Source organism: Parasedimentitalea nitratireducens (assembly GCF_057444295.1).
In genome coordinates, this window is the sequence record NZ_JBYAXC010000015.1 from 1 (window position 1) to 57,438 (window position 57,438).

Annotated in this window: 53 protein-coding genes, 1 tRNA gene and 1 pseudogene (1 of these 55 only partly in view); 45 read left to right on the forward strand and 10 right to left on the reverse strand. The window is 56.8% G+C overall.

Annotated elements, in window-relative coordinates; all coding sequences use genetic code 11:
- Nucleotides 1-78: 78 nt before the first annotated feature.
- A pseudogene (locus AC2T28_RS22520) lies at nt 79-243 on the forward strand (recombinase zinc ribbon domain-containing protein); the annotation flags it as partial.
- A gap of 513 nt (nt 244-756) precedes the next feature.
- Here the strand turns inward: AC2T28_RS22520 and AC2T28_RS22525 are convergent.
- Nucleotides 757-846 (reverse strand) — tRNA-Ser (locus AC2T28_RS22525).
- A 211-nt stretch (nt 847-1,057) separates the two neighbouring features.
- Here AC2T28_RS22525 and AC2T28_RS22530 point away from each other — a divergent pair.
- The 8 genes from AC2T28_RS22530 to AC2T28_RS22565 all read left to right on the forward strand — a co-directional run bounded on the left by AC2T28_RS22530 (nt 1,058) and on the right by AC2T28_RS22565 (nt 8,835).
- Nucleotides 1,058-1,930: an SPOR domain-containing protein gene (locus AC2T28_RS22530; RefSeq protein WP_486750856.1), complete on the forward strand. Its 873-nt coding sequence runs from the start codon at nt 1,058-1,060 to the stop codon at nt 1,928-1,930.
- 18 nt (nt 1,931-1,948) lie between these two features.
- Complete coding sequence (locus AC2T28_RS22535; protein WP_486750857.1) at nt 1,949-3,130, forward strand: D-alanyl-D-alanine carboxypeptidase family protein; 1,182 nt, start codon at nt 1,949-1,951, stop codon at nt 3,128-3,130.
- Nucleotides 3,127-3,762, forward strand: coding sequence for a dTMP kinase (gene tmk, locus AC2T28_RS22540; RefSeq protein ID WP_486750858.1), 636 nt, complete (start codon nt 3,127-3,129; stop codon nt 3,760-3,762). Before AC2T28_RS22535 ends, tmk begins: the two co-directional genes overlap by 4 nt.
- The gene (locus tag AC2T28_RS22545) at nt 3,759-4,886 is read left to right on the forward strand and encodes a DNA polymerase III subunit delta' (protein ID WP_486750859.1); all 1,128 of its coding nucleotides are present in this window, start codon (nt 3,759-3,761) and stop codon (nt 4,884-4,886) included. Before tmk ends, AC2T28_RS22545 begins: the two co-directional genes overlap by 4 nt.
- Before the next feature lie 42 nt (nt 4,887-4,928).
- Nucleotides 4,929-5,744: a TatD family hydrolase gene (locus AC2T28_RS22550; RefSeq protein WP_486750860.1), complete on the forward strand. Its 816-nt coding sequence runs from the start codon at nt 4,929-4,931 to the stop codon at nt 5,742-5,744.
- Entirely contained in the window at nt 5,744-6,541 is a 798-nt protein-coding gene (locus tag AC2T28_RS22555; protein ID WP_486750861.1) for an MBL fold metallo-hydrolase, read from the forward strand. The genes AC2T28_RS22550 and AC2T28_RS22555 overlap by 1 nt, the downstream gene beginning before the upstream one ends.
- 71 nt (nt 6,542-6,612) lie before the next feature.
- Nucleotides 6,613-7,545, forward strand: a complete 933-nt coding sequence (locus AC2T28_RS22560; protein ID WP_486750862.1) for an AEC family transporter — start codon at nt 6,613-6,615, stop codon at nt 7,543-7,545.
- A gap of 87 nt (nt 7,546-7,632) precedes the next feature.
- Nucleotides 7,633-8,835, forward strand: a complete 1,203-nt coding sequence (locus AC2T28_RS22565) for an NnrS family protein (RefSeq protein WP_486750863.1) — start codon at nt 7,633-7,635, stop codon at nt 8,833-8,835.
- A 9-nt stretch (nt 8,836-8,844) separates the two neighbouring features.
- Here AC2T28_RS22565 and AC2T28_RS22570 read toward each other — a convergent pair whose 3' ends face one another.
- From AC2T28_RS22570 to AC2T28_RS22585, 4 genes are all read right to left on the reverse strand, one after another.
- A complete protein-coding gene (locus tag AC2T28_RS22570; protein WP_486750864.1) occupies nt 8,845-9,876 on the reverse strand; it encodes an AbrB family transcriptional regulator in 1,032 nt (343 codons plus the stop codon).
- Between the two features lie 63 nt (nt 9,877-9,939).
- Nucleotides 9,940-11,454: a tripartite tricarboxylate transporter permease gene (locus AC2T28_RS22575; RefSeq protein ID WP_486750865.1), complete on the reverse strand. Its 1,515-nt coding sequence runs from the start codon at nt 11,452-11,454 to the stop codon at nt 9,940-9,942.
- A 1-nt stretch (nt 11,455) separates the two neighbouring features.
- Nucleotides 11,456-11,950: a tripartite tricarboxylate transporter TctB family protein gene (locus AC2T28_RS22580; RefSeq protein WP_486750866.1), complete on the reverse strand. Its 495-nt coding sequence runs from the start codon at nt 11,948-11,950 to the stop codon at nt 11,456-11,458.
- A 108-nt stretch (nt 11,951-12,058) separates the two neighbouring features.
- Nucleotides 12,059-13,039 carry a Bug family tripartite tricarboxylate transporter substrate binding protein gene (locus AC2T28_RS22585; RefSeq protein ID WP_486750867.1) on the reverse strand — a complete coding sequence of 327 codons (981 nt, stop codon included), beginning with the start codon at nt 13,037-13,039 and terminating at the stop codon, nt 12,059-12,061.
- A gap of 103 nt (nt 13,040-13,142) precedes the next feature.
- Between AC2T28_RS22585 and AC2T28_RS22590 the strand changes: the two genes are divergently transcribed.
- From AC2T28_RS22590 to AC2T28_RS22600, 3 genes are read left to right on the forward strand one after another with little or no spacing between them, the layout of a single operon-like run.
- Nucleotides 13,143-13,808, forward strand: a complete 666-nt coding sequence (locus tag AC2T28_RS22590; protein WP_486750868.1) for a response regulator transcription factor — start codon at nt 13,143-13,145, stop codon at nt 13,806-13,808.
- A complete protein-coding gene (locus tag AC2T28_RS22595; protein ID WP_486750869.1) occupies nt 13,805-15,190 on the forward strand; it encodes a sensor histidine kinase in 1,386 nt (461 codons plus the stop codon). Before AC2T28_RS22590 ends, AC2T28_RS22595 begins: the two co-directional genes overlap by 4 nt.
- Nucleotides 15,160-16,197 (forward strand): ABC transporter substrate-binding protein, encoded by a 1,038-nt coding sequence (locus AC2T28_RS22600; protein WP_486750870.1) that lies wholly within the window; start codon nt 15,160-15,162, stop codon nt 16,195-16,197. The genes AC2T28_RS22595 and AC2T28_RS22600 overlap by 31 nt, the downstream gene beginning before the upstream one ends.
- A gap of 8 nt (nt 16,198-16,205) precedes the next feature.
- Here the strand turns inward: AC2T28_RS22600 and AC2T28_RS22605 are convergent, their stop codons facing one another.
- Together AC2T28_RS22605 and AC2T28_RS22610 are read right to left on the reverse strand one after the other, a co-directional pair.
- Nucleotides 16,206-16,940 (reverse strand): aspartate/glutamate racemase family protein, encoded by a 735-nt coding sequence (locus tag AC2T28_RS22605; RefSeq protein ID WP_486750871.1) that lies wholly within the window; start codon nt 16,938-16,940, stop codon nt 16,206-16,208.
- A gap of 22 nt (nt 16,941-16,962) precedes the next feature.
- Nucleotides 16,963-17,655, reverse strand: a complete 693-nt coding sequence (locus tag AC2T28_RS22610; RefSeq protein ID WP_486750872.1) for a GntR family transcriptional regulator — start codon at nt 17,653-17,655, stop codon at nt 16,963-16,965.
- Between the two features lie 124 nt (nt 17,656-17,779).
- On the opposite strand from AC2T28_RS22610, the gene AC2T28_RS22615 reads away from it, so the two are divergent.
- A complete protein-coding gene (locus AC2T28_RS22615; protein ID WP_486750873.1) occupies nt 17,780-19,471 on the forward strand; it encodes a thiamine pyrophosphate-binding protein in 1,692 nt (563 codons plus the stop codon).
- Between the two features lie 777 nt (nt 19,472-20,248).
- Here the strand turns inward: AC2T28_RS22615 and AC2T28_RS22620 are convergent.
- Together AC2T28_RS22620 and AC2T28_RS22625 are read right to left on the reverse strand one after the other, a co-directional pair.
- Entirely contained in the window at nt 20,249-20,515 is a 267-nt protein-coding gene (locus tag AC2T28_RS22620; protein ID WP_486750874.1) for a TFIIB-type zinc ribbon-containing protein, read from the reverse strand.
- Nucleotides 20,516-20,874: 359 nt separating this feature from the next.
- Nucleotides 20,875-21,774, reverse strand: a complete 900-nt coding sequence (locus AC2T28_RS22625; protein ID WP_486750875.1) for a LysR family transcriptional regulator — start codon at nt 21,772-21,774, stop codon at nt 20,875-20,877.
- A 148-nt stretch (nt 21,775-21,922) separates the two neighbouring features.
- Between AC2T28_RS22625 and AC2T28_RS22630 the strand changes: the two genes are divergently transcribed.
- The 21 genes from AC2T28_RS22630 to AC2T28_RS22730 all read left to right on the forward strand — a co-directional run bounded on the left by AC2T28_RS22630 (nt 21,923) and on the right by AC2T28_RS22730 (nt 45,149).
- The gene (locus tag AC2T28_RS22630) at nt 21,923-23,164 is read left to right on the forward strand and encodes an NAD(P)/FAD-dependent oxidoreductase (RefSeq protein WP_486750912.1); all 1,242 of its coding nucleotides are present in this window, start codon (nt 21,923-21,925) and stop codon (nt 23,162-23,164) included.
- 41 nt (nt 23,165-23,205) lie between these two features.
- A complete protein-coding gene (locus AC2T28_RS22635) occupies nt 23,206-24,183 on the forward strand; it encodes a TRAP transporter substrate-binding protein (protein WP_486750876.1) in 978 nt (325 codons plus the stop codon).
- A gap of 73 nt (nt 24,184-24,256) precedes the next feature.
- The gene (locus AC2T28_RS22640) at nt 24,257-24,970 is read left to right on the forward strand and encodes a TRAP transporter small permease (RefSeq protein ID WP_486750877.1); all 714 of its coding nucleotides are present in this window, start codon (nt 24,257-24,259) and stop codon (nt 24,968-24,970) included.
- The gene (locus tag AC2T28_RS22645; protein ID WP_486750878.1) at nt 24,967-26,280 is read left to right on the forward strand and encodes a TRAP transporter large permease; all 1,314 of its coding nucleotides are present in this window, start codon (nt 24,967-24,969) and stop codon (nt 26,278-26,280) included. The genes AC2T28_RS22640 and AC2T28_RS22645 overlap by 4 nt, the downstream gene beginning before the upstream one ends.
- Before the next feature lie 6 nt (nt 26,281-26,286).
- Nucleotides 26,287-27,222 carry a hypothetical protein gene (locus AC2T28_RS22650; RefSeq protein WP_486750879.1) on the forward strand — a complete coding sequence of 312 codons (936 nt, stop codon included), beginning with the start codon at nt 26,287-26,289 and terminating at the stop codon, nt 27,220-27,222.
- Between the two features lie 59 nt (nt 27,223-27,281).
- Nucleotides 27,282-28,040: a transglutaminase-like domain-containing protein gene (locus AC2T28_RS22655; protein WP_486750880.1), complete on the forward strand. Its 759-nt coding sequence runs from the start codon at nt 27,282-27,284 to the stop codon at nt 28,038-28,040.
- 283 nt (nt 28,041-28,323) lie between these two features.
- The gene (locus tag AC2T28_RS22660; protein ID WP_486750881.1) at nt 28,324-29,697 is read left to right on the forward strand and encodes a serine/threonine protein kinase; all 1,374 of its coding nucleotides are present in this window, start codon (nt 28,324-28,326) and stop codon (nt 29,695-29,697) included.
- Nucleotides 29,698-29,708: 11 nt separating this feature from the next.
- On the forward strand, nt 29,709-30,935 hold the full coding sequence (locus AC2T28_RS22665) for an FHA domain-containing protein (protein WP_486750882.1): 1,227 nt from the start codon (nt 29,709-29,711) through the stop codon (nt 30,933-30,935).
- A complete protein-coding gene (locus AC2T28_RS22670) occupies nt 30,925-31,866 on the forward strand; it encodes a PP2C family protein-serine/threonine phosphatase (protein WP_486750883.1) in 942 nt (313 codons plus the stop codon). Before AC2T28_RS22665 ends, AC2T28_RS22670 begins: the two co-directional genes overlap by 11 nt.
- Complete coding sequence (locus AC2T28_RS22675) at nt 31,863-33,101, forward strand: hypothetical protein (protein WP_486750884.1); 1,239 nt, start codon at nt 31,863-31,865, stop codon at nt 33,099-33,101. Before AC2T28_RS22670 ends, AC2T28_RS22675 begins: the two co-directional genes overlap by 4 nt.
- Before the next feature lie 45 nt (nt 33,102-33,146).
- Nucleotides 33,147-35,210: a dynamin family protein gene (locus AC2T28_RS22680; RefSeq protein ID WP_486750885.1), complete on the forward strand. Its 2,064-nt coding sequence runs from the start codon at nt 33,147-33,149 to the stop codon at nt 35,208-35,210.
- Nucleotides 35,207-36,166 carry a dynamin family protein gene (locus AC2T28_RS22685; protein ID WP_486750886.1) on the forward strand — a complete coding sequence of 320 codons (960 nt, stop codon included), beginning with the start codon at nt 35,207-35,209 and terminating at the stop codon, nt 36,164-36,166. Before AC2T28_RS22680 ends, AC2T28_RS22685 begins: the two co-directional genes overlap by 4 nt.
- A 42-nt stretch (nt 36,167-36,208) precedes the next feature.
- Nucleotides 36,209-36,592 carry a hypothetical protein gene (locus tag AC2T28_RS22690; protein ID WP_486750887.1) on the forward strand — a complete coding sequence of 128 codons (384 nt, stop codon included), beginning with the start codon at nt 36,209-36,211 and terminating at the stop codon, nt 36,590-36,592.
- Nucleotides 36,592-37,353 (forward strand): hypothetical protein, encoded by a 762-nt coding sequence (locus AC2T28_RS22695; RefSeq protein WP_486750888.1) that lies wholly within the window; start codon nt 36,592-36,594, stop codon nt 37,351-37,353. The genes AC2T28_RS22690 and AC2T28_RS22695 overlap by 1 nt, the downstream gene beginning before the upstream one ends.
- 180 nt (nt 37,354-37,533) lie before the next feature.
- Nucleotides 37,534-38,367: an FAD binding domain-containing protein gene (locus AC2T28_RS22700; RefSeq protein ID WP_486750889.1), complete on the forward strand. Its 834-nt coding sequence runs from the start codon at nt 37,534-37,536 to the stop codon at nt 38,365-38,367.
- The gene (locus AC2T28_RS22705) at nt 38,360-41,110 is read left to right on the forward strand and encodes a molybdopterin-dependent oxidoreductase (protein WP_486750890.1); all 2,751 of its coding nucleotides are present in this window, start codon (nt 38,360-38,362) and stop codon (nt 41,108-41,110) included. The genes AC2T28_RS22700 and AC2T28_RS22705 overlap by 8 nt, the downstream gene beginning before the upstream one ends.
- Complete coding sequence (locus AC2T28_RS22710) at nt 41,100-42,590, forward strand: 6-hydroxynicotinate reductase (protein WP_486750891.1); 1,491 nt, start codon at nt 41,100-41,102, stop codon at nt 42,588-42,590. Before AC2T28_RS22705 ends, AC2T28_RS22710 begins: the two co-directional genes overlap by 11 nt.
- A complete protein-coding gene (locus tag AC2T28_RS22715; protein WP_486750892.1) occupies nt 42,590-43,447 on the forward strand; it encodes a UPF0280 family protein in 858 nt (285 codons plus the stop codon). The genes AC2T28_RS22710 and AC2T28_RS22715 overlap by 1 nt, the downstream gene beginning before the upstream one ends.
- Nucleotides 43,440-44,021 carry an amino acid synthesis family protein gene (locus AC2T28_RS22720; RefSeq protein ID WP_486750893.1) on the forward strand — a complete coding sequence of 194 codons (582 nt, stop codon included), beginning with the start codon at nt 43,440-43,442 and terminating at the stop codon, nt 44,019-44,021. The genes AC2T28_RS22715 and AC2T28_RS22720 overlap by 8 nt, the downstream gene beginning before the upstream one ends.
- Nucleotides 44,018-44,602: an amino acid synthesis family protein gene (locus AC2T28_RS22725; protein WP_486750894.1), complete on the forward strand. Its 585-nt coding sequence runs from the start codon at nt 44,018-44,020 to the stop codon at nt 44,600-44,602. The genes AC2T28_RS22720 and AC2T28_RS22725 overlap by 4 nt, the downstream gene beginning before the upstream one ends.
- 109 nt (nt 44,603-44,711) lie before the next feature.
- A complete protein-coding gene (locus AC2T28_RS22730; RefSeq protein WP_486750895.1) occupies nt 44,712-45,149 on the forward strand; it encodes a MarR family winged helix-turn-helix transcriptional regulator in 438 nt (145 codons plus the stop codon).
- Between the two features lie 63 nt (nt 45,150-45,212).
- On the opposite strand, the gene AC2T28_RS22735 is transcribed toward AC2T28_RS22730, so the two are convergent.
- The gene (locus AC2T28_RS22735; protein ID WP_486750896.1) at nt 45,213-46,379 is read right to left on the reverse strand and encodes an amidohydrolase family protein; all 1,167 of its coding nucleotides are present in this window, start codon (nt 46,377-46,379) and stop codon (nt 45,213-45,215) included.
- 211 nt (nt 46,380-46,590) lie between these two features.
- On the opposite strand from AC2T28_RS22735, the gene AC2T28_RS22740 reads away from it, so the two are divergent.
- The 11 genes from AC2T28_RS22740 to AC2T28_RS22790 form a co-directional block, all read left to right on the forward strand.
- A complete protein-coding gene (locus AC2T28_RS22740; protein ID WP_486750897.1) occupies nt 46,591-47,964 on the forward strand; it encodes a hypothetical protein in 1,374 nt (457 codons plus the stop codon).
- Nucleotides 47,965-48,071: 107 nt separating this feature from the next.
- Nucleotides 48,072-49,370, forward strand: coding sequence for an ABC transporter substrate-binding protein (locus tag AC2T28_RS22745; RefSeq protein WP_486750898.1), 1,299 nt, complete (start codon nt 48,072-48,074; stop codon nt 49,368-49,370).
- A 150-nt stretch (nt 49,371-49,520) separates the two neighbouring features.
- Nucleotides 49,521-50,447: a branched-chain amino acid ABC transporter permease gene (locus tag AC2T28_RS22750; protein ID WP_486750899.1), complete on the forward strand. Its 927-nt coding sequence runs from the start codon at nt 49,521-49,523 to the stop codon at nt 50,445-50,447.
- The gene (locus AC2T28_RS22755) at nt 50,444-51,388 is read left to right on the forward strand and encodes a branched-chain amino acid ABC transporter permease (RefSeq protein WP_486750900.1); all 945 of its coding nucleotides are present in this window, start codon (nt 50,444-50,446) and stop codon (nt 51,386-51,388) included. The genes AC2T28_RS22750 and AC2T28_RS22755 overlap by 4 nt, the downstream gene beginning before the upstream one ends.
- A complete protein-coding gene (locus tag AC2T28_RS22760) occupies nt 51,385-52,104 on the forward strand; it encodes an ABC transporter ATP-binding protein (protein WP_486750913.1) in 720 nt (239 codons plus the stop codon). Before AC2T28_RS22755 ends, AC2T28_RS22760 begins: the two co-directional genes overlap by 4 nt.
- Nucleotides 52,097-52,792, forward strand: coding sequence for an ABC transporter ATP-binding protein (locus AC2T28_RS22765; RefSeq protein WP_486750901.1), 696 nt, complete (start codon nt 52,097-52,099; stop codon nt 52,790-52,792). The genes AC2T28_RS22760 and AC2T28_RS22765 overlap by 8 nt, the downstream gene beginning before the upstream one ends.
- A gap of 113 nt (nt 52,793-52,905) precedes the next feature.
- On the forward strand, nt 52,906-54,744 hold the full coding sequence (locus tag AC2T28_RS22770; RefSeq protein WP_486750902.1) for a caspase family protein: 1,839 nt from the start codon (nt 52,906-52,908) through the stop codon (nt 54,742-54,744).
- A 223-nt stretch (nt 54,745-54,967) separates the two neighbouring features.
- Nucleotides 54,968-56,206: a tyrosine-type recombinase/integrase gene (locus AC2T28_RS22775; protein WP_486750903.1), complete on the forward strand. Its 1,239-nt coding sequence runs from the start codon at nt 54,968-54,970 to the stop codon at nt 56,204-56,206.
- 14 nt (nt 56,207-56,220) lie between these two features.
- A complete protein-coding gene (locus AC2T28_RS22780; RefSeq protein ID WP_486750904.1) occupies nt 56,221-56,907 on the forward strand; it encodes a hypothetical protein in 687 nt (228 codons plus the stop codon).
- A gap of 83 nt (nt 56,908-56,990) precedes the next feature.
- Complete coding sequence (locus tag AC2T28_RS22785; RefSeq protein WP_486750905.1) at nt 56,991-57,164, forward strand: helix-turn-helix transcriptional regulator; 174 nt, start codon at nt 56,991-56,993, stop codon at nt 57,162-57,164.
- Between the two features lie 238 nt (nt 57,165-57,402).
- Nucleotides 57,403-57,438, forward strand: partial view of a toprim domain-containing protein gene (locus AC2T28_RS22790; RefSeq protein WP_486750906.1) — the beginning only. The gene runs 897 nt beyond the window's last position; 36 of the gene's 933 nt are visible here — the first part of the coding sequence; it begins with the start codon at nt 57,403-57,405; its stop codon lies off the right edge, out of view.

Sequence of the window (57,438 nt, forward strand, 5' to 3'; positions counted from 1 at the left end):
TAATCAAACCAACCAGATGAGCCAAACTTTCTCTTAGTTTAGGCTGCCTTTGGACCCAAAAACTCTGCCGACGCACAATTGCTGACTGGCCTTGTGACTTGCCCCAAATGCGGGGGCGGCATGACAATCCGAACAGGCAAAAGCGGCCGCTATCGTTACTACTCTTGCTCGCGCAAACTGCGACAAAGTTCAACGGTGTGTGACAAACAAGACGTTCCTATGGATGATCTCGACAAATTTGTAATCAGCAGCCTATTGTCCGAACTTCTAAGTATTAAAAAAGTCAGTGCAATCCTCCAGCCATTGCTCGACCGCCAAGGTCGTTCAAATTGCGACAAACAAGATCGTTTGGTTGAACGCGAGGAAGAAGTTCTCTGCGCCAAGAAGCATTTGGACCAACTCTACAAGATGATCGAAAATGATTTGGTGGAGATGGCTGACCCCGATTTCAAAGAGCGATTTCAACACCGCAAAGAACTCTTGAAACAAGCGAAGTTGGAGCGGGATCAAGTTGCCGTTGAGATATCTCCGACCCTCAAAGTGTCACATGAGAGAGTTGCATCATATGTCGAAAAAATGCGCACGGTGTTGGAACAGCGCCCGATCAAAATGAAGAAGGGTTACATTTGGTCCATCGTTGATCAGATCGAAATCGGCGACGAAGCAATCAGGATCTATGGGCGAACATCCCAAATGGAACGCGCAGTGATGAGCGATAAAATCACACCTTCCGTGGTGCCCACTTCTGTTCAGGGGTGGCGGGGAGACAGGGATTCGAACCCTGGGAACGCTCTCACGTTCAACGGTTTTCAAGACCGCCGCATTCGACCACTCTGCCACCTCCCCGGTCGGGTCGGGGTTTAGAACCTGTTCGCTGAACTGGCAAGCAAAAAACCAAAGAAAAACCAAAAAGCATCAAAAGGGGATTTCTTGCCGAGCCGTAAGTGACAGACTTTCCATGATAACAAGCACGCGCTAAGGTGGCGACGAATGATGGGGATACCGGGAAAAACCGGTTGGGTGTAACGGCGCCCACAGGACAGGCAAGGATCGAAATATGAGTGACGCTAAGGTGATGAAATACCGGACTGCACGCTTTGCAGCGGTAGTGGCCGGGTTCGCAATGCTGGCCGCCTGCGAAGAGGGATCCACTCCCAGCTTCCTGCAACCCAAAGACAACGCCGAAGCCAGCACACCTGAGGCAAGCAACAGCACCAGACTGGTCGAGCGCGATGTTGAAGCCCCGGATGTTTTCCAAGTCACCGAAGCTGGCCTGTGGGACGGTCGCCCCTCCTTGGGTGGTGTATGGGTCGCACATCCCGATGCCAAAGAACCAGAACGGGTCATCATCCGCAACAATGCCAATGGCAAGTTTGTGATTGGCGCCCTATTCCGTCGCGAACGTGAAATTCCCGGTCCCCGCCTGCAAGCTTCGTCTGACGCAGCGGCGGCATTGGGGATGCTTGCCGGCGCCCCGGTCGAGCTGAACGTGACAGCCCTTCGCCGTGAAACCGTAGATGAGAGCCCTGAAATCGAAGAGGCCGCGCCAGTGGAAACTGCAACGCTTGCGCCTGTCGATGATGGCAGCAGCGACATTGCCGCAACCCCACTTGACCCAATCGCAGGGGCGGCAGCAGCAATTGAAGCACCGACTCCAGCCGCGGCATCACCAAAACCGCCAGCGCCTACATCGTCCCTTGCCAAGCCTTATATCCAGATTGGTATTTTCAGCGTCGAAGCCAACGCAGATCGAACCGCTTCGCAAATGCGTAACGCGGGTATGATCCCAACCGTGCTGGCACAAAGCTCAAACGGCAAGCCATTCTGGCGCGTGGTTGTTGGCCCGGCCCAGAGTAAATCCGAACGCACATCTCTGTTGAAAAAGGTCAAGGACGCAGGCTTCTCGGATGCCTACGCTGTCACCAACTAAACACCAGAGGGTATATCAATGAACTCGTTCCTTAATTCCTCTGGCCGTTTGATTGTTGCTGGCTGTATCGCCTTTAGCCTATCCGCCCTTTCCGCAGCCGCGTTTGAAACCAAAGCGCGCGCCGCCTATGTGGTGGATCAAGGTACAGATACCGTGCTGCTGTCCAAAAACGCAGAACAGCCGCTACCCCCTGCCTCGATGTCCAAACTGATGACGCTTTATGTGGCGTTCGAGGCTATTCGTGATGGCCGCCTGACATTGAACGAAGAGCTTCCAGTCAGCCAGCACGCGATGAGCTATGGCGGCTCGACTATGTTCTTGGATACCACCGACAGAGTGCGTGTTGAGGATCTGATCCGTGGCATCATCGTCCTGTCTGGCAACGATGCCTGCGTGGTGCTGGCCGAAGCACTGAGCCCCGATGGCACCGAAGCTGGCTTTGCCCGCTATATGACCAAGCGCGCGCAGCAATTGGGCATGAACAATTCAACCTTTGCCAATGCCAATGGCTGGCCTGCGGCCGGGCATCGTATGTCGGTTCAGGATCTTGCTATTCTGGCTGAGAAGTTGATCGAGGATTTCCCCGAATATTACCCACTGTTCTCAGAGACAGAATTCCAGTTCGACGGCCGCGCGCCCTCAAACACCCGCAACCGTAACCCATTGCTAAAACTCGGCATTGGCGCTGATGGCTTGAAAACCGGTCACACCTCCGAAGCCGGGTACGGCTTGGTCGGTTCAGCGGTTCAGGGCGACCGGAGGGTCATCTTTGTCGTGTCCGGTCTCAACAGCACCGGCGCCCGAGCAGAGGAGGCTGAAGCCCTCGTTAACTGGTCGTTTCGCCAATTTACCAGCAAAACGATCGCGAAAGCCTCTGTTCCGGTGGCTCAGGCCGAAGTCTGGCGGGGTGCGGAACAAACAGTAGGGCTGGTTCCTGCCGAAGATATGACCGTGCTGCTGCCTGCCCTGTCCGGCAAGCAAATCAACGCCGAGGTGGTCTATACCGGCCCAATTGAGGCGCCAATCACCAAGGGTCAACAATTGGCTGAACTGGTGCTGCAACCCGAAGACCTGCCAGAACTGCGCTTGCCCCTGGTAGCAGCCAAGGATATTCCCAGTGGTGGTTTTGTCGTACGTGTCAAAACGGCGGCTGAAATTCTGATCGGGCGGTTTCTGAACGGGCCCGAGGGGGCAATGTGACTAAACGACCGGCCAATGGCCTTTTCCTGACATTCGAAGGCATTGATGGTTCGGGCAAGTCCACCCAATGCCGCCTGCTGGCCGAGGCTCTGCAAGCTCAGGGCCGCGAAGTTGTTCTGACCCGCGAACCTGGTGGCTCCAAGGGCGCTGAGGAAATCCGGTCGCTGGTGCTCGAAGGGGATCCCGACCGCTGGTCTGCCGAAACCGAACTTTTGCTGTTCACTGCTGCGCGCCGCGACCATCTGGAACGCATAATTGAGCCCGCACTGGCTGCGGGTAAGATTGTGATCTGTGATCGCTTTGCCGACAGCACCCGCATGTATCAGGGCCTGTCGCGCGGCAACCTGCGCCCTGCCGTTGATCAACTGCATCAATTGATGATTGGTCGCGAACCCGATCTGACCATCCTGATCGACATGGACCCCGAGGTTGGCCTGTCACGCGCCAAGGGCCGCCAGACCGCCGAGGAACGGTTCGAAGATTTTGGGTTAGACCTGCAACAGAAAATGCGCACTGGCTTTCTGGATCTGGCACAGGAATTCGCCTTACGGTTTCGCGTCATCGACGGCAACCGTCCGGTTGAGACCGTCGCCGCTGATGTATTGACCACGGCTCAGGCCGCCCTGTCATGAAAGGCAAAGCCGCAGACGAAGACCTACCGCGCGCCGATCAGGCCCCGGGTGCGCCACACCCGCGTGAAACCGAACAGCTGTTTGGCCAATCCGAGGCCGAAGCTGCCTTTCTCACGGCTTTCAACACCGACCGCCTGCACCACGGCTGGTTGATCACTGGTCCCCAAGGTATCGGCAAGGCAACCCTGGCCTGGCGTATGGCTCGCTTTCTGCTGGCCACGCCCCCGGCTGAAGATGGACTGTTCGGCGCACCACCGCCGGTGGAAACGTTAGATGTCAGCCCAGAACATCCGGTCTCGCACCGCATACAGGCGCTGGCTGAACCCGGTCTGGCTGCGATTAGCCGCAGCTATAACGACAAGGGCAAGCTGCGGGACCAGATCGTCGTCGACGACATTCGCGCCCTGAACCGCTTCTTTGGCCTATCGGCGACCGACGGCGGACGCCGCGTGGTGATTGTGGATGCCGCTGATGACATGAACACCAGTGCCGCCAATGCGCTGCTGAAAATGCTCGAAGAGCCGCCTGCCCGCACCACAATCCTGCTGATCTCGCACCAGCCCTCGCGCCTGCTACCCACTATCCGCTCGCGGTGTCGCACCCTGCGGCTGTCACCACTGTCGGCGGATGATATGCAAAGCGCCTTGGTGCAGTCCGGTGCTGAAACACCCGAAAACCCCAACCACCTGGCCGCCCTCGCGGCTGGTTCGGTTGGCTCTGCTCTGCGTTTGCTGAACCTCCGCGGGCTGCAGATCTACAGCGAACTGGTGCAAATCCTCGCCTCGATGCCGCGCCTGGATCGCCCGCGCGCCATGGCGCTGGCCGAGGCCGCTGCCCAACGTGGGGCTGCCGAGAAATTTGAACTGCTGCTCACTCTGATTGACATGGCACTGGCCCGGTTGGCCCGTACTGGTGCCAGCGGCACGCCGCCAGTGCCCGAAGCCGCAGTGGATGAGGCAGCGATGCTGACGCGATTGTCCCCTACCCCACAGGCCGCCCGCGCCTGGGCTGATCTGGCAGCCGAAGTCACGGCACGGGTCCGCCATGGCCAAGCGGTGAACCTTGACCCCGCCGCGCTTGTCCTAGATACCGTTTTCAAGATGCAAAAAACGGCGTCCCGCTAGGTCATACAGGCCTGCAACGACGCATTCGCGACAGAGACAGGCATGACCGAAATCACTACCACTCCAGAAATCACCGACAGCCATTGCCACCTCGATTTCCCCGATTTCGAGGGCAAACTGGACGAGGTCATCGCCAGTGCCGCTGCTGCTGGTGTCACCCGTATGGTCACCATCTGCACCAAGCTGAAAAGCGAACCATCCGTGCGCGCCATTGCCGAGGCCCACGCGCCTGTGTTTTACGCCGCTGGCACCCACCCGATGAGCGCGGCGAGTGAGCCCATGGCCACAGCGGATGAACTGATCGCCCTGGCCAAACACCCCAAGTTTGTTGGTATCGGTGAAACCGGTCTCGATTACCACTACACGGCCGACAGCGCCCAAGTGCAAAAGGACAGCTTGCGCATCCATATCGCCGCCGCTCGTGAAACCGGCCTGCCGCTGATCATACATTCGCGTGCTGCCGACGATGACATGACCCACATCCTGACTGAAGAAATGAACAACGGCGCTTACTCTTGCGTCATGCACTGCTTCTCTTCCTCACCAGAGCTGGCCCGCGCCGCGCTCGACCTTGGGTTCTACCTGTCGATGTCCGGCATCGCTGCCTTCCCAAAGAGCCAGGAGATCCGCGATATCTTTGCCGCTGCACCCGTCGACCGCGTGCTGGTCGAGACCGATGCGCCTTATCTTGCTCCGCCGCCATACCGCGGCAAGCGTAACGAGCCCGCCTATACCGCCCACACCGCCCGTGTCGGGGCCGAGGTTTACGGGCTCGACTACGTTGATTTTGCTGCCCGCACGCAGGAAAACTTTGACCGCCTGTTCACCAAAGCTGCCGCCTACGCGGTGCCCGCCTGATGGGAGAGCTGCGCTTTACCATCCTCGGCTGCGGCTCCTCTGGCGGTGTGCCCCGTTTGGGCGGACATTGGGGCGATTGCGACCCGGAAAACCCGCATAATCGCCGCCGCCGCTGTTCGATGCTGGTGGAGCGCGACGGGCCTGATGGCACCACAACGGTGTTGATCGATACCTCACCCGATATGCGCAGCCAATTGCTCGACACCAATACAGGGCGGCTGGATGCGGTGGTCTATACCCACGACCACGCCGACCACGTGCATGGCATCGACGACCTGCGCATGATCGTCTTCAACATGAAGGATCGCATCCCGGTTTATGCCGATGGCGACACCCAGAACGGGTTGCTGTCGCGCTTTGGCTACGCCTTTGTGCAGCCCCCAGGATCATCCTACCCGCCCATCCTAGACCTGCGCACCATCGACGGGGAATTCTCGATCGATGGTCCCGGTGGTGAAATCACACTGCGCCCGTTCAAGGTCAAACACGGTGCCATTGACGCCCTTGGTTTTCGCATCGGTGATCTGGCCTATCTTCCCGATGTCTCTGAAATCTACGACCAGGCTCTGGAAGAATTGACCGATCTCGACTGCTGGATCCTCGACTCGCTGCGCCGTCGCCCGCATTCGACCCATTTCCACTATGAGCGCGCGCTCGAGTGGGTCTACAAAATGGCCCCCCGCCGCGCCGTGCTGACCAACATGCACATCGACCTAGACTACGCCACTGTCTGCGCGGAAACCCCGGACCATATCACCGCCGCCTATGACGGCATGGTGATCCGTTATCCGATCTAACCCGTGGTTTCTTTTTGCTCCAATTACTCCCGCCGGAAGCTCCCCCACTCGGCCAAAGCCGCAGGTGATAGATGTTTCAGAGCCTGATCGACGTTATTCTTCCTGTCTTCCTAGTCATCGGCGCAGGCTACGGCGCGACCCGGGCGGGCTATTTCAAACAGGAATACGTCGAAGGACTGATGAAGTTCACCCAGAACTTTGCCATCCCCTGCCTGCTGTTTCGCGCCATTGCCAATCTGGATCTTGCTGCCAGCTTTGATCTGCGGCTGCTGGCCAGTTTCTATGCCGGGGCAACCATCTGCTTTACCATCGGCATCATCGGCGCCCGGCTGATCTTCAAACGCGATTGGGAGGACTGCGTCGTCATTGGTTTTTGCTGCCTGTTCTCCAATTCAGTTCTGTTGGGGCTACCGATCACTGAACGCGCCTATGGTCCTGACAACCTCACCGGCAACTTTGCCATCATCGCTTTCCATGCTCCGTTTTGCTACGGATTGGGCATCACCGTGATGGAAGTGGTGCGCAACCGTGGCGCTGGCGGGATCAAAACCGTAAAATCGGTGTTCTCGGCCATGTTCAAGAACGTACTGGTATTGGCCATCGGTTTGGGCTTCATCGTCAACATGACCAGTTTCAAGGTGCCCAACGCCATTGACGAAGCTCTGTTGCTGCTGATCCGCGCTGCCCTGCCCGCAGCTTTGTTTGCCCTTGGCGGGGTGCTGGTCAAGTACCGCCCCGAAGGCGACATGCTGACGATTTGCTTTGTCTGCATAACCTCGCTGCTGATCCACCCCACACTGGTCTGGACCTTTGGCACAACGCTATCGGTGCCGCAGGATCTGTTCCGCTCGGGCGTGCTGAACGCGGCGATGGCTCCAGGTTTCAACGCGTATATTTTTGCCAATATGTATGGCCGCGCCAAACGTGTTGCGGCCTCGTCTGTGCTGATCGCAACCGGGGCCTGCCTGTTCACCGTCTGGTTCTGGCTGACCCTTCTTGGGTGAATATGTGACCACGACATTTGTTTTAGCGCAAAGTCCCGGCACGTCGCTTTTGATAGCCAGTCCCCATGACTATCAGGAGCGAACACAATGCCCTCTTCCACCGCTGAACAAATGCGCGAATGGCGCGGCCCTGCGCTGCTCTCCTACGGATTTAGACCCTTCTTTCTTCTTGGCGCGGGTTGGGCAGCCTTCGCCATGGTGTTGTGGATCTGCTCCTTAACCGGGGCGCTGACCATACCCAGTGCATTTGACGCCGCCAGTTGGCACGCTCATGCCTTCATGTTTGGCTTTTTGCCCGCAATTGTCGCGGGCTTCCTGCTGACCGCAGTCCCAAACTGGACCGGGCGCCTGCCGGTTGTTGGCTATCCGCTGGGTGCCCTTGTGACGCTCTGGGTGCTGGGACGTCTTGCCGTGCTGTTCTCGACCTACCTGCCGCCTCTGTTGGTTGCTCTGGTTGACCTTTCTGCACTTACCGCTCTGGGCCTTTTGATGGCGCGCGAGATCATCGCAGGCAAGAACTGGCGCAACTTGATCGTTCTGGCGATGCTGCTGGTCCTGATCCTTGGCAACGCCGTCTTTCACATTGAGGCTGCGCGCGGAGACTACGCCGCCCAAGGCTATGGTCTTCGTATAGGCCTCGCCTCGGCCGTGTTGATGATCGGTGTCATTGGCGGGCGTATTGTTCCCTCTTTCACCCGCAACTGGCTGGTCAAGGCAGGGCACAGTTTTCGCCCGACCCCACCCATGCAACGTCTGGACAAGCTTGTTCTGCTAGCTTCCGTTCTGATCCTGGTGACCTGGGTCCTGCGCCCCGAAGACAATACCACAGGCGCCCTACTCACGGTGTTGGGCCTGCTACACTTGCTCCGCCTGTCGCGTTGGGGTGGCCAGCACACCGTGTCCGAACCCTTGTTGCTGATCCTGCATGTCGGTTACGCCTTCATCCCGCTGGGGGCCATTTTTCTGGGGCTGGCAGTCATCCAACCCGATCTCGTTTCACTTGCCGCTGCGCAACATCTCTGGATGGGCGGTGCCATTGCGGTGATGACCTTGGCGGTAATGACCCGCGCCACCCTTGGCCATACCGGTCACGCGCTGATTGCCAGCCGTGCCACTGTTGGAGTGTTTATCCTGCTTGTGGTGTCATCACTGGCACGGTTGGTCGCCGGATTGCTGCCCGATGCAGCACAGTTGCTGTACCACCTTGCGGGGCTTACCTGGATCCTGGGCTTTGGTGGCTTTGTGGCGGTCTATGGACCAATGCTGCTCACACGCCAGGCCCGCCGCTGAAACACTCTGCTAGCGCAGCCGCGCCAGCAGCAGCGGCCCCAGCATCACCACCAGTGCAATCCGCAGGATGTGGTGCAGCACCACATAGGTCAGATCCGCTCCGGCAATCAGCGCCAGCACCACCATCTCCCCCTGCCCGCCAGGCAGGAAGGCCAAAAAGGCCTCTAGCGCCGGCGCGATTGCCAGACTGGTGATCGCCAAAATGAACACCGCGCTGATCACGGTTAGCAAAGCCCCATTGGCAACACCTGCCAAAACCACCTTGCGCAGCTCAACCAAGGTCACGCCAACGTATTTTGAACCAACAGACATCCCGATAAAGAACTGACAGGCCCAGATCACCTCGGCCGGGGGGCGCTGAGTGATCACTCCGGACAGGGTCAGCCCTGCGGTCAGCGCCATCGGGCCAATGATTGACGCCCCAAGAATGTTCAGCTTGGCCGCAATTCCCCAACCAGCCAATCCAGCGAACAACATCCAGGCCAGCTGCACCAATGGAGTGTCAGCCGTGTCCCGCCCCGGGCGTGCCAACAGATCTACGTCCCACAATAGATCCAGAATGAACGGGGCGAGGCTGACAATGAACAAGATCCGCGTGGCATGCACCAGCGACAGTGCCCGCATATTTGCACCAGCTTGTTCGCCAAAAACCATCAGGTCCTGCAAGCCGCCGGGCATAGCGCAGTAATAGCTGGTCACCTTGTCAAACTTGAACACCCGCCGCATCAGCGGGAACGAACACAGCGCAACGATGACAACAAACACTGGCACAATCAGGAGTGACAGTGCCATCTCTGGCAAGGCCGCTACAACGCTTGGTATAATCGACGATCCAGCGGCTACCCCCAGAACAGTTCGAAATGCGGTGCCTAGCCACCCCATACCAGCCAGCTGTGCCCCACCCAGCGCGGCCAACAGGCACATCAACATTGGCCCCAGCAGGAACGGCAGTGGCAGCTCCAGCCATAGGAAAAAAAGCACACCGATCAATGCAACGATTGTGGTTACCAAGCGCGGCTTGAGTTGAAGAGAGCTAGTCATGTGGTGATTTTCCAACCGTCAAAACGTAATCAGGGGGGCCGAAGCCCCCCTGATCTATTCGCATCAATCGCCGTCTGCGACACCCTCTGCTCGCAATCGCGCACGTCGGGCTCGGTAGCTGGGTAGAATTACAAGGATTGCAGCAATTCCCAGCAGACCCGCTGTCATCGGACGCTCTAGGATAAAGCCCATTCCGTCATACAACTGCATCGAGCGGGCAAAGTTATCCTCGAGCATAGAGCCCAGAATGAAGCCGATCAACAGCGGTGCCAGTGGGTAGTCGGCAAAGCGCAGAACTGTCGCACAGATCCCCAGACCAACCAGGATCAGAAGTTCGGTTGCGTTGTTCTGCCCGATGTAGGCGCCCATCATTGTAAAGAACAGGATGAACGGGATCAGATAGTTGCGTGGAACAGCAAGAACCTTGGCGATATAAGGGATCAGCGGCAGGTTCAGAACCAGCAACACCAGGTTACCGATATACATCGAGATGATAACCGCCCAGAAGATCTCGGGCTGATCGACCATCAAACGTGGACCAGGGTTAACATTCAGCGCAATCAGAGCCCCCAACAGGATCGCAGTTGTACCAGAGCCTGGGATACCCAGTGTCAGCAGTGGCACAAACGAACCAGTACAGGCCGCATTGTTCGCCGCTTCTGGTGCAGCCAGACCTTTGACCGAGCCTTTACCGAACTTCTCTTGGTCTTCCTTCGAGGCGATGTTGCGCTCAACCGCATAGCCAAGGAACGATGCGATGGTTGCGCCAGCACCAGGAAGAACACCAATCAGGAAGCCCTGGATTGACTGGCGGCCAATGACCGGTGCGATTTCTCTAGCTTCTTGTTTTGTGATGCGCAGGTCCTTGATCTCGCCGCCGGTTTCATTGTTCGACCGCGATGGGTCCAACACCAGATACAGCGCCTCAGGCAGAGCGAACATCGCCATCGCCAGCGTGATAAAGCCAAAGCCAGACTGCAGATCCATGATACCCATTGTAAAGCGTGGCAGGTTAAACAGTGCGCCTTCGCCCACAGTCGCCATGATCAGTCCCAGAACAGTCATCAGCATCGCCTTGGCGACCTGACCGGTTCCAGCGAATGCTGCAATAGCGGACAGGCCAACAACCATAAGTGCGAAATATTCGGGCGAATGGAACAGCAGAGCCACGGTAGCCAGTGCCGGTGCAAAGATCATCAGCAGGATGGCACCGATCGAACCACCGCAGAAGGATGAAATTGCAGCAACGGTCAGGGCCTTGCCCGCTTTACCAGCGCGCGCCAACGGATACCCGTCAAACGAGGTGGCAACGGTAGATGCAACCCCCGGTGCATTGATCAGGATCGACGACGTGGAACCGCCAAAGATGGCGCCGTAATAAACACCAGCCAACAGGATCAGCGCGGCAGATGGGTCACCGATGGTGATCGCAACCGGGATCATGATGGAAATGATGCTCATCGGGCCCAGTCCGGGCAGCATTCCGATGAAGGTACCAATCAGACAGCCACCGATGACCATCATAAGGTTTGTGAGTGTAAAGGCCGTTGACAGCCCGATCATAATTCCTTCGAGCATATCAGCCTCCGGTTCCTAGGAAGTACGGCAATGGGCGCAAGTAGATGCCCAGAACAACCTGTACCAGATACCAAACAATGCCGGTGGCCAGCAGCGTGATTGGCAGCAGGTATTGCAGCTTACGCTCACCCAAAACCATCGCGCAGACGGTCAGAAAGGCTACCGTCGAGATCACAAAGCCAGCCGGGCGAAGCATCAGCGCATAGATCGCCATCATCGCCAGCAGTGAAAGGGCTTGTCCCAGGTTATAGTCGGTCAGTCGGCTATAATTGATGTCACCATCTTTCAGCTCTTCACTGCCCTTGCTCTTACCCAGCACAATGATCAGCGAGCTGATAATAGCCAGAACAGTTAGCACTTTAGGGAAAGTACTCGGCCAAATGGCGTTTTGTTGCATGAACGGCGGAAGTCCCGCATCGATAGTGAAAAAGGCCGCGTATCCGTAGGCCATGCAGATCATCAGGATGATCAGTGCGATCCAGCGATCAAGCGCCATTGGATCCTCCAATAGTGGTTGCTCTATCCATCTGATATAAGACAATGGATTAGAGAGTCGTAAAAAAAATCCGGGGCAAGACATGCTTGCCCCGGATCAGGCTAAGATTTAGCGGAAGCCAAGTTCGGTCATCAGATCACCGATAACTTTTTCCTGGTTTTCCAGGAAGCTTACAAAGTCGTCGCCGCTGTTGTGGATGTTGACCCAGCCATTACGCTCACGAACAACTTCCCACTCTGGGGTGTCGTACATTTTGGTGATAGCGGCCTGGTAGGCAGCCAGCTTATCTTCCGACAGACCAGGAGCCGCAAAGAAACCACGCCAGTTTACAAACTCAGCGTCGATGCCCTGCTCTTTCATGGTCGGTGCGTCAGCGTAGGCCGACACACGATCGTTCGAAGTCACACCGATGATTTTAACTTCACCAGCGTTTGCCAGTTCAACAGCTTCAGAGAAACCTGTCGACAGAGCAGCAATTTCGCCCGACAGCAGAGCTGCCATCGCCATGCCACCAGCATCGTATGGGATGTACTTAACAGCGGTTGGATCTTCGCCAGCTGCCTTCATAACCATGGATGCAACCAGGTGGTCCATGCCGCCTGGAACCGAGCCACCACCGATGGCGGTTTTACGTGGGCTTGCTTTGTAAGCCGCTACCAGATCTTCCATCGAGTTGATTGGGCTGTCTTTGCCTACAACAAACGCAGCGTAGTCACCGATAGTGCCTGCAACCATAGTCAGGTCGCGGAAGTTATGCGGGAATACGCCTGTCAGCGAACGAATGATGATCGGTGTCGAGCTGACCATCAGAGTGCCGTGCTGGCTTTCAGCGTTTTCGATCAGGAAGCCGATCGCCTTGCCGCCGCCGCCGCCAGACATATTTTCATAGCTAGCTGTGCCAACCAGACCAGCATTGGTCAGGGCTTCACCAGTACCGCGTGCGGTACCGTCCCAGCCTCCACCAGCGCCGCCAGGGATCAGGAAGTGCAGGCTGTCGAGTTTTTCCTCGGCAACAACTGGGCTACCAAATGCCATAGTGGCTGCAGCCGCTGCCATTACGGCCCGGCGTGTAAGTTTCAGGTTAATCATTTTGTCCTCCCATTTGACAAATCGCGGCTTAGCCGCTCAACACAGAGAGGACCACGGCAAGCTGACACAAACCTGTCACGAAAGCAGAAAGGACATCGGCCAAATGCGCTACTTGTTGGTAGAGGACAATATTAGCCTGGCGACAGCGGTTCTTGACCGGTTGCGCATGGACGGCCATGTGGTTGACCACGCAGACAATATTGCGTCAGCCGAGGATTTTTCAGCAACCAGTGACTACGACCTTATTTTGTTGGACATTATGCTGCCAGATGGCGACGGGCGGGCCTTTCTCAGGTCCCACCGCGCCAGACTGATAGAAACACCGGTTATTGTCCTTACGGCGCGCTCTGAAGTGTCTGATCGGGTTGGCATGCTGGATCTTGGCGCCGACGATTACATCACCAAACCCTTCGATTTCTCTGAATTAGAGGCCCGCTGTCGCGCCGTAATGCGCCGCCATGGTGGTGACAGCTCCAACACAAAACGATTCGGGGAGCTTGAATTCAATCCGCTGGCGGGCACTATGACCATTTCTGGCGAGACCATAACGCTGCGAAACAAAGAGCTTCGCCTCCTCGAGATTTTTCTCAATAGTCCAGATCGGATCTTTTCGAAGCCCAAACTGGTGGATCGGCTTTTCTCATATGATGAAGACGTGTCAGAAAATGCCATCGAAGTATATGTCGGCCGCCTGCGTAAACATCTGACTGGCTCAGGGGTCGAAATTACCACGGTTCGCGGACTTGGTTATCGGATGTCGCTGGCATGACTGCTCAATTACAGACCAGCGGCTCTCTGCGCCGCCGCCTGACCTTGCAGCTTGTTGGCAGCGCCGCTTTTCTGGCGACTCTTTTGTACTTTGTTGTGCTTGGCTTCGCCCGGGATGTCGCTCAGCAAACCCATGACAGTATTCTGCTTGCTTCAGCGACATCGATCATGGACTCGGTCTCAGTTCAGGCCGATGAGGTCACTGTAGACATCCCCTACTCGGCCCTGTCGATGCTGGGTAATGTCAACAATGACCGCGTATTCTACCGAATTTCGACACGGGGCAAGGTCCTGACTGGATACAACAATCTTCCCTACACCAGCAAAACTGTAAGGTCTGGCCATTCAGCTTTTGACACCCTGGACTATAAGGGCGAAAGCATTCGCATGGTCACATCTGCGCGCCGCCTGTCACTTCAGGGTGCGCCGACAGACATCATCATCTCCGTAGCCCAGACCCGCGAAAGTCAGGCTGAACAGCTGGCCCAGCTTTCACGTTCAGCGCTGCAGCTGGGACTCGGGTTCTTTGTGGTTGCTGCAATGCTTGCAATCTGGGCCGCGCAATCCAGCATTCGCCCACTTAAACAATTGACCGCAGCGGTTTCACGGCGCGGCCCAAAAGATCTACGACCAGTTGAGCGGCCGGTCCCCAGCGAGATGATCCCACTGGTTTCCTCTCTGAACCAATTTATTGCCCGACTGCGTGTTTCACTCTCCCGGTCCGAGGATTTTATCGCCGAGGCCGCCCACCGTGTACGTACCCCTTTGGCAACTGTGCGCACCCAGGCCGAGATTACCCTGCGCCGGGTGGATAAAGCCGAAAACCGCGCCTCCATTCGTGAAATGATCCGCGCCATCGATGAAAGTTCTCGCGCGGCCGGGCAGCTACTGGATCACGCGATGGTCACCTTTCGCATCGACAGTCTTGAACGTAAGGCCATTGATGTATCGGATCTCGCTGAAGAGCTGGTAGACCGTTTGCACCCTATCGCCGATCTAAAGGACATCAGCCTGGAATTTGCAGGTGGCGACTGCCCCAAAATCACCGGCGATGTGATCCTGATCCAAAACGCTGTGCATAACATTCTTGACAACGCCGTCAAATATTCGCCCAGCGAAAGCACAATTCATGTTAAAACCCAACTGAACGGCAGCACTGTCAAAATTCAGGTCGAAGACGCAGCCGGGGGGTTCGCCGACATGGACACCGATGCCCTCACCCAGCGTTTCACGCGCGGCAAGAACGCCGCCGGAACCGTTGGATCAGGACTGGGTTTGACCATCGCCCGCGAGGTAGTCGAAGCGCACGGCGGCAGCCTCATCATCGAAAACAGCACCAATGGAGAAGGCGCATGCATATCTCTTTGCTTCCCCTACGACTGACCGCTGCACTTCTGGCGCTCGCAACATCGGCATTTGCCTTTGAAGTCGAAGAAAACCGCCGTTTTGGTGATGACACCGGGCAAATGCTCAAGATCATCTCGACCACCGACACCGATCTGCTTGCCCCAATGGTCAACAGCTTTCTGAGCCAAAACCCCGGTTCCGCTGTTGACTATACCACCGTCAGCAGTGCCGAGTTGATGAAGGCCATCATGCTCGAAGGTCAAGAATTTGACCTGGCGATCTCATCCGCAATGGACCTGCAGATCAAGCTGGCCAACGACGGCTTTACCCGCACTCACCGGTCAGATGCGGCAAATTTGATCCCCGAATGGGGCAACTGGCGCAATCACGTCTTTGCCTTCTCGCAGGAACCGGCATCTGTGGTTGTTTCACCAGCTGCGTTTGAAGGGTTGGAGATCCCGCGCTCGCGCCAGGAACTGATCTCGCTGTTGCGACGACACCCCGATCGGTTCCGGGGCCGCATTGGCACCTATGACGTCAGCACCAGCGGGCTGGGCTATCTGTTTGCAACGCAAGACGCTCGCACATCAGAATCATATTGGCGCTTGATGGAAATCATGGGCGGCTTGAAAATCAAACTGTTCTGCTGTTCAGGCGACATGATCGAAAACGTCGCCCAAGGGGAAATCGCTGTCGCCTATAATGTGCTGGGCAGCTACGCCCGCGCACGCAAAGATCTGGCCAACCGGATCGAGATCATAGAGCCCGAAGACTACACCAACATGATGCTGCGTACCGCGGTCATCCTACAAACCAGCCAAGAACCCAAACTGGCCGGGGCCTTTATCGATCATCTGCTACGCGCCGCCTGGGATAAGACAGCAGTGCCGGAATATCCGTTCCACCGCTACCCCACCAACAACTCGGCCCAAGCCGCCCCGTTTCGCCCCATCCAACTGGGGCCAGGGTTGCTGGTCTTTCTGGATCACCTAAAGCGCAAGCGCTTTCTGGCTGAATGGCACAGCACTGTGCGGCAGAACTGATCTGCGCACTACCAGCGCGGGTCGTCCAGCTCTAACGGGAACCCGCGCGGCAAGAGGCCGGACTGGAACCAGTTGACAAAACTGTAGATCGAAAACACCGGCAAACCCGTCACTTTGCGGATGTCGCGGGCATAGGGCACCATGTTGGTGCATTCCAACACGATTGCCCCAACACCCGAATAGCTTTGCACCATCTCCAGCCCTGCATCGACCATATCCTGTCGGCAGCCCTCAAAATCGATCTCCAATTGGTCGCCAAGAATACTGGAGGTCAAACAACGTCCCCCATCGGTGCCAATGACCGGCGTATCAACCGGTGCGCCTGCCGCCGCCAGATGGTCTTTGGTCAATGATGACTTGGATATGGTTATGACCCCACACCGCTTACCAGCAGGCAACAGCGCCTCAACCATAGGCACCTGCATCAATGACGACGTTGCCACTGGCACGCCGAGCGCCGCTTTGATGTCATCCTGTATCAGCGACAGAAACCCGCAATTGGTGGTGATCCCATCACAACCGGACCGCACAAGATCACGCCCCGCATCGATGAACCTATCAACCAGTTCGGTTGGATTGTTGCGTACAATGGCTTCCGGTGTCGCTCCGGAAACAACCCGGTATTGCACCGGGAAATCCCATGTCATGGCATTGCCCATGTCACCGTAGATCCGGGGAAACCGGGTTTCCAGCATCAGAATGCCAACCGTGGCCCCGTAGACCGTCTTGCCACCTCGTTCCATTGTCTAGCCTTCCAAGTGAGAATTAGTCCTGCGGCACGTACAGCTGCGAAAATGCGATTTGCACCGCTTCGGTTGCTGCTTCGCGTCGCTTTTCGATATGGCCGCGCAGCGCGGCTTCGGCAGCTTCGGCATCGCGCCCGGCTAGCCCCAACAAAATCCGACTGTGAACTGACAGCTCTCCGGGCACACGCGCCTTGGCGTTGCCCCGCATCCGCTTCAGATCAATCAACCTAATGTATCGTATACGATCGTTCAAACTGCGCAGCACACGTTCCAACTCGCCATTTCCCGATAGCCGCACAAGCCGCATATGGAACTCTTCATCCATCGCCAGCTGTTCTGTTGGTTCGGTGCAGCTGTCATAGTCTGGCTCGGTCTTCTCCAGATAATCAGACAAGACCGCGATCTCTTCGTCAGTTGCTCGCCGGCACGCCAGGCGCAGCGCCTCGCACTCAACGCCAACGCGGGCCTCGTACAAATCAAGGATATAACTTGGTGTTAGCGACCGGCAGAAAAAGCCGCGGTTGTTCTGAAAGGTCAGGAACCCCTCGGCCACCAACCGGTTTAGCGCCTCTCGCAATGGGGTTCGACTGGCCCCCAACTGTTTTGACAATTCACTCTCGTTGATGCGCTGATCAGGCATAAAGGCAAAATCCGCCGCCATCTGGCGCAGCGCCTCATACACCCGGCCTACATTGCTTTCCTGCTTGGTCATCTGTCAAACCACCCTGTTTCATTTGCAAGCTAATCAGGAATTGACATGAGCGCAAGACTGCATTCTAAACTGTATACAATTCTGAACGCACTTCTTTACACACGATTCCCGCAAAGGAAACGCCATGACTGCAAAAATGAACGGTGCCGAAGCGATGGTCCGGATGCTACAGGCCCACGACGTGCAACATGTCTTTGGCCTGGCTGGCGACACCACCCTGCCCTTTTACGATGCCATGCTGCGACTGGATCACGGTATCACCCATGTGATGACCCGTGACGAGCGCAGCGCCACCTATATGGCCGATGGTTACTCTCGTGTGACAGGTAAAGTCGGCGTCGCCGAGGGCCCCTCGGGTGGTGGCGCCACATATATTCTTCCCGGGCTGATCGAAGCCACCGAAAGCTCTTATGCGGTGCTGGGCATCACCACCGACATCTCGGTTGGGTCCTATGGCAAATACCCCCTGACCGAGGTCGATCAAGACGCGCTGATGCAACCGCTGACCAAGTGGAACACCGTGATCAAGCAGGCCCAGCACATCCCGCGTATGGTTCGTACAGCGTTTCGGGCAATGACCACAGGACGCTCTGGTGCAGCCCACTTAGGCCTGCCCTATGACATCCAATATGATCAAGTGGATCCCACAGATATCTGGGCCGACCCGAAACACCAAAGCTATCCCGCCTATCCCCAGGGTCCTGAACCCGGCACTGCCGAGGCCGCGCTGGACGCGATCCTGTCGGCTAAGAACCCCTTGATTGTCTGTGGCGGCGGCGTGGTGATTGCTGGCGCAATGGAGGAACTGTCCCGCCTCGCCACCCGTCTCGACATACCTGTGGCAACCTCTATTTCCGGTCAGGGGTCACTGGCGGAAACACATCCCAACTGTCTCGGCGTGGTTGGATCTAACGGCGGCACTGACCAGACCTGGGAAATGATGGAAGCGGCTGATCTGGTTGTCTTCATGGGCTGTCGTGCAGGCTCCACCACCACCTCGCGTTGGGAGGCCCCAACGGCCAACACCCGCATCGTTCACTTCGACAATGACCCAATGGTCATCGGTGCCAACTACCGCACCGAGGTTGGCGTGGTTGGCGACCTGAGACTGTCGTTGCAACAGCTGAATACAATCCTGGATACACAAGAGATCAAGACAGAAGCCTTTGGGGGCAGTGCAAAAATCAGTGAACTCAAACAACGCAAGTTTGATGTATTCAATGCATTGGCCAACAGCACCGAGGCTCCCATCCGCCCAGAACGGGTGATCAAAACCCTGATGGACGTACTGCCCCCCGATGCCACCGTGGTCTCCGACCCAGGCACCAGCTGCCCCTATTTCTCGGCCTATTACCAGCTTCCACAGGCAGGTCGATACTTCATCACCAACCGAGCCCACGGTGCGCTTGGCTATTCCATGTCCGCCGCTCTGGGCGCTTGGTTCGGCCGCCCCAGCAGCAAGGTGGTGGCACTGATGGGCGACGGTTCCTTTGGCTTTACAGTGGGAGAGCTGGAAACCATCTGCCGCTGCCGCGCGCCAATCACCATGGTTGTGTTTTCCAACTCCAATTTTGGATGGATCAAGGCCAGCCAATACGCCGACAAAGACGCGCGCTATTACAACGTTGATTTCAACCAAACCGACCACGCTGCAGTGGCCGCAGCCTATGGGGTCAAAAGCTGGCGGGTAGAAAACCCCGAAGACCTTGACCGCGTTATGCGTGAAGCGGTTGACCATGACGGCCCAACGTTGATCGACGTCGTCTGCCAAGCGCTGGAAGAAAGCAACGCCCCGGTACGGAGGTGGATGGGGTAAGCACACCCCTGACACTATCTGGGAGACAGTTTCGCTGGACAACGGGCGCGGCCCCGAAGGGCATGAAATCCCCCAAGATGCCCTTCTTAGCTGCGCTCTCTAACGGGAACAAAAAGCCATAAGATGAACATCACCGACAAGGGACTCAAAACCAAACACAAGGCCCACCATGGCCCGGGACTGTGTCCTCTCTCCTTGGCCATATCCCCGACAGCCCAGAAGAGTACCCAAACCACGAAAAGCAATAGGGCGAACAAGACCAAGGCGGTGAGAATTTCCAAAATCAACAAAACGTCTCCGAATTTCGGTCGAAAGCAGCCCGTATCTATCCAACAATTATCCAAAGAAGTTCAAGGTATAATGGCAATTCACCAAACTGCCCACTACCAGGTTCGCTGCCCCCGGTTGAACCAACCCTTATTTGATCGGCCCAAACTACACGCCGACCGACATTGATGCATGTTTCACAAAGCCGGTCGCATCGTTCTCTTCTACAGGCTTTTCCCACAACCGCGGCAAACGCACATCGCGACCGGCCAGTGATTGGATTGAAACTCGTACCGATGAAAACCCAAAAAACACGCGATCTTTCGCAGTTGCCTCATATAGCCATGCCTCTCTCACTTACTGATGAGCAGTAGATATATAAATATTTAGGAATATTTTCCCTGAGCTTAATAAAGGTTAACGCGCCACCCCGAGGCAAAGCGCTTGGCGCTTTGACCCAATATTTGTGACAAATCAATCCTCTAGGCGAGACCGCTCAGCTCGCCCCGCTTAAAAGTCGAACAGGTCTTCGAGGAAGCCACCCATCTTTTTCTTCTTTTTGTACTTGTGATCATTATTTGTCCGATCATCATAGCTTCGATCTTTGTATTGGCGTTCCTCCCGCTGTGCGGGGGCCGGTGCAACACCTGCGCGCTCAATGATTTTATCCAGCTCGCCCCGGTCTAGCCACACTCCGCGGCACTGCGGGCAATAGTCAATTTCGACGCCAGACCGTTCCGCGATCACAAGGGTGTTTCCGTCTACCGGACATTTCATCAGCTGCTCTCCTTTGAACTTAACAGCCCAGACATAAGGAGCCCCAATGCTGTTTCAATATCGCCAAAGCCAAAGCCCCGTTGCGCACCCAGCGTACGCCCAGCTTATGGCGAATTAACGCCTATTTGCCATTCTCTCCCCTGTCGCGACACCCGCCGGATTGGCACCCCGGCACTTTGGACAGGGCTCCTGTAAAGAAAGGGGTGCTGAAGTAAGCTTTCATCACACGGGTGAAATTCCCGTCCGCTTCCGCATGGGCGGCGCCGTCCTCTTTAACTCAGAACACTCCAGGTTCCTCACGGGACGATACGACAACCGAAAAACACACCGCTCTCCGGCAAGGTTCTCCTTGGTCCGGATCAAAGCTGTGTCTCATAGCGGGCCAGCTCAGCCTTAAGCAGGGCCAAGAACTCTTGGCCAATAGCCGACAGCGGCCGGGTTTTCGACGTGATCACCGCCATCTCCATCAATATCGTCGGGCGGAACGGGCGGCTGACAAACCCGCCCTCGTAGTCAAAATCCAAAACAAAGGGGTCCAGGATCGACACCCCCATGCCCTCTTTGACAAAGCTCAGAAGGTTCTTGAACAGATGTGAATGCACCCGTGTCTTCAGCGGTATCCCGGCCAGATGAAAGGCCTCGCGGGTGCGGCGGTGGGTCATGTGATCTGGCCCCATCACAATAAACGGCACCCCGTCCAGCAGCTCGGGCGTCAGCACGTCATGTTGCGCCAATGGGCTATCCTCGGGCAGTGCAATCTTGGTCTCAACCGTGATCGGATAGGCCTCTAACCCGTCGGACAACACTGGCATTTCACACACGCCAACTTCAAACAGGCCCGACATCACCCACTCCTGGATCTTGGCGGAATACTGCGACTGGAAAGAGATCGTCATGTCGGGCCGGTCTTTGGCAAAGCGCGAGATTAGTTTGGGCATGAACCCAAAAGACATCGAATGCTGTGAGGCCACCTGCAACTGCCCGGCCTGCTTATTCTGCAGGTCAATCACCGCCTGGGTGACATGGTCAAAGCCGCGCACCACGGTGTCGATTTCCTGGAACAGCAGGCTTGCCTCGGGCGTGGCGACCAGCCGCCCCTTGATGCGTTCGAACAGTTTGAACTGCGTTTGCTGCTCTAGCTGGTGCAACAGGTTCGAAATCGCGGGCTGCGAGATCCCCAGCAGCGAAGCGGCACTGGTGACGGTGCCGGTTTCAATGATGGCGTGAAAGGCCTGCAATTGGCGGAATCTGAGGTTCATGCCCTATCGTATCACATTAAATGATGCACTTGCCACAAATTCGTATTTGAAATGATACCAGACCGAGGGCATGGTACACAAAACTTATGGACGTAACCGTGCCCTGCGCATCAGATATTTTACCCAACAAGACCACCGGACCCTGCCAATGAACTCAACACATACTGTAATCGTAGGAGCAGGCATCGTCGGCACCTCAACTGCCATCTGGCTGACCCGTGCAGGGCACAAGGTCACACTGATCGACAAAGGCAAACCGGGCATGGGCGCGTCTTATGGCAACGGCTGTATTCTGGCGAGCTGTGGCGTGGCCCCGGTCACCACGCCGGGTCTGATAACCAAGGGTCCGCAATACCTGCTGGATTCCAATTTCCCGCTGTTCCTGCGCTGGGGCTATCTGCCCAAGCTGGTGCCTTGGTTGGTGCGCTATCTGGCCAATGCCAACGACGGCGACACCCGGCGCATCTCCAAGGGGTTGACGACGATTGTCAGCGACAGCCTGGAACAACATCAGGCCCTGACCGCGGGCACCGATGCCGCCAAATGGGTGCAGGAAAGTGAATACAACTTTGCCTATACAGATCGCGCCGCCTTTGACGCCGATGCATATACTTGGGGGCTGCGCCGCGAGGCCGGGTTTGTCCCCGAGCTGATCGAAGGTGCCGACGTACAAGACAAGGAACCTATCCTATCCAAGTCGATTAAGTTGCTTGCGGTCAACAAAAGCCACGGGTTTATCCACAACCCAGGCCACTATGTGCAGGATCTGGTCAAACTACTAACCGATATGGGCGGCACTTTTGTGCAGGCCGAAGTCAAGGATTTTGATCTGAGCGGTGGCAAGATCAGCGCCGTAGACACCGATCAGGGCCGGTTCGATTGCGATCAGGCAGTTCTGGCCACTGGCGTCTGGTCCAAACCGTTGATGCAGAAACTGGGCATCAATGTCCCACTTGAAGCCGAGCGCGGTTACCATGTGCTGTTCAAGAACCCTTCCCAGACCCCCAACAATCCGATGATGCTGACCTCTGGAAAATTCGTTGCTACACCAATGGATCAGGGGCTAAGGTGTGCGGGTGTGGTTGAATTTGGCGGGTTGGATGACACCCCCTCCAAGGCACCGCTCAAGCTGTTGCGTAAAAAGGTTGCCGAGGTATTTCCGCAGATGACCGCCGATAGCGAAGAAGAGTGGTTGGGCTTTAGACCCGCGCCGTCAGACAGCCTGCCATTGATTGGCGAGGTCGGCAGCAGCGGCGTCTATGCGGGTTTTGGCCACCACCACATCGGGCTGACAGGCGGCCCCAAGACCGGCCGGATGATCGCAGATATGATCAGCGGCCAGCGAAACAACATAGATATGACGCCCTACGCCCCACAAAGATTCGGCTAACGGGCCAATAAATACCAAACAATAATCAGGGAGAAATAATGATGAAAACCTACACTATGAAAGCCGCGATTACAGTCTCGGCCGTCGCCCTTAGTGCCTCGGCTGCGATGGCTGAAAAGTGGGACATGCCCATGGCCTATTCGGCAACCAACTTCCATTCTGAAATGGGCGTGGTTTTTGCCGACAAGGTGCGTGACTATACCGGCGGCGAAATTGATATCACAGTGCACCCCGGTGGTTCGCTTTTCAAAGGCGGTGAAATCAAACGTGCGATCCAAACTGGTCAGGTGCCAATTGGTGAGCGCTTCATGGCCGCCCACGCCAACGAAGTTCCGCTGCTGGGCTGGGACAACCTGCCGTTTGTTGCCACCACCTATGCTGACAATGACAAGCTGTGGGGCATCGCCAAAGACAAGGTGAATGCACAACTGTCCGACCTGAACTTGGTTGCGCTGTACACCTGCCCATGGCCGGGCCAGGGCTTCTACTTCAACAAAGAAGTCAGCTCGTCCGAGGACACACAGGGCGTAAAGTTCCGCTCGTACAACACCGCCACCGCCACCTTTGCTGAGCACCTCGGTATGGTTCCGGTACAGGTCGAAGCAGCTGAGCTGAGCCAGGCGCTGGCCACTGGCGTTGCCGAGGCGTTTATCTCGTCTGGCTCCACCGGTTATGACCGTAAGGTCTGGGAGCACCTGTCGCATTACTACAAGGTCAACGCTTGGCTGCCGCGCAACTATGTGATGGTCAACAAGGGCGTGTGGGATGGTCTGAGTGCCGACGCCCAGGCCGGACTGCAAAAAGCAGCGGACGAAACCGGTGCTGCCTGCGCCGCCAAATCCGAGGAACTGGCAGGTTGGTACTTCGAACAACTCGAAGCCAATGGCATGCAAGTTGCCGACGCTGGTCCTGAGTTCCTGAAAGAGCTTCAGGCGATTGGTGCCGCGATGCAGGCTGACTGGCTGAAAGACACCGGGGCTGACGGTCAGGCCATTTTGGACGCCTATAACGCCAACTAAATTCACACATTAATCTCACGACCCCGCGCATTCCAGTGTGGGGTCGTGTCATATCTGACCGGGGGATAGGGTTTTGCGCGACTGGCAACCTTTTCTGGGCCTGCCGTTATGGGTCTGGCTGTTTATTTTTCCAACCATTTTGGCGGTGTTTTGTCTGACCAACCCAGGGCTTGCCGAACGTATTTTGCGTCCGATCTGGCGGATACTGGATCGATTTTATCTGGGGTCTGGCGTCGTCGCCTCGTGCTTTATGGTCACGATCCTGCTGCTGATCGTTGCGCAGATGGTCATGCGCTGGAGTAATCTGACCTTTCCCGGCGCAACTGAATATGCCGGATATGCCATGGCTGCGACCTCGTTCTTTGCGCTGGCCCATGCGCTGACACGCGGGGCCCATATCCGGGTGTCGATCTTTTTGAATATGAACAAGTTCCTGGGCTTCTGGCTCGACGCCTTGGCCATGTGGATTGCCGCGGTCACCGCCACCTATTTCGCCCGTTATGCCATCAAGACAAACATTATGTCTGAAATGCTGAACGACCGCACCCAGGGGACTGACTTTGTGCCCGAGTGGTTGCTGTCGGTCTTTGCCATGTTCGCCAACTCCCCAACAAAGTGGGGGCAGATCTGGGCCGAAACCGGATCTGATTGGGTCTACACACCGGTCTGGTTGCCGCAATTACCAATGTCGATTGGAACAGTCCTGCTGGCCGTCGCCATCTGGGATTACCTCACCCGCCTCTTAGTCAACCGCGAAACCAGCATCATTTCGGAGGCGGTCGAATGAACGAGCTCTATGCCACCATTATTTTCCTCTTTGTCCTGTTCACCCTTCTTGGCAGCTCGGTCTGGATTGGCCTGGCGCTGATGGGCGTGGCCTGGGTTGGGATGGAGCTGTTCACCACCCGCCCTGCCGGTGACGCGATGATCACCACCATCTGGACCGGCTCGTCTAGCTGGACCCTGACCGCCCTGCCCCTGTTCATCTGGATGGGAGAGATCCTGTATCGAACCCGATTATCCGAAGACATGTTCCGCGGTCTGGCCCCATGGATGCGCTGGCTGCCGGGTGGGCTGCTGCACACCAACATCGCCGGCTGCACCATCTTTGCTGCTGTATCCGGTTCGTCCGCTGCTACACTGACCACCGTCGGCAAGATGTCGATCCCGGAGTTGCGTAAACGGGGCTACCCGGAATACATGATCATCGGCACCTTGGCTGGTGCGGCCACCCTTGGCCTGATGATCCCGCCCTCGCTGACGTTGATCGTTTATGGCGTCACCATAAATGAAAGCATCACCAAGCTGTTCATGGCGGGCATTTTCCCCGGCCTAGTGCTGGCCGGCCTGTTCACGCTTTACATCATGGGCTGGCACTTCTTTGCCAAGGGCCCCCGGCCTGACCCGGAACCTCCGATGAGTTTCCGCACTATGCTGGCCGAAAGCCGCTTCTTGGCGCCGGTGCTGATGTTGGTTTCGGTGGTGATCGGGTCGATGTATCTTGGCTTTGCCACCGCAACCGAGGCCGCAGCCGTGGGTGTGTTGGGCTCTCTGACACTGGCCTTTTTCCAGGGTTCACTGAGCTGGAACACCTTCGCTCAATCGCTGATGGGGGCAACCCGCACCTCGGCGATGATCTCCTTGATCCTGATGGGCGCGTTCTTCTTGTCGCTGTCGATGGGGTTCACCGGATTGCCGCGCGCATTGGCCGATTGGATCGACACGCTGAACCTGTCACCACTGTCGCTGATCGTGGCGCTGACCATTTTCTATGTCTTCCTTGGCATGTTCCTGGATGGGATTTCATCCGTTGTGCTGACCATGGCCATCATCGAGCCGATGATCCGTCAGGCCGGTATCGATCCGATCTGGTTTGGTATCTTCATCGTGGTGGTGGTCGAAATGGCGCAGGTCACACCGCCGATCGGGTTTAACCTGTTTGTGCTGCAAGGCATGACCCGGCACGAGATCTCCTACATCTCAAAGACCGCCATTCCGATGGTGGGGCTGATGCTGCTGATGGTGATCATTCTGGTGGCCTTTCCGGAACTTGCGACCTGGTTACCCGAAAACATCCGCACACGACCTAGCGGCTAACGGATAATGCTAAACGCGCTCGCCCTTGTCGCCCGACATGGGCGGGTCGCACTTGTGTTGGGATTGCTGGCTGGCCTGGCCCTCCCCGGTGTCGCGCAGTTTCTGCGCCCCTGGCTGCCTCAGATGATCGCAGGTCTGCTTTTCCTGACCGCCTTTCGTATCGGCGCCAAGGCAGCGCTTGGTGGCTTGGCTGACGGGATAACAACTCTCAAGGCAACGTTAGTCCTGCAATTGGCACTGCCACTGGTCGCTCTTGCTGTGTTTGCAGCCTTGGGCATCGCCAACACACCTGTCGCAATCGCCATCATCTTGATGCTCAGCGCACCATCGGTCACCGGCAGCCCAAACATCACCCAATTGCTCGGCCATGCACCAGAGCCAGCCTTTCGCATTCTGATCCTTGGCACCGCCCTGATGCCAATCACGGTGATCCCTATATTCATGCTGTCGCCCGGGCTAGGAGACTTCCGCGATGTCATGATTGCCGCGCTACGCCTGATTGGCGCCATCGGTGTGACAGTCATCGCCGCGTTTTTATTGCGTCATTGGTTGGCTCCGACACTGAAACAGGAAAAAGCCATCGCGTTGGATGGGCTAACCACAATTGCCCTCGCGGTAATCGTCGTCGGTTTGATGTCAGCCCTCGGCCCCGCACTGACCCAGGACCCGCTGCTGGTTCTGCAATGGCTGATCGTAGTGATGGTCGCCAATCTGGGCCTGCAATATGCGACCTATCGCTGGCTGAGTTTTCGCGGCCACCACACCGAGGCTGTGCCGCTGGCTGTAGTTTCAGGCAACCGCAACTTTGCCCTATTCTTGATCGCCTTGCCCGCCAGTACCACCGATCCCCTTTTGATCTTTCTCGGCTGTTATCAGGTGCCCATGTACCTCACGGCAGTGCTCATGCGCAGGCTCTACAGAAAAGTTCAAAACACCTCTTGAAGCTCTAGTGACTAGAGGTCGCATATAAGACTCATCCAAGATCAAGTGAGTCGAAACCAATGCCCAATACCGCCGCCGCCGCAGAATCCTTTGCCGAGCTGACCACACCAACACCGCTGCTGGACTATGAGACCCCAGCCATACAATCCCTGATCCGGGATCGTGGCTGGCGCGACCTATCCGCCTTTGATCAGATCGGCGCCCTGCATGATTTTGTCCGTAACGAGATCCGCTTTGGTTATAACCTGGCCGACACCACTAAGGCTTCAAAGGTTCTGAGTGATGGCTATGGCCAGTGCAACACCAAAAGCGTGCTGTTGATGGCGCTGCTGCGGGCGCTGGGCCTGCCTTGCCGGATGCATGGTTTTACCATCACCAAATCGCTGCAACGGGGCGTGGTGCCCGAGCTGGCCTACCCCATTACCCCCAGCAACATCGTTCACAGCTGGGTTGAGGTCTGGTTTGACAATCGCTGGGTCAAGCTGGAAGGCTTCATTCTGGATGACGCTGTGCTGACGGCATTGCAGAAACAATTCCCGGACCGCAACAGCCTCTGTGCCTTTGGAGCAGGCACGGACACCTTGCAACAGCCCGAGGTCAACTGGACCGGGGCCGACACCTATATTCAGCAAACCGGCATCAATCAGGACTTTGGCCTGTTCGACACCCCAGACGCCTTCTTTGGCAAACACCCACAAGAGCTGACCGGTCTGCGCGGCTTCATATTCCGCAACATATTGCGGCACTGGATGAACGCCCGCGTGCAGCGGATACGACAGGGCCGCCGCTATTCCTTGCCTAAGTCTGCGCTGGACTGACGGGTCGTGGGCTTGGCCATCTGCAGCACCTGCGGGTGGCCCGGCAACATATTGTTAACCTTACTAGCCCAGACCTCTGATATAACACAATTTTTAGCTAGTTTCTTAGGCATTCAGAAATGTCTTAATTCCAAGACCCTCGGGTGAATTACGGCAACAATTGGGCAGGTTTGCCCCATTTGCCAAAGACCTGACACGATCCCGGCACATTTCCCGCGCACCTTAACGGAACAAGATCTTGCCGCCGTGCAAGACGTTCAGTTGTCACAAGGGGGCCACGACTGTGCATCACAATCAATTGGCGCAAAACCAACAACAGCCAGACGAGCTGGAGTGCGGATTTGAACTGCTACATGGTCAGTACACCATCGAAAGCGCCCTGAGCAGCGGTGGCTTTGGCATTACCTATCTGGCACGTGACAGCCTGAACCGTCGAGTTGTGATCAAAGAGTGTTTCCCCGTCGATATCTGTTTCCGCGCCGAGGGAAACCTGCACCCTATTTCGCAAGACTGCGCCGAGCAGTATAAAATCGTGCTGCGCAATTTCCTGCGCGAGGCCCAGTGGCTGGCCCGCGCTGTGCGTCCCGGAGTTGTCGGCATTCATCAGGTTTTCAAGGAAAACAACACCGCCTATATCGCGATGGAGTTTGTCGAGGGGCACGACCTTGTCACCCTCTACGAGGATCACCCCGAGGTCCTAAAATCCCTGTCGCTCAAGGACACACTGGCACAGGCACTTGAGACCCTGTCGTTCCTGCACGGGCTTGGCATCCTGCACCGCGACATCTCACCGGACAACTTCATCATTGGCGACGATGGGGCACTAACGCTGATTGATTTTGGCGCAGCCAGCGGCGACTTGCCCGATGGTGACGCAGGCTTTGATCCCGTGCTATCGGTCAAAGATGGCTACTCAGCACACGAGCTATACAATCCCGATCTGCCGCAAAAACCCACCAGCGATATCTATTCTCTGGCCGCCACGTTTCATTACCTACTCACCGGCGCTGCGCCGCCCAATGGTCAGCAACGGCTAACAGCTCTGTCAGCGGGTGATCTCGATCCCTGCCATTTTCTGACCGGAACCAATGTTCACAGCGATCAAGGCCTGCTTGCCACAATCGACAAGGCACTGTCGGTTCTGCCCGGGGTCCGTTTTCAATCGGCTGACGAGTGGCTGGACGCCTTGGAAATTGATCAATGCGAAACCACCCCGGCCGAGCCCGTCGAAATCGCGGAAGAGCCAAGCCAACCCGAAAAATCCGTATCGATTGATGACGACTTGGAAAAGATGCTCTCTTCGTTGATCGAGGACACCAACGACGGGCTGGTTCCCGCGCAACCAAAATCGGCAGAACCCGTTAAACGCAAGGCGCTGTTGCCTGTTTCCAAGCCTAAGAAAGAACCTCAGCATCTGGTCGACATTTTTGGCGAGCCCGTCAGCAATGTCGATGCCTGGCTCAAAGAACAGGACCGTTTTGCCAAGGCCAAACGCGCCGCCGCCAAACGCGCATCCCCTTCGGACGTTCACAACGAACAAACTGCCGCTGCCCCCGCCTCGGGCGGTTTTATCAGCAAACTCGTCCCCGCTCCGCTGCGGCGGATCTTTGGCGGCAAGCCTCATACATCTGACAACTCGTCGGCCTCTCAGCGTTAAAAGGAACGATCATGAAATTTATCCGAGACATCATCGCCGACAAACAAGAACAGGTTCATGCGGGCCAGCCACAGGCTCCTGCTGAACAGGCTGAGAGTGATGTTATGGCGGCGGTTCTGAATCAATCCGAGCCTCAGCCAGATGCATTGCAACTTGGTGACGAATTCGTCGTCCCTGACGCTGCCGAAGATAATATCTTTCGCGCGGAACCCGATACCCCCGCCATTCAGGCCGAGGCACCATCCTCTCTTGATCTCCTAAAGGATTGGGACCACGGGCCAGCCGACAGCGTGGAACCCGAAACTGACGTGTTTGAAGACAGCGCGGTTAGCCAGGCTGTTGCATCGTTCTTTGAAGAGGCACACGAGGATGAAGGCGCCGATACGGATTATGCTGAGCCTGCCCATGAGGCCCCGCAGGATATCGATCTTGGCCAGCTTGCCGAGCCCGAAGTCACGGCAAATGAGGCACCAACCGACCGCCCCTACAAACTGTTCCGCCGTTCACAGAAACAGGCCGAATTGGCTGCATCGCAGGATCACGCAGAGCCTTCCAATCCACTGGATGACATACGCCCAGCCCCTGCTCTGCAGCCCGCACCCGAACCGCAACAAGCTGCCCCTGTTGCACCATCACAGCCTCAAGCTCCGATAGCCCCTGCACGGGCGGAGCGCCGCCCGGAGCCGGACATGCCCAGTCCGGCCGCCCAGACGTCAGCGCCCATTGACGTCCCCTCCCCTGCCATGGGTCGCGGTTCCAGCCGCGCCGGGCGTGTTAAAACACGACTGTTGGGCTTTAACCCCGGTCAGGCCGCTGGGGCCGATCCCTTTGCGCGCACCACGGAAACCACAGCCAGCGAATACACCCAGTTCCCGGTGGGTTGGCTGGCCGTGGTCAAGGGCCCTGGACTGGGCGCGACTTTTACCCTGTACAGTGGCGTAACCAACATCGGCCGAGGTGAAGACCAGACCCTACGGCTGGATTTTGGCGACAACAGCATCTCGCGCAGCAACCATGCCGCCATTGCCTTTGACGCCGAGCAAAACAACTTCTTCATCGGTCATGGCGGTAAGGCCAATCTGGTGCGATTGAATAATCGTCCGGTGCTGAGTACCGAAGAACTGGGCAGCGGCGATCTGATCCGCATCGGCGAAACCACCCTTCGCTTTGTGCCACTATGCGGTGGCGACTTTGGCTGGAACGAGGCAGAGCAGAGCGGCACCGGGCATGTTTCCTAAAGCCCAATTTGCATATGATGCTGCAACCTCGATCAGCCGAGGCCGCCGCGACCGCCAAGAGGATGCTATTGCCGCCGATTTCATGGACGGCACAGGCCTGGGCTTTGCGGTTCTGGCCGATGGTATGGGCGGCCACGCTGCAGGTGACATCGCCAGCAAGATCGTGGTCACCGAGGTGTTCAGCGAGCTGAAGTTCCGCGCTGGTGAGCCCGAGCTACTTGAAGAGCATCTGCAAGCCGCCCTCTCTGCCGCAGCTCATGCCGCCAATGACTGTGTTGGCCACTATGCCCAACAGAACGCCGTAACCAGCGGCATGGGGTCTACCTTGCTGGCCCCTGTCTTGTTTCATGATCGTCTGTACTGGATCTCGGTCGGGGATTCGCCGCTGTACCTGTTTCGCAACAACGATTTGATCCGGCTGAACCAAGAACATTCTCTGGCCGCGCAGCTGGACCAAATGGTTGCAGACGGACAATTGGAACAGACTGAGGCCGACAATCACCCAGACCGGGCTTGTCTGACTTCGGTCTTGGCTGGCCATGACATCGCCCAAGTGGATTGCCGCGCGGAGCCGGTCGAATTGCGCGACGGTGACATCATCATCGCTGCCAGTGATGGGTTGTTGTTTCTGGACGACAGCGAAATCGCGGCGGTCATTTCGGCTGAACAGGGCAGCTCGAGTTCCGAGATCGGGGCGGCCTTGATGCAAAACCTGGAGCAACTGGGCGACCCTGAGCAGGACAATATCTCTTTCTGCGTCATCAAGGTGGCAGATCTTGACAAGGCCAGCGCAGGTGAGGCGATAGCTGCAACAGCAGCCCCAAAACCAAAAGCCACCCGCCCTGACAAAAACACCATCACCATTGTCGCCTCAGCTTCGCGCGTAAAGGGCGTCACTTCCTATCGCATATCAAGTGGAACCACAGCGTGAGCCAACTGAAGCAAGACATCAGCCCGCTTGCGGGCGAGCTGGAACAGGCCCTAGGCCAAGGCGCCCTGCCCAGCGAGTATGCCGAGTGGGGCAGCCAGCTGCTACACCGTCTGGCCAAGCCTGTTCAGGTTGCTGTGATTGGGCAGCCGGGCAGCGGTAAGTCCGCGGTCATCGACATGATGCTGGGCCGCACTGTGGTATCGACCCATGACACCACCCCACTCATCGAACTATGTTATGGCGAACAGGAACAAACCGTTTTTGAGTTGAACACAGGGCAAGTCCTCCCTCGCCCGGGTATCTTGGCAGGCACCGCAGTGCCCGAGGGTACAGTGCGCGTGCGCCAGGAACTGCCAGATCAGCGGCTCTTGAATCACAGCTTCACCGAAGTCTCCCTAACAGGGTCTGGCGTGCAAAAGCAGTCGCTGCTGCAACAAATGGTCAATCAGGCCGATGTTGTGATGTGGTGCAGTGAGACCTTTGACTTTCAGGATCAGGCCCTGTGGTCTGCAGTCCCTGACGAGAAGAAAGATCACAGTTTTTTGGTGCTGACCATGGCCGACCGCCAAATCATGCGCGGCACCCTTTCAGATCTGCTAAGTGAGCTGGAACCGGTCGCCGCCGAAGAGTTTCTGGGTGTTTATCCGCTGGCCACAGTTCAGGCGATCCAGGCGCAGACGGCGGGTGCGGAGCTGAATGCCGAGCTATGGAAATCCAGCGGCGGCAAGCAATTGGCTGGCGATGTGCTGCATCAGATTGAAATGGGGCGTGCATCGGATGTGGATCAAGCCGAAATGCTGGTGCGCCAGTTTGCAGCCAAATCCGAAGCTCCTGCCAGCATTTCTGAAACGGTGGAACCCGTTGCGCCTCAAGTCGCGACACCTGCGGCCCCATCCTCAGCCCCAGCGCCTGTGCAAAGCAACAACCTGCTGAACTCCGCCTTGGGACTGCTGCAAGATCGCGCCAAGCAAATGCTGGCCGAAAGCGATGGGGGGCATGATGTCGATTCCGAGCAAGTCCTGAACAGCTGTGTCGAAGCTGTACGCGCCCTTACAAATACGCTGGCGCAGGAACGGCATCCCAACCCCGAACTGCGATCAGCACTCGATGCCGCGCAGGATGGCGAAGAGCTGATGATGCTGTTCCAGCTGGAACGTGGTGAAGATGCCGCCATAGATGCGGTCACGTTGCTGTTGCAGCTCAAAAAGGAGATCGGTGATGACCTCAAACACTGATCTCCAGAACCCTACCCTGTCGAATTTCAAAACGGTCGATCCAGTATGAACGCGCAAACCCCGATCGAAAGCATGACCAACATCCACGAGGCCGCGCGCCCGTCGAACCTGAATGCCGGTATGGAACCGCTACATGACTTTGCCGCCCAGTTGGCCGAGCTGCAGGCTGCATTGGATGCGCTGACTGACCTGTCTGGCGATAAAACCACCAGTGCCCTACCGCGACTAAAGAAAGAGCTGAACAGCTTTGAGCCCTGCATCACCATGCTGGGACAGGTAAAATCGGGCAAGACCTCTCTGGTCAACGCCATGGCAGGCTGGGCTGATTTGCTACCATCAGATGTGAATCCCTGGACCTCAGTTGTAACCTCGCTGCACCTGACACCAAACCAATCGCGTGCGGGCACCAGCGCCCGGTTCCAGTTCATGACCGAAGCCGAATGGGACCGGCTGCTGACCAAGGGCGGGCGCATTGGGGAAATGGCGGGTCGTGCCGGGGCCGACAGCGAGCTGCAAAAAATCCAGAGCCAAATCGAACAAATGCGCGAACGCTCGCGTCAGCGGCTGGGCCGCAAGTTTGAGCTGTTGATGGGTCAAACCCATGACTATGAGTATTTCGACAAAAACCTGATCGAACGTTACATCTGCTTGGGTGATGATTTTGATCTGGAGCCGGAAGACGGCGATGACGGCAGCCAGGGTCGCTTTGCCGATATCACCCGCTCGGCCGATCTGTACCTGAACAGCCAAACGGTGCCGGTACCCCTGTGTTTGCGCGATACGCCCGGGGTCAACGACACCTTTATGATGCGCGAGCAGGTGACCATTCAAGCCATCCGTGATAGCCGCATCTGTGTGGTGGTTCTGTCGGCCAACCAGGCGCTGACCTCGGTCGACATGGGTTTGATCCGGATGATTTCAAACCTGAAATCGCGCGAGGTTGTGATCTTTGTGAACCGGATCGACGAGCTGGCCGATCCAGTAAAACAGATCCCCGAAATCGAGGCCAGCATCCGCCAGACACTGGAAACACACCACGGCCCCAAGGATGCCGAGATTATCTTTGGCAGTGCCTATTGGGCTGGCCGCGTGTTGACCGGCGAGCTGGAAGAAATGGAAGAAGCCAGCACCGAGGCCTTGTTGAAATGGGCTGAAACCCGGTTGCAAACCGCTGAGCAGGATGAATCTCCGCAGGATATGGTGTGGGAACTCTCGGGTGTTCCCGCTCTGCTTTGTGCGATCTCGACCCGTGTGGTCAAGGATCTGGGTGAGCCCTTGCTGGCGCGTGTTGCCAGTTCCGCGGTGACAGTGGTGACCGGCCAGCAAGCGGCGCACTCGGTGATGATCAACGGTCAGGATAAAGCTTCGGGGCTGAGCATGCATGATCTGAAAACTCAATTCGAGCAGATTGCCAGCACGAACCTGCAAGCCCTTGAAGGCGGGCTGGACGGTATTTTCCAAAACTACCAAGACCGGGCCGATCGGGCGCATGACACCTTTGTCAGTCGCGCCACCCATTCGCTGGTCGAACATCTGGAACGCTGGGGCGAAGATTGCCATTGGGAATATGACCCGGCGGGCCTGCGCCTGCTGCTGCGCAGTGGTTATTCAGTGATGGCAACCCGCGTACAGGCAATGGCGCTGCAGCAATATGAACAATCGGTGCAGGAAGTCGCGCAACTGCTCTATTCGGGCTTTGGCTCGGCGGTCGAGGGCATCCAGCTTTCAGTGCCCGAAGTACCACCTGTAGGCTCACCAGTTGCGCTGGGTCAGACCATCGCGCTGGATTTCAATGACAGCTGGTGGAGCTCATGGTGGCGACGCACGCGCGGCTACAAGGCCTTTGTCAATAGCTTCCAGAAGCTGATCTGCGCCGAGACCGAGGATTTCATGCACCAACTCAAGCAGGTGCAAACCGACGACGTGCGCACAAACACGCTGACGCGGCTTCAATCCTTTTTTGACGATCAGCGTGATATCCTGATGGAAATTGCCACGCATGGCCAGCGCGGTGGGGATGTGCAGGATCTGTTCACCAGTCAGTCCGAGCAAGAACGTCAAGCCATCACCGAAGCGGCCCTGACAACATTGAGGAAGTACGTAGCATGACGCAGGAGACAGCCATGGCCAGCGCCGAAAGCCCGCAGACCGCGCCACAGCGCAAGCCACGTCTTGCCCTGATGGGAGAATTCAGTGCCGGTAAAAGCACCCTGACCAACCTGCTGGTAAGCCGTGAAATCCTGCCGACCCGTGTGACCGCAACACGGTTGCCGCCAGTGTGGATTTCGTATGGCGAAGAAGCTGCCTTTGTTGTCGCTAAAGACGGAACCGAGACTGCCATCGCGCCCGAGGATCTGGCCGATGTGCCGATGGACGACACCGCGATGATCCGGCTGTACTTCCCAGCTGATGCGTTGACCCTGTGTGATCTGATCGACATGCCCGGCATCTCGGACCCCAACATGCCCGCCGAAGTTTGGCAATCGCTGCTCCCCGAGGTGGACGGCGTGGTGTGGTGCACCCATTCCACCCAGGCCTGGCGCCAATCCGAAACGGCTGTATGGGAGAGCATTGCCGCTGAGATGAGCGGCCCCAACATTCTGCTGATCACCCATTTCGACAAGCTGCGATCGGATCGGGACCGCGCCCGCGTGGTGGCCCGCATCACCAAGGAAGCTGGTGATATGTTTGACCGTATCTTCCCTATTTCCCTGAGCCAGGCGCTGGCTGCCGGGGATGACGTTGAGGCCTGGAATGAAAGTGGCGCTGACAAATTGGTCGAGTTCATGGTTGAAAGCCTGCTGAACCACCCGCAACCAGACCGACCTGTTGTCGCTGAGCCCCACTCGCCTGCTGCCGCCCCACGGGCCACTCCGGAAGAGCCCAAAGCTGACGTTGTTGCCATCGAGGAAATCCGCGAGACGGCCGCCCCCCGGCCAAACGAGCCAGCCGAACAGGTCGCTGATGATGCCGAGGCTTATGTTATGCCGCGTCGGGTTAGAGCAAAGTCACGCGGCCAGCGCCCACCGCGACGACAACCCGAACTGGACGTACGAGATGAGTAGGCAAACTCTCATTACCAGGCCCGCTGATTACGGAGATCTGGAATGAACATCGCAGAACGGCTTGATGCCCTGCGCCTTGGGGAACCGGGGTGCAGGTTGGTTGCCTTTGGGGATCTTGGTACTCGCCTGGTGCTGCGCAGCAGCGCTGCGGTTCAGCAACCACAGGAATATCTCGATCAATTATGCGCACAAGCCGAACAGGGGTTTGGTCTGCAAGATGCGCTGGGCCCGCTGGATGAACCACAGGCTGGCGACGAGGTGATTGTGATCTCACCACAAGAAACCCGTATTTATGTGCGTTCCCCGAAATCTGTCGACGCGGCTGACAACGATGCCATTTTGTGCGTTTGCCAAAATGAGCAAAACGCCCAGCACCTGATCACTCAGGCCAAGATCCTGCTCAGTGACCTTTCGGGGGCCGTGTAATGTCGCACTCTGCCGCCAAAAGCACCACGGGAACAAGTGGTTCCAGCACTGCGCTGACAGATGCATTGCTGCGCCTATCTGGTCAGGTCGCGTCCCAGCCCGAGACTGAAAATTTGGCCCGGGTTTTGCTGCGGGAAATTGATGAAACCATACTTCCCCGATTGCTGACACTGCATTTTGATGACCAAGCCGTGGCCAGATTGAAGGTTGCGCAGCGCCGGGTGCTGTCGCTTGATCTTGGCACCACACATGGTCAGCACAAACCGCTCGACACCGCCGATCAATCCGCTATCGCGCAAACCTATGCGCAGCGGGTGACCCAACTCATCGCAAACCAGGGGCAGGCTCGGTTTCATCTTAGCCGCCAGCCCTGCGAAACGGGTATCGAAACCGAAAGCTGTTCGGTGGCCCAGTTGGCCGATGCGTTGAGCACGCGCCAAGACACAAACAGGTTACAAAGTTTCCTTGCAACAATTGGGGCAGATGCCCTGGCTTGGGTACACACCCAAGGCAAACCGGACGAAGCCGAGGGCGCAGGTCCGGACGATATAGTGCAGCGCCTTGCCGGATTGTTACCTGCCCAAACCAACCATGGCGCAACGCCCCGTGTGCCTGATCAGACCCCGGGCTGTATGGTGTTGACCCTGTCATCGGACATCAAAGTCATCCGGGCATGGGATCGCAACGCGGTATTGTTAATCGCCTTGCCCACAGAGTTACTTGCCACAGAAATTGAGGCCTGGCGTGGTATATTCGCCTAGCTTGTGACACGTGTAGCCGCTAGGCCTGCGCATAGTTCCAGCCTCCCTACCTCTCAGAACGTAGCTTGTCCGCTTGAGGGGTCGGCCCTGTCAAAGCACGGATTCTATTTGACAAGGTTCAAAGCCCCGCCCTACCATTTGCATACGAACAAACATTTCAAAACGCCAGGATAAGCCCCAGTGGACTATTTCGCTCCGACAGAGCTGAACGATGCCCTTGCCCTTTTGGCGTCAGAAGACCTGAGCGTTATTGCAGGCGGCACCGACGTTTTTCCAGCGCGCGGAACAGATCCACTAAAGCAAAGCCTATTGGACGTCACCCGAATAGCCGGGCTGACCGGGATCACCCAGTCGGATGATGGATACCGTATCGGCGCCGCAACGTCGTGGAGCAGCATTGCGCAGTCGGATCTACCAAGCTGTTTTGCCGGACTGCAGGCTGCCGCGCGCGAGGTTGGCAGCGTACAGATCCAAAACGCCAGCACAATTGCAGGCAACATCTGCAATGCGTCTCCGGCGGCGGATGGCATACCACCACTGCTAACGCTGGGCACCGAGGTTGAGCTGGCCGGACCAAATGGCCTGCGCCGCCTTCCCTTGGCCGAGTTTGTAACCGGACCCCGCCAGATCCAATTGGGCGCTGATGAGCTGGTAACAGCAGTCGTCATTCCTGACCTACCCGCCCATACCCGCGGCGCGTTTCAGAAACTGGGCGGCCGTAAATACCTGGTGATCTCGATCACGATGGTGGCTGTAGTGATTGGTTGCGACGCCGCTGGTCAGATCGACTTTGCGCGTGTGTCAGTTGGGGCCTGCTCACCTGTGGCCCAGCGCTTGTCTGTCCTAGAAGAGGATCTGATTGGGCAGGCCCCTCAGGAAGCCTTGATAGCCGACCAACATCTTGCACCACTTGCGCCAATTTCCGACGTTCGCGGAGATGGCTCCTTTAGGCTGGATGTGGTGGCCGAACAGATCAAGCGAGCCGTTGCCAAGGCGGGAGCTGCCAATGGGTAAACCCGTTGTCAAAACCCTCACCCAATTTCGCCTGAACCACAGCAAGGTCAGCGCCAATCCGCAAGCCGGAGAGCGGCTGTCGTATACCCTGCGTGAAACGCTTGGGCAGCGAGATGTCAAAGTGGGCTGTGATGCCGGGGACTGCGGGGCCTGTACTGTGCTGGTGGATGGCGCGCCGGTCTGTGCCTGTCTGACCCCGACCCAACAGGCCGAAGGCAAACATATCGAAACACTGGGCGGGCTTAGTCGGCAGGATGAAGAGGCCCAGCGCCTAACGGATAGTTTCCAGGCTCATGGCGCGGCGCAATGCGGGATCTGCACGCCAGGGATGATGGTGGCTGCCGTTGCCCTGTTGCGCGAGACCCCGGCCCCATCTGAACAACAGGTTCAAGACGCGCTGGGCGGTGTTTTGTGCCGTTGCACCGGCTATCGCAAAATCATCGACGCCGTTGTTGCGGCCCATGAGGGCAGCCCTCTTGAACAGGGCGACGGCTGTGTTGGTCAGCCGATCCCACGCTTGGATGGCGCGGCCAAGGTCAACGGGTCCGAACGGTTTGGTGATGATGTCGCCCCGGCAGATGCACTGGTGCTGCGGATCATCAGATCGCCCTATGCGCGGGCCAGTTTTACCTTTGGTGATATCGCCCACTGGCAGGCCAACATTCCCGGCGTGGAAGCGGTATTGACCAGCGCCGATGTGCCCGGTCAGAATCTATTTGGCGTTATTCCAGACTTTGTCGATCAGCCCGTCTTTGCCGAGGGTGAAACCCGGTTCCGGGGCGAAGCGGTGGCTGCTGTCATAGGTCAGCCAGACAGCATGCAGATTTTTGACGCGGCCTCTTTCCCGGTGACATGGACCGAATTGCCCAGCGTAGAAACGATGAGCAAGGCCACTGCCCCAGACGCCCCGCAACTGCATATGGGTCGTGACGGCAACGTGATGTGCGGCGGATTTGTTCAACAGGGAGATGCCGAACAAGCACTGGTGGCCGCGGATATCTCTGTCGAAGGGCGCTTTCAAACCGGCTTTGTTGAACACGCCTATATCGAGCCCGAAGCAGGCTTTGCCCAGATGGTGGATGGCCGTGTTGAAGTGCACGCCTGCACCCAGGCCCCGGTGATGGACCTAGAGGGGCTGGAGCTGATCCTGGGCATGGACCGCAAGGACATCCGCATTGTGCCAACCGGTGTTGGTGGTGGCTTCGGCTCCAAGCTAGATCTGTCGGTGCAACCCTATCTGGCCTTGGCGTCGCTAAAGACAGGAAAGCCAGTGCGACTAGCCTATACCCGTACAGAATCCATGCAGTCGACTACTAAACGGCATCCCTGTGACATCACCCTTAAAATCGGCGCCAGCAAGGATGGGCGTGTTCAGGGCTTTGATTTTCAGGGGCAATTCAACACCGGCGCCTACGCCAGTTGGGGGCCAACCGTGTCGAACCGGGTGCCGGTACATGCCTCTGGCCCCTATCGCGTGGGTGACTATCGGGCCGAGGCCAAGGCTGTTCATACCCACTGCCCTCCCTCTGGTGCGTTTCGCGGATTTGGGGTGCCGCAGGCGGCCATTGCACAAGAAAGCCTGTTTGATGAGCTGGCCGACAAGTTGGGGATGGATCGGTTGGAATTTCGGCTGCTGAACGCGCTGGAGGACAACACTCCCACGGTCTGTGGACAGGTGTTTGAACAGGGGGTGGGCATCAAGGCCTGCCTAGAGGCTTTGCGCGCGGCGTGGGACACCGAACGAGGTGCAGCTGCGACCTTCAATGCCACTAACAAAACGCTTAAACGCGGGGTTGGCATTGCCTCGGGCTGGTATGGCTGCGGCAATACTTCGCTGCCCAATCCATCCACCATCAAGGCGGGCATCCGCATAGATGGCAGTGTGGTGCTGCATCAGGGCGCGATGGATATTGGTCAGGGAGCCAATACCGTCATCACCCAGATCTTTGCCACTGCACTGGGCGTACCAGTGCAGCAGGTTACACTCATAGGGGCTGATACCGATGTCACCCCGGATGCGGGCAAAACCTCGGCCTCGCGTCAAACCTATGTGTCAGGCAATGCCGCGCGGCTGGCGGGTGAGGCCTTACGCGCTGATATTCTGGCGCGGGTCAATGCCAGTGAAATGGCTGAGCTAAATCTCAACTTTGATACAATCAAGGTGAGCGATGAGGGGGCAACCCATTTCGTCAACCTGAACACCCTGCCTCAATGTGACGAAGGCTATGTGTTCTGCACTAAACAAACCTATGACCCGCCCACCAAGCCGCTGGATGAGAATGGCCAAGGCGACCCATACGCCCAATATGGCTATACCGCCCAGCTGGTTGTCATCGAAGTAGACACCGCGCTGGGTACAGTGACACCAGTCAAATTTGTTGCCGCACATGATGTGGGCAAGGCGATCAACCCTCAGCTGGTAGAAGGTCAGGTGCATGGTGGCATTGCGCAAGGGCTCGGCATGGCCTTGATGGAGGAATACATCCCCGGCCGCACCGAAAACCTGCATGACTACCTGATTCCAACCATCGGGGATATTCCGCCAATTGAGACGCATATTATCGAGGTTCCTGATGCCCATGGCCCCTTCGGTGCCAAGGGGCTGGGGGAACATGTGTTGATCCCCACCGCTCCGGCCATTCTGAACGCAATCAAGGATGCCACCGGGGTACGGATCACCCAGATCCCGGCCACGCCTTCGCGGGTGCGTGCCGCAATCAAGGAGCGGGCCAATGGCAACTGAGCGCGTAAAACCGGAAAAGATCCGCTGCGACGCCTGCCCGGTGATGTGTTTCATAGCGGATGGGAAAATTGGTGCCTGTGATCGGTATGCCAATCACGGTGGCGATCTGGTGCGGCTGGATGCGCTGACCATTATTGAGAATACCAGCCACAAGCTGGTTCCGTTTCTGAAGGACAGCCAGCCGGACGAATGGGACGGCAATATCGTGCAAGGCGACCGGCCCTTTGTCACCGCCGTTGGGGCTGGGACAACCTACCCCGACTACAAACCGGCGCCGTTTATTGTCAGCCAGGATATCGAAGGCGTCGATATGGTCACCGTGGTGACCGAAGGAATATTCTCGTACTGTGGGGTCAAGGTGAAGATCGACACCGACCGCCATATCGGCCACGAACGTGATGTGGTGCGGGTAGATGGCGAACCCATCGGCCATGTGATGACCAGCGAATATGGCTCGAAGATGCTGTCGCTTGGCGGTGTAGAGCATCTGACGGGTGGATCAAAGAAAGAAGGCCGCGTCACCTGTGATGCCCTGCTGCGTCTGTGTAACCGCGAGCCGGTTGAGATGGAGATCGTTGACGAGGATCATCTGACATCCGTAGTGGTGGAGGCTGGCAGGCCTCCCATCGTGAATGGCGTGACCGAAAAACTGATGAGGGTGGGCTGTGGTTCGGCCACCATTGGCATGTTCCCGAAACAATGGGTTGGTCACGTGGACGAGGTGGTGGTGGTCGATGACCACATCACCGGCGTGTTGTCAGAACATCAGACCGGCAAGGAACTGAACGTGCCTCCCACTGGCATCAAGATCAAAGGGCGGCGGTCCACACCGGGGCGGTATTTTCAGGTGGCCAACCCTGGCACTGGCTGGGGCGGCACCGACATTGAGGACCCACTGACCATCCTTGGCCCCTTCAATCCAAAGGTCGCTTGGGAAGGGTTGAGCCTGCTGATGGTGTCGACCACGGGGGAGCAGTATGGATACTTTGTGCTCGATGCGGATCTGGTGCCGCAAGCGACTAAAATCCCCGCCCAGCTCAAGGCCTCTGCGGATCTGATTGCAGAAAACTGCGAACCTTCGGTCTGTTCGGTGCTGTTCATGGGCGGCGCTGGCGGTAGTCTGCGGGCCGGAGTGACGGAAAACCCGGTGCGGCTGACCCGATCCGTCAAGGACTCGCTGACCTTTGTGTCCTGCGGGGGAGCCGAGAGCTATGTCTGGCCCGGCGGTGGTATCACTGTGATGGTCGATGTGCTGGACATGCCAACCGGATCATTCGGCTATGTCCCAACCCCGGCACTGGTGGCACCAATTGAATTCACCATGCGGGTCGCTGATTACGAAACGTTGGGCGGGCATATGGGCGAGATCAAGAAAGTCTCATCCATTGTGTCAGACCAGACCCGCCGGGTGACACAGGTCGACAGCCAACCAGATCCGATGGATCGCACTAATTATCGCTGGGCAAAGGAGCGCCGGTGATGGGTCCCGTCGCCCGCATCCTGCCCTGTGGCGCCCGGCTGCATTTGCAGCACGGGCCAATTGATCTGGTGATTGGCGCGGATGGAGATCGTGAGACTGCCTTTGCTGCAGCGGAGGCTCGGTTTGAAACTGTGTTGGAAGAACTGGTAATGGAACTGCCACTGCTCAAAAGTCAGATCACAGCTCATTCCCCCTGCCCTATTGGTGCAATTGCCCAGCGCATGGATCAGGCAACCCGCCCCCAATGCCAAGCCTTTGTCACACCAATGGCTGCGGTGGCTGGGGCGGTGGCGGATACCGTTCTTAAAGTGATGTGTGCGGCCACTCCGCTACAGCGCGCATATGCCAACAATGGCGGCGACATTGCCCTGCACCTTGGCCCCGGGCAAACATTTGTCACTGCAATGAATGACCATCAGAACCAAGATCTGGGGCGGATCGACATCAGCCACTCCAGCGGGGTTGGTGGCATCGCGACCTCAGGTCGGCATGGGCGCAGCCTGTCGCTGGGGATTGCGGACAGTGTCACCGTATTGGCCAAAACAGCCGCGCAGGCAGATGCCGCCGCTACACTGATTGCAAATGCAGCGGACCTGCCCGGCCACACAGCCATTCACCGACAGCCCGCCAGTGATCTACAAGATGACAGCGATTTGGGAGAGCAGCTCGTAGTGAGCGATTGCGGTCCCTTATCTGACGAAGACATTCACTCGGCCCTAAACGCCGGACAGCAAAGAGCGCTGGACATGCAGCGCGAAAATCACATCATCGCCGCCGCGCTGTTCTTGCAAGGGCATTGCCGGTTGGTTGGAAACACCGGGTTCACCCCATCAGTTAGGACGCAGCTTTATGCCTGATCTTGTCATTCGCAAAATCATCTCCTCGCGTGAGGAAATCTATCACGAGGGTGGGCCTGTCGTTGATACCCCGCTGTTGCGTGGCTCTATTATGGCGATCATCCAGAACCCTTTTGCCGGGAAGTATGAGCCTGAAATCCAAGGCTTTATGGAAGACCTGAAACCACTCGGGCTGGATATGGCACAACGGCTGCTGGACATGTTGGGCGGGCCGGACAAGATCGAAGGCTACGGCAAGGGATCACTGATCGGTGAAGGCGGCGAACTGGAGCATGGCGCGCTGTGGCATGCGCCGGGTGGCTACGCGATGCGGCAGTTGCTGGGCACCGCCAACGCCATTGTACCCTCATCGAAAAAGGTCGGTGGCGTTGGGTCGCGGCTGGATGTGCCGATCACCCACATCAATGCTGCCTATGTGCGCAGCCATTTTGATTCAATGGAGGTGGGCTGCAACGATGCGCCGCGCGCAAATGAACTGGCCTTTGCGCTGGTGATGACCACTGGGCCACGGGTGCATTCGCGATCGGGTGGGCTGGAAGCCTGGGATATCAAAGGAGAGGATGGATTACGATGACTGTCAAAATTCGCAAAATCGCGGTGAACGTCGAAGAAGTACATTCTGAGATTGGTCGCACAATCAGCCCGCCCACCCGCAAGGCCGTGGCTGTTGCGGTGATCGAAAACCCGTTCGCCGGGCAGTACCAAGAGGACCTGTCGGATCTGATGGCCATTGGGGCTGAACTGGGTGGATTGCTGGGCGAAAAATGTGTTGCAGCGCTGGGCATTACCCCAGAGCTGGCTGAAAGCTATGGCAAATCCGCCATGGTTGGGGAAAACGGCGAATTGGAACATGCAGCTGCCATTCTCCATCCTCAACTAGGGGCGCCATTGCGCAAGGCGGTTGAGAAAGGCGCGGCTCTGGTGCCGTCGTCCAAGAAAATGGGCAGCCCCGGTCAGGTGCTGGACGTGCCACTGGGCCACAAGGATGCCGCCTATGTGCGCAGTCATTTTGACGGGATCGAGGTACGGCTGAACGATGCTCCGCGGGCCAATGAAATCATGGTGGCTGTGGCTGTCACTGACAGTGGCCGCCCCCTGCCCCGCGTTGGCGGGCTGACCACGGATGAGGCCATTGGCAAGGATGGGTTGAAGTAGTTCAGCCCTCTATTCGCGGCAGGCGCCCTGTGTTGACTATACGATCAACGTTGCCCAGCCGCGCATTTCATATTAACACGCATAAAATTTGTGACCGAAAAGAGAGCCCATGCCCGACGATAAGACTGGAAATGACCAAGACTACAATCTGGATGATCAGGTGGGTTATCTGATGCGTCAAGCCAGTCAGAAGCACGCCGCAATCTATCAATCCCTGGCTTTGCAAGGGCTTACGGCGACCCAATTTGCTGCCATGGCCCGGTTGCATGAACAAGGTCAGTGCTCGCAAAACCGGTTGGGGCGGTTGGCTTCAATGGATGTGGCCACCATCAAGGGCGTGGTGGATCGGTTGCGTCACAAGGGCTATGCCGAGGTTGAATCGGACCCCAAGGACAAACGGCGCAGTCTGATTTCGCTGACGGACAAGGGTCATGAACTGGTTCAGGCCATGTTCCCGGTCGCCTACCAGATCACTGCCGATACACTGGCCCCATTAACCGCGGCTGAGCAGAAGAAGTTTATAAAGCTGCTGCGCAAGCTTACTTAGGTCGGCAACGTCATCATCAGGTAAGCCATCGCCCGGCAGGTAGGTCAGGCGCCGCCCTTAACGTTATCCTAAAAGCTCAGGCAATCGGGTCGCAGGGGGCGTATTGCGGCTGCGCTCACTGCGAACAACGCCATCAATGATCGTCATCCCCACGCCGGGCAGGTTGCCGAGCTGAACGGATTCGAGCATGTTTTCCCCCGGCGCGTGCTGGGCTTGATCCATCAACACAAAGTCGGCGCAGTACCCTTGCTCGATCAAACCTGTATCCAGCTCACGCTGTCGGGATGTATTGCCGTTGGCAAAACAGAAGGCAATTTCAGCCGGGACATTGCCCAGCGCCGACAGCATCGCCACCATGCGCAGAATACCCAATGGCTGAACCCCAGATCCTGCGGGACCATCGGTGCCAAGGATAATACGGTCCATCACCTTTAACTCGCGCGCGGTGTTCAACGTGAGCAATGCAGCACGTTCGTTGCCGTTGTGCACGATCTCCAAACCGGCGGTACAGCTTTCACATAGGCAGGTGATTTGATCATCGGGCAGCGCCGAATGGCCACCGTTGATATGGCCAATGATGTCAGTGCCGGTTTCCAGCACCATATCTGCGTCAATCAAGCCCGACCCGGGGATCGAAGGGCCGCCGGTGTGAATGGTCGATTGCATGCCGTATTTGCGCGCCCAATCCACCATCTGCTTGGCGGTCTTACCGTCCTTGACGGTACCCAGTCCAACCTCGCCCAGCAGCTTGACCCCGGCATCGGCCATATCTTTGAAATCTTGTTCGACCATGCCGTGTTCAATCACCGGCGCACCGGCGTGGACCTTCATGCCCGAGGGGCGGAAATTCTCGTACCAGCGCTGTGCCGCAATCGCCATTGCTTTGAGGCCCACCACATCCTTGGGGCGGCCGGGCATATGCACCTCACCAGCCGAAATCAGTGTGGTGACGCCGCCGTGCAGAGTGGAATCGATCCAGTGGAGTTGCTGCTGACGCGGGGTGTAATCCCCGACGACCGGGTGAATGTGGCTGTCGATTAAGCCCGGAGCCAGTGTAACGCCGTGGGCATCCACCACGGTCGAGGCCTCGTCGGTATCGAGATCTTTCTCATAACCCCACTCGTGGATTTTGCCATCAATGGCAATCAGGCAATCCCCATCCAGGATGGGTTGTTCCATCTTTCCTGACAGCAACAAACCAATGTTCTTGATGACGAGTTTCTCGGTCATAGTGCAGGCCTCCCGGAGCTTCTGTTTGTTTGCATGCTAACGCCCAAACATCGCCGGTCAAGGCTGTTAAGGGCTGATTGAAGATCAAGAGCCTGTACAGGTTTCAATGGCTGTGGCTATAAATGAACTGATACTCTGTTAGTCATTTCCAAGGTTTAGCCCGATAGCACGCTCATCCATTGCACGATTGATCATCGCCTGTTTGGGATGGATGACGCAGACGCTGCCCGCGCGGGCGCATGCTTCGGAACAGGCGCTGGTGCTGCTGTTGCCGACGGATCTGTACATCGTTGCTGGCTGCTCGGCGGTTGTAGCCTCGATCCTTGGGGTGGCCTTTCTGTCTGAAAAGCGATTGCTGGCGATGTTCCGGCCATTGCCCCTTTTCCCAGTCAAGGCGCCTGATTGGCTGCCCCATGTGACCAGTTTTGCCTCGCTGATCTTTCTGGCATTGATCAGCGCCATTGGCGCCTATGGCACCCATGATCCACTGGGCAACCTGTTTTCGCTGACCATCTGGACGATCTGGTGGGTTGGTTTGGTGCTGGCGCATGGGCTGTTGGGCAATTTGTGGAGTTTCCTGAACCCCTGGACCGGGCTGTATCAGTTATTAATCGGCTATCAATCCGCTCCGCCCTATCTGAAGCTGCCCAAGGTGTTCGGACATTGGATTGCCGTTCTGGTGTTCATCGCTTTTGGCGTGTTCGAAATCGCCGACCCTGCCCCGGATGTTCCTGCCCGGTTGACCAAATTCGTACTGGGGTACTGGTTGTTTGTCTTTACCGGCATTGTACTGTTTGGGGACAAAGTCTGGCTGTCACGCTGCGAGCCGTTCACTATTCTGTTTCGATTGGTGGCCGCGGTTTCGCCTGTGCGTTGGGAACCCCGGTTACGTATCGGACTGCCCGGATGGTCGATTTTGACCGAGAAGCTTCCCAGTGTCAGTCTCGGCGTCTTTTGCCTGGTCCTGCTTGGCGTGGGCAGCTTTGACGGGTTGAAGGAGACGTTTTGGTGGTTGGCCAAGATTGGGGTAAACCCGCTGATGTTCCCCGGCAAATCGGCGATTTTCTGGGACTCGGTCTTTGGTATTGTCGCGCTGAACGTGGCCTTGGTACTGGTCTTTGCTGCAGTCACCTATCTGGGCGTTGCTGCGGCAAATGCCAGTGTTGCGCCGCAAAACCGGGTCGCCTTTACCACCGCCTTCTGCTGGTTCTCGCTGTCGATCATCCCAATTGCCTTGGGCTATCACTTCGCCCATTTCTTTGTCTATTTTCTGGTCAACGGCCAACATACGCTGCTGGCGTTGACCGATCCGCTGGATAATGGGGCCAACCTGCTGGGTCTGACAAAAACACAAGTGACGACAGGATTCCTCAAAACCAAAGACAGCGTTCAGGTGGTGTTTTTCATTCAAGCGGGTGCAGTGGTGCTCTCGCATGTGGTCTCGGTTTTGGTGGCACATGGCATAGCTGCGCGCCTGTATGCGACCAAGCGGCAGACGCTGATCAGCCAGATTCCATTGGCCGTTTTCATGATCTTATATACAATTTTCGGGCTGTGGCTGCTGGCAACGCCGCGTGGAATGTAGCGCCAAACCCCTAGGTTGTTGGAAAAACTTCTGGACACGTTGTTTGCATACACACAAGATGTAAGCACTGCACCCTGCGGAGAGGTGCACATATGGGAGGTGAACTAATGGTAACTAAACCCGAATCCAAATTCACACGCCGCGGAATGCTGAAAACGCTGGCTGCCGGAACCGGCGCCGTTGCGGCGACAAGCGCACTACCAGGACTAACCCGATTTGCCCAGGCGCAAAGCTCGGCGCCGATCAAGATCGGCTTTCAAGTACATCGCACCGGCATTGGCGCGGCCTATGGCCGCTGGTACAACCGTACTTCTGAGGCTGCAGTGAAGCGCATCAACGATATGGGAGGCATCAATGGTCGCCCGGTTGAACTGGTTGCAGAAGATGACGGCACTGATCCCAAGCGCGGGGCCGAGGTGGTTGAGAAATTTGCAACCCAGCATGAATGCGACATCGCCTTTGGCACTTTGTTCAGCCACGTTGTCTATGGTTCGTCCCCGCGCGCGGGTGAACTGAAGTTGCCGTATTTTGTAGTGTCCGAAGGCCACCACGTCGCCAGTGGGGCACTGAACCGCTACACGTTGCAACCCGGCATCACCGACGTGAAAAGCCAGGTGCAGGCAATGGCACCGTTTGTGGCCAACAATCTGGGCAAGAAGGTCACCATGATCTTCCCTGATTTTGCCTTTGGCCATGATCATCGTGACTTCTTTACCGCCGCGATTGAGGCACAGGGTGGCGAAGTGGTCGAGCATATCGCAATTCCACCGACCGAGACATCGTTCAGCAAATACTTCCCACGTATCCCACGCGAAACTGAAGTGATTTATCACGTGATGGTCGGCCCAGCGGTTCTGACCTTCGTCAAAGAATTGGGCGAATTTTTTGGCCCAAGCAGCCCCGAGATCTTTGGCTTTATCGACAGTCTTGAGGCCGTCGACATCAAGAGCCCCGGACTGGAGTTCTTGGAAGGAACCTATTTCTGGGAAGGCAACCCGCGTAACGCGCAGGCCGATCAGAGTAGCCACGACAAGGCCTACCGTGCCGCCGTGGGCGTTGATGACAATGGTGCCTCGGTTGAGGATGCGCAGGATGTGTCGACCTACTCACACATGTTCGGCTGCTGGGAGACGCTGAACATCATCAAACGCGGCATGGAAACTGCCGGGTATCAGGGGCCAGCTGATCGGGCCAAGCTGATCGAGGCCGTTGAGGCGATGACTGACATGCCGCTGTCGGATGATCATCCGCAGGGGGCTAAACGGTTCAACGGCAAGACGCACCAGACGTTTGGACATCAGTACATTTCCAAGGTGTCTGACGGCAAACTGGTGGTCGAGCATACGACCTCTATCGAAGATGGTCTGTATGAGGACGAGGTGGATTACACCACGCAGGCGTTCTGATCTCTATAAACCGACTTTATGCTGCGGCGACTTTTTCAAAAGGGCCGTGGCTGACCTTGGGGAGGTGCGTATGCGCCTTCCCGGGGGGAAGGTCAGGCGCGGCCCGAGCTGCGCACGGGCCAATTGACCATATAAATTGAGGTTTCACTCATGGACTTTGGGCCGCACTTACTCCTGGCTTCACTTGAAGGCGCAGTAACAGCTGCAATCCTGGCGCTAACGGCTATGGGGCTAAGTATCGTCTTTGGTGTGATGCGCGTGGTGAACGTGGCGCATGGCGAATTCTATATGCTGGGCGCGGTGATCGCCTGGTGGGTGACCTCCCTGATTGATGGCCACCCTGCTATTGGCTTTGTTCTGGCACTGGGGATTGCGCCGCTTCTGGTGGGTTTCCTTGCTGCTGCAGCGGACAAGGCTATCCTGCAAAAAATCAACTATGACCCCGACCGCACCATCGTGGCCACCATCGGTCTGCTGTATATCATCCAGCAAACCACACTGATGACATTTGGCCCCGATGCCCGCCCAGTGCAGCCGCCGTTCAACACCCGCATTGCCCTGCCCTGGTTTGAGTTTGGCGAAAGCGGATTTGCAATGTACTGGCCTTGGGGGCTGAGCATCACCAGCTACAAACTGTTCGTGATTATGGCCGCCATTGGTATTTTGACCGCCCTGTGGTTGGTGATCACCCGCAGCAAAATCGGGCTGATCATGCGCGCCACCCAGCTGGACAGCGAAACCGCACTGGCCTTTGGCGTGCCGGTGGATCGCGTTTACATGTGGGTGTTTGGTCTGGGCGCCGGTCTGGCCGCCGCAGGTGCTGTGCTGGTGGTGCCGATCCAGCAGGCACATTATCTGATGGGGCATGACCCGCTACTGCTAGCCTTTATCACCGTGATCATTGGCGGACTTGGCAGTCTGCCCGGCACCGTGATTGCCGCCATCCTGATCGGGATGAGTGACGGTATCATCTCGGTCTTCTTCTCACCCACGCTGGCCAAGATCATCGCCACATTGTTAGTTGCAATGGTGTTGGTGTTCCGACCCCAAGGACTGCTGGGGAGAACGGCACATTGACCGATAGCCAGCGTTCGCAGCTGCTGCATCTGGGCGTGATTGCCCTACTGTTTGTGGCGTTCTTTGTTTTGCCCACCTATCACGTGGGCAACCTGTCCCGCATCATGGTACTGGCGGTTTACGCCATCGGCTACAATTTTCTGTTTGGCTACACCGGGTTGCTCAGCCTTGGCCACGCCCTGTTCTTTGCCGCTGGCATGTACGGGTTGGGCCTGTCGATGGAGCTGTTTGACCTGACCGCAGCCCCGGCCCTGATGGTCGGGCTGGCCTCGGCGTTGATTGTCTCGGCTGTGATCGGGTTTCTGGCGCTGCGCACCAGCGGTGTGTCCTTTATGATCGTAACATTGATGTTTGCGCAGGCGGGCTATCTGACCATCCTCTATTTCGGTAGCTATACGCGCGGCGACGAGGGGTTTGTTATTCAGCAGGCTGACCGGGTACTGTTTGGGCTGGACCTAAGCAATGACACTGCGCGTTATTTCGCAGCACTAGTCCTGTTTTCAATCTGCTTTCTGGCAGTGGCACGTCTGGTGCAATCGCCCTTTGGCCGCACCCTGGTTGCCATTCGCGAAAACGAGGAACGGGCGCGGATGTTGGGATACAACACCGTAGCGCACAAACTAAAGGCCGTGGTGATCTCGGGCACGATTGCTGGCGTGGCGGGTGCCGCCTATGCATTGCTGTTTGGCTATGCCGGGGCCACCTTTGCCACGGTACAATATTCAATCTTTCCCCTGCTCTGGGTGCTTTTGGGGGGCGCAGGCACCACTATCGGGCCGCTGATTGGCGTTATTTTCATGTTCTACCTGATCGACCTGAGCAGCGATATCACCTCGGCCTATATGCTGATCGCAGGCGTGGTACTGGTGATGCTGACACTGTTTGCGCCACAGGGGTTGGCTGGTGAGCTCAGAAAGCGGGTGTTCAAATGGATGCCGTGAATATTCTGACCACCAAAGGGCTGACCAAGGCCTATGGTGGGATCAAAGCCAATACTGACATCGACTTTGCCCTGCCACGCGGCAAGACCATGGCACTGATCGGGCCCAACGGGGCTGGCAAATCGACCTTTGTTGGCATGTTGTGCGGGCGGATTCCGGCCACACGTGGCGATGTATTTTTTGAAGGCGAAAATATCAACGCCCTGCCAGCGCATCAGCGAATTTCACTGGGGATTGCCTATACGTTTCAGGTCACCTCAGTCTTTGCCGGGCTATCGTTGCATGAAAACGTGGCACTCGCCGCACGGCGACGATTAGGCGCAGACGTGGCGGCAGTGAACGCCAAGGTCGCGGATGTGCTGGCGCGGGTTGGGCTGGCGGAACGCACGGATCAGATTGCTGGCGATCTAAGCTATGGCCATCAGCGCCTGCTGGAAATCGCCATGGGGCTGGCGCAGGACCCACGGCTGTTCATTCTGGACGAACCCACCCAAGGGCTGGCGGATTCCGAGGTGGAGGAGTTCATCACGCTGATCAACACATTGGCCGGGGAAACCACCATCCTGCTGATCGAACACAACATGGATGTGGTGATGAAAACCGCCACCCATATCACTGTATTGGATGCGGGCGAAGTTCTGGCCGCTGGCACCCCCGAAGACATCCGCGCCAATGCCGCCGTGCAGGCTGCCTATCTGGGGACAAGTGATGCTTGAGATTAATGACATCCAGGTGGCCTATGGCCGGGTACAGGCGCTATTCGGGGTCTCGCTGACTGTCAAGCCGGGAGAAATCCTGTGTATTCTGGGCCGAAACGGCGCGGGTAAAACAACGATCATGAAGTCCGTCATGGGGTTGTTACCGCTCAAATCAGGGTCAATCCATCTGGACAGCGAAGACATCAGCGCCCTGCCCGCCCACAAGATCCCCACCCGCCGGGTTGGCTATGTGCCACAGGGGCGACGGTTGTTTGCGGAACTCACTGTGGCCGAGAACATCGAGATGGGCATGATGACCTGCAAGTCAGGTGAGGATACGCGCGACTGGGTGCTGGATATCTTTCCCCGCTTGCGCGAACGGTTGCAGCAACAGGCCAATACCCTGTCGGGCGGCGAGCAACAGATGTTGGCCACCGCCCGCGCCCTATGTCTGCGCCCCAAGGTGTTGCTGCTGGATGAACCAACCGAGGGGCTGCAACCGTCGATGATTGAGCAGATCCGGCAGGTTGTGGTGCGTATGCGCGACGAAGGGGTGGCAGTTGTTCTGGTGGAACAGAGGGTCGATGCGGTGCTGTCGATTGCCGATCAGGTTGCTTTCATTGAACATGGGCAAACCCGCGAAACTTTACGCGCTGCAGAACTGCGTGCGGATATGGATAAGGTGCATCGCTATCTGGGGGTTTGATATCCGCTGGTTAAGTGCCTTCCCTTCAAGAACTCCCATTAAGCGCTACCTTACTCCAAGGCGTTTCGACTTATTGTTGAAACGTCGTGGTGGCTGGCACTCTTGGGTAACCCATGGCACGTTTCGTATTGGCAGCTTTCTTAATCGTGTTTGCATCAGCCCTCAGCGCTGAACGATATGCCTTTGTCCTTGGAAATGCCGATTATCTGGAACTGTCAGATCTTGAAAACACCCATGCCGATGCCGAGGCCTATGCCAAAACCTTTGGCGCGCTGGGGTTTGAGATCACCCTGGTTAAGGATCTGGATCGCACAGCAACGCTGCGACAGTTTCACGGATTTCTGAACCAGATCAGCGCCGGTGATGAAGTTGCCTTTGTCTATTCGGGACATGGGTGGAGTAACGGCGAGACCAATTTTCTGGTACCAACCGATGTTGCGCGCCCCACACCAGACTTTCAGGCCATTTTGGAGGACAGCACCCTGCCCCTGCAAAATGGCCATGATGGTTTTTTGGACAAGTTGCAGGAGCGCGGCGCTAAACTCACCATTGCCGTCATTGATGCCTGCCGCAACAACCCCTTCTCGCCCCGGCCCGGCCGCAAATCCATCGGCCTGACCCGCGGGTTGACCCCGGTTGTGCCCAGTGAAGGCACCTTTATCATCTATTCGGCGGGCAATAGCCAAGAGGCGCTTGATAGCCTGATCGAAGACGGACCTGAACAGAAACTCTCGGTCTTCACCCGAAATTTCATTCAGTACCTGAAGCCAGGCATCTATCTACAGGATGCAATTCTAGATGCCCGATCCAGCACCATTCAGCAGGCTGCCACGCAGGACGGGCATCGTCAGCATCCGGCCTATTACGATCAAACAACAGCCAGAATTTGCCTGGGCGGAAACTGCGAAGCCGCTGCTCTGCCTGCCGTTATCGACCAGTGCAAGGCCCTGTTCGACACAGCACAATCCTCGCAACAGTGTTATGCATTTGAGGCTTATTTGGAGAGCTGCGCCGAGCATGTTTTAAGCCCAGAAGCCCGGTCTTTTGTGAAACGCCAATGCCAGCCTGCCGCACGGGTTGAACCAGTAACACCCGCTGAAGTGGTGGTTCCAAATGACAGTGCCTTGGTGCAGGCCTGCGATCAAAGTGCGGGGCACCGCTGGCATCCGAATTTCTTGGAAAGCGGCACCCCGCCTACCGGAGTGGACTGGGCCGACCTGAAAGCAGGCGACGCCATCGCCAAATGTCAGCGTGCCGTTGATCTGTTCCCCGATCATGCGCGCAGCCTCGCCTTTCTGGGGCGCGCCCATGACAAGGCGGGCAACTATGAGCAGGCGCTGAAATATTATCAACAAGCCGAAGGCAAAGGGGATGTTCTGGGCCAGTTGGGGCTGGGATTTCTGTATCGGGATGGCGCCGGAGTTCCGCAAAGCCATGAACAGGCCCGGCACTACATGCAAAAAGCCGCCGAACGCGGCTATGCCCCAGCACAGTTCAACCTAGCCCTGTTCTATGATCTGGGGCGCGGAATTGCGCAGGATGATGCCCTGGCGGTCAACTGGTATCAGCGGGCAGCCAGACAAGGCTATGCAGCTGCGCAGTATAATCTGGGCGGGATGTACGAGACGGGTCGCGGCACATCACAAAGTGATGCCGAGGCGTTCAGCTGGTACCAAAAAGCGGCGTTTCAGGGGCTCGCCAAAGCACAATTCAATCTAGGCGTCATGTATGAAAACGGACGTGGCACCGACCAAAGCAACCAACAAGCGTTCAAATCGTACAGACAAGCAGCCGAACAAGGCTATGCCAGTGCACAGGTCAATCTGGCTTGGATGTACCAACAGGGACGCGGAACACCTCAAAGCACAGCCGAAGCTATCAAGTGGTTGCAAAAAGCGGCGGATCAAGGGGATGCAGTTGCAATAGGCAACCTGCGCCAGTTGCTCGAGTGAGCAAAATCGCCAGACTCCATAGGTCTGAGAGCAGTGGATTTCTCTGATAAATGGTGCGGTCGAGAGGCACCGAAGTAGTCATTCTACCGAGCTCCAAAACACCCCACTCTGGACAATACCCCTTTAATTACAAAGTGCAAAACAACTAAAGTCATTTCATCTTGCACCACATCAACCCATCCTATACCCAGAAAATCGGGGAATAGGTGGGGAACGAGCACACATGTCGAAACTGGCAACAAATATTCTGAAAACAGCTACGCCGGGCAAATACTCGGATGGCAGCGGCCTTTATTTGCTGGTGACCGGTCGTGATCAAAGAGGAAAAGCCAAGGGGAGCTGGATCTTTCGGTATACCTTTCTGAAGCAGCGCTATGAGTTAGGGCTGGGTTCAGTGCAGTCGCTCACTCTTGCGCAAGCGCGTGTCGAGCGAGATCGGTGGCGGGACCTAATGACGGATCGTCGCAATCCAATCAACCCAATCGAAGAAAAACGGCGGCTTGAAGAGGAAGCCGCTGGTGCCCGTAAGGCAATGACTTTGGCAGAAGTTGCCCCTATTGCTTTCGACAGCTTAAAGGGAAGATTGAAGGAAAACGGGAAAGCAGGCAGATGGTATTCACCGCTTCGCCTCCACATCCTACCTGTGCTGGGAGCGATGGCGGTTGAGGGTATCCATCAGCGCGATATAGAGCGAGCTTTGGCCCCTATATGGCGGGACAAGCCCTCGACTGCTCGGAAAGCCATCCAACGTCTTTCTGCAGTGTTAAAACATGCGGCAGCGCTGGGCTTGGATGTTGATTTAAACGCCATATCAAAAGCGCAACAGCTGCTAGGCGATCAAGCTCACAAAGTGCGACATCATCCAGCTATGCCTTGGCAAGACCTTTCGGCCTTCTACCAATCTCTGGATCCCCAAAACACGGTTCAGCGTGCTCTTAAACTCTACATCCTGGTAGGCGGAGGACCACGTTTGAAACCTCTACGTACTGCTCAGTTTGGCCAGTTCTCCAAAGGAGTTTGGGATCTTGACGGTGAACTGATGAAAGGTCCAAGAGGCAAAGCAAACAGCTTCCGCATTCCCGTCACTGAAGACATGCAGCAGATAGTCGAGATCTGCCAAGATCAAAGCAACTGCGAGTTTCTATTCCCAACACCAAAGGCGCGCAAAGGAAAGGTTTCTCCAATAAGCGATCAGGCTATGGAAAACGTCATGCGTAAAGCTCAAGCTAATATGAAGTGGCCCGAGCCTTATCGACCTCACGGCATCAGGGCGACATTTCGGTCTTGGGTTTCTGAAATCGATCCAAGCCTTTACGCAGTTGCTGAGACAGCTTTGGCTCATCAGGTCGGAAGTGTTGTCGAACGCTCCTATGCGCGAAACGACTTCCTCGAACAGCGTCACGAGCTTCTTCAACGATGGGCCGAACACCTGAAGAGCCCGGCAGAAATACCTGGGATCTGAAACGGAATTTTTCAATGAATGAAGAACGACAGCTCTCAATATTCTGCGAAGATGGAAAAACCATCAGAAATCCAAGCTGTCTATTTTATGCGGCAATCACAAAAACAAACGTAGCAGATATCATCAAGCAGTACGAAGAAATGATCGACATTGCTGGTGCCGACGCGGCACGCCATTTGGACCGCATGACCACTAAAGAAATAACACACCGTCTTCATACAGCGAACACTGTATTAATGCTTGCACAAAGCAAAATGCGCGATGGCAAAGGATGTTCTTTAGCGACAGCCAGATCGCGGGCTGTAAGCTATGATTACTGTATCAAAAAGTACAACTCAATCACCCCAGAGGCGCTGACCAAATTACAAAACGAAACAGACAAGCTAGCCATGTCAAAAAGCATCGACAGCGCAAAAAAGGGTTGGAAGAAATACCGCAATGTATCCCATTTTCTCGCTGCGGGCTTTATGAACCCCAATTTTCTAAATCAGGTTGTATATAGCAATATCGCTGCAGCGAAAGTATTTGGCTTGGCTCGAAGTTTTCAGGGGTTGATACAATCTGAGTGGGACAACATCAAAATTGATCTGGTCGAAGCCCCAGTTGAATTCAAGGTAGTTCCATTTCACCGCAAGCATCTTTATTCACGAGAGCTATTTGATGACCCATACCCGCCAAATAACCTAAGACATCATAAATAAACATTTTTTTCTAAGAACTGCCCCCCCTTTCAGGGGCGACCTGATGTGTTCTGTTATGTCCATCAACGCAGAAGGACACACCAATGAACTACCTGAATTTTTCCGAACTTCGCCGAAAACTCGGCAACCGCGGTCGCACGACGATCTACCGTGATATCGCGGCTGGTCGTTTGCCTGAACCCATCAAGCTGGGCGGCCGCCTTTATTGGATCGAGCAGGATGTTGACGACGCCCTGAAAAACACCGCTAGCGTATAAAGAAACCCCCGGCAGGCAAGCTGCTCGGGGGCGTATCTTGTTTGACCAAAGGCTGGATACACTGCCAGCGCTTGTTTGCCTAGATGAAAGGCAAATCAATGCCATTGGAATTTAACTCCAACAGCCACAACAACCGCCCGGATAAAAAGTGGACCGAACCGCATTTGGAGCGGCAATATCAAAATCTTCGGACTAGGCACGGCCTGAGCCAGTCCGTGGCGCATACACTGGCCTATCTTTGCTATGGGGAAAAAAAGTGATGCAACGCAACAAT

Excerpts from the sequence above, each read along its gene's own strand:
- AC2T28_RS22530 (WP_486750856.1), top strand. The coding sequence starts at position 1,058 with ATGAGTGACGCTAAGGTGATGAAATACCGGACTGCACGCTTTGCAGCG.
- AC2T28_RS22535 (WP_486750857.1), top strand. The coding sequence starts at position 1,949 with ATGAACTCGTTCCTTAATTCCTCTGGCCGTTTGATTGTTGCTGGCTGT.
- AC2T28_RS22545 (WP_486750859.1), top strand. The coding sequence starts at position 3,759 with ATGAAAGGCAAAGCCGCAGACGAAGACCTACCGCGCGCCGATCAGGCC.
- AC2T28_RS22550 (WP_486750860.1), top strand. The coding sequence starts at position 4,929 with ATGACCGAAATCACTACCACTCCAGAAATCACCGACAGCCATTGCCAC.
- AC2T28_RS22555 (WP_486750861.1), top strand. The coding sequence starts at position 5,744 with ATGGGAGAGCTGCGCTTTACCATCCTCGGCTGCGGCTCCTCTGGCGGT.
- AC2T28_RS22560 (WP_486750862.1), top strand. The coding sequence starts at position 6,613 with ATGTTTCAGAGCCTGATCGACGTTATTCTTCCTGTCTTCCTAGTCATC.
- AC2T28_RS22565 (WP_486750863.1), top strand. The coding sequence starts at position 7,633 with ATGCCCTCTTCCACCGCTGAACAAATGCGCGAATGGCGCGGCCCTGCG.
- AC2T28_RS22570 (WP_486750864.1), bottom strand. The coding sequence starts at position 9,876 with ATGACTAGCTCTCTTCAACTCAAGCCGCGCTTGGTAACCACAATCGTT.
- AC2T28_RS22575 (WP_486750865.1), bottom strand. The coding sequence starts at position 11,454 with ATGCTCGAAGGAATTATGATCGGGCTGTCAACGGCCTTTACACTCACA.
- AC2T28_RS22580 (WP_486750866.1), bottom strand. The coding sequence starts at position 11,950 with ATGGCGCTTGATCGCTGGATCGCACTGATCATCCTGATGATCTGCATG.
- AC2T28_RS22585 (WP_486750867.1), bottom strand. The coding sequence starts at position 13,039 with ATGATTAACCTGAAACTTACACGCCGGGCCGTAATGGCAGCGGCTGCA.
- AC2T28_RS22590 (WP_486750868.1), top strand. The coding sequence starts at position 13,143 with ATGCGCTACTTGTTGGTAGAGGACAATATTAGCCTGGCGACAGCGGTT.
- AC2T28_RS22595 (WP_486750869.1), top strand. The coding sequence starts at position 13,805 with ATGACTGCTCAATTACAGACCAGCGGCTCTCTGCGCCGCCGCCTGACC.
- AC2T28_RS22600 (WP_486750870.1), top strand. The coding sequence starts at position 15,160 with ATGCATATCTCTTTGCTTCCCCTACGACTGACCGCTGCACTTCTGGCG.
- AC2T28_RS22605 (WP_486750871.1), bottom strand. The coding sequence starts at position 16,940 with ATGGAACGAGGTGGCAAGACGGTCTACGGGGCCACGGTTGGCATTCTG.
- AC2T28_RS22610 (WP_486750872.1), bottom strand. The coding sequence starts at position 17,655 with ATGACCAAGCAGGAAAGCAATGTAGGCCGGGTGTATGAGGCGCTGCGC.
- AC2T28_RS22615 (WP_486750873.1), top strand. The coding sequence starts at position 17,780 with ATGACTGCAAAAATGAACGGTGCCGAAGCGATGGTCCGGATGCTACAG.
- AC2T28_RS22620 (WP_486750874.1), bottom strand. The coding sequence starts at position 20,515 with ATGAAATGTCCGGTAGACGGAAACACCCTTGTGATCGCGGAACGGTCT.
- AC2T28_RS22625 (WP_486750875.1), bottom strand. The coding sequence starts at position 21,774 with ATGAACCTCAGATTCCGCCAATTGCAGGCCTTTCACGCCATCATTGAA.
- AC2T28_RS22630 (WP_486750912.1), top strand. The coding sequence starts at position 21,923 with ATGAACTCAACACATACTGTAATCGTAGGAGCAGGCATCGTCGGCACC.
- AC2T28_RS22635 (WP_486750876.1), top strand. The coding sequence starts at position 23,206 with ATGAAAACCTACACTATGAAAGCCGCGATTACAGTCTCGGCCGTCGCC.
- AC2T28_RS22645 (WP_486750878.1), top strand. The coding sequence starts at position 24,967 with ATGAACGAGCTCTATGCCACCATTATTTTCCTCTTTGTCCTGTTCACC.
- AC2T28_RS22650 (WP_486750879.1), top strand. The coding sequence starts at position 26,287 with ATGCTAAACGCGCTCGCCCTTGTCGCCCGACATGGGCGGGTCGCACTT.
- AC2T28_RS22655 (WP_486750880.1), top strand. The coding sequence starts at position 27,282 with ATGCCCAATACCGCCGCCGCCGCAGAATCCTTTGCCGAGCTGACCACA.
- AC2T28_RS22665 (WP_486750882.1), top strand. The coding sequence starts at position 29,709 with ATGAAATTTATCCGAGACATCATCGCCGACAAACAAGAACAGGTTCAT.
- AC2T28_RS22670 (WP_486750883.1), top strand. The coding sequence starts at position 30,925 with ATGTTTCCTAAAGCCCAATTTGCATATGATGCTGCAACCTCGATCAGC.
- AC2T28_RS22680 (WP_486750885.1), top strand. The coding sequence starts at position 33,147 with ATGAACGCGCAAACCCCGATCGAAAGCATGACCAACATCCACGAGGCC.
- AC2T28_RS22685 (WP_486750886.1), top strand. The coding sequence starts at position 35,207 with ATGACGCAGGAGACAGCCATGGCCAGCGCCGAAAGCCCGCAGACCGCG.
- AC2T28_RS22690 (WP_486750887.1), top strand. The coding sequence starts at position 36,209 with ATGAACATCGCAGAACGGCTTGATGCCCTGCGCCTTGGGGAACCGGGG.
- AC2T28_RS22695 (WP_486750888.1), top strand. The coding sequence starts at position 36,592 with ATGTCGCACTCTGCCGCCAAAAGCACCACGGGAACAAGTGGTTCCAGC.
- AC2T28_RS22705 (WP_486750890.1), top strand. The coding sequence starts at position 38,360 with ATGGGTAAACCCGTTGTCAAAACCCTCACCCAATTTCGCCTGAACCAC.
- AC2T28_RS22710 (WP_486750891.1), top strand. The coding sequence starts at position 41,100 with ATGGCAACTGAGCGCGTAAAACCGGAAAAGATCCGCTGCGACGCCTGC.
- AC2T28_RS22715 (WP_486750892.1), top strand. The coding sequence starts at position 42,590 with ATGGGTCCCGTCGCCCGCATCCTGCCCTGTGGCGCCCGGCTGCATTTG.
- AC2T28_RS22720 (WP_486750893.1), top strand. The coding sequence starts at position 43,440 with ATGCCTGATCTTGTCATTCGCAAAATCATCTCCTCGCGTGAGGAAATC.
- AC2T28_RS22725 (WP_486750894.1), top strand. The coding sequence starts at position 44,018 with ATGACTGTCAAAATTCGCAAAATCGCGGTGAACGTCGAAGAAGTACAT.
- AC2T28_RS22730 (WP_486750895.1), top strand. The coding sequence starts at position 44,712 with ATGCCCGACGATAAGACTGGAAATGACCAAGACTACAATCTGGATGAT.
- AC2T28_RS22735 (WP_486750896.1), bottom strand. The coding sequence starts at position 46,379 with ATGACCGAGAAACTCGTCATCAAGAACATTGGTTTGTTGCTGTCAGGA.
- AC2T28_RS22740 (WP_486750897.1), top strand. The coding sequence starts at position 46,591 with ATGACGCAGACGCTGCCCGCGCGGGCGCATGCTTCGGAACAGGCGCTG.
- AC2T28_RS22745 (WP_486750898.1), top strand. The coding sequence starts at position 48,072 with ATGGTAACTAAACCCGAATCCAAATTCACACGCCGCGGAATGCTGAAA.
- AC2T28_RS22750 (WP_486750899.1), top strand. The coding sequence starts at position 49,521 with ATGGACTTTGGGCCGCACTTACTCCTGGCTTCACTTGAAGGCGCAGTA.
- AC2T28_RS22765 (WP_486750901.1), top strand. The coding sequence starts at position 52,097 with ATGCTTGAGATTAATGACATCCAGGTGGCCTATGGCCGGGTACAGGCG.
- AC2T28_RS22770 (WP_486750902.1), top strand. The coding sequence starts at position 52,906 with ATGGCACGTTTCGTATTGGCAGCTTTCTTAATCGTGTTTGCATCAGCC.
- AC2T28_RS22775 (WP_486750903.1), top strand. The coding sequence starts at position 54,968 with ATGTCGAAACTGGCAACAAATATTCTGAAAACAGCTACGCCGGGCAAA.
- AC2T28_RS22780 (WP_486750904.1), top strand. The coding sequence starts at position 56,221 with ATGAATGAAGAACGACAGCTCTCAATATTCTGCGAAGATGGAAAAACC.
- AC2T28_RS22785 (WP_486750905.1), top strand. The coding sequence starts at position 56,991 with ATGAACTACCTGAATTTTTCCGAACTTCGCCGAAAACTCGGCAACCGC.